Below are 55,759 nucleotides of genomic sequence, written 5' to 3'. Positions count from 1 at the left end.
GTACTCGGCGGGCCAGGACACCGCCGAGAGTCGGGCGTCGGCCAGCTTGGCCTCCCACACGCGGTGCGCTTCGAAACCGGCCTTGGTGTCCATCGACGGCAGCGGTTCGCGCGGGACATTGGTGGCGAGGAAGTCGCGCACCTCCAGCTGGAACTCCCGGACCGCCGGGTCGATATCGAGATCCACTTACTTCGTCCCGTTCTGTTCGGTCGCGGCGCTCTTCATCGAGCGGGCGTTCATCCCGCCGAGCGAGTCGGCGCCGACTTCGGCGTTGTGGGCGTGCGCGAAATGGTGCAGCCCGAAGACCGAGTCCATTCCGCTGCGCAGACCCATCAGGTCTTCGGCCTGGTTGACGGCCTTCTTGGTGAGCGCGAGGCCGAATTGCGGCATGGCCGAGATCTTCTCGGCCAGCGCCATCGTCTCGGTCTCCAGTTCCGCACGCGGCACGACCCGGTTGACCATGCCCCACTCCTTGGCCTGGGCGGCGTCGAACCGGTCACCGGTGAAGAGGAACTCCTTGGCCGCGCGCGGCCCCATCACCCACGGGTGGGCGAAGTACTCCACGCCCGGGATGCCCATCCGGACAACGGGATCGGAGAAGAACGCGTCGTCGGAGCAGACGATCAGATCGCACACCCAGGCCAGCATCAGCCCGCCCGCGATGCAGGCGCCCTGCACCATCGCCACCATCGGCTTGGGGATCTCGCGCCAGCGACGGCACATGCCCAGGTACACCTCGGACTCGCGCGCGAAGCGCTGATCGCCGCCGGGGCGGTCGAGGTGGTCCCACCACAGGACGGCCTTGTTGTCGTAGTGCACGTCGTGGTCGCGCCCCGGCGTGCCGATGTCGTGCCCCGCGCTGAAGTGTTTCCCGTTGCCCGCCAGCACGATCACCTTGACCTCGGGGTCCTCGACGGCGCGCTGGAAGGCGGCGTCGAGGGCGTAGGTCATCTTGGAGTTCTGCGCGTTGCGGAACTCGGGCCGGTTCATGGTGACGACGGCGACCGCGCCGCGCACCTCGTAGGTGACGACCTCGGTCTCGGTTTCCGGACTCACGACTTCTCCTCACGTAGCTCGCGCTTGAGCACCTTGCCTGCCGCGCTGTAGGGCAGTTGGTCGCGGAACTCCACGAGCCGGGGCACCTTGAAATTGGCCAGCTTGCTCGCCGCGAAGGCGAGCACCTCCTCGGCGGTCAGCGTCGAGCCGGCCTTGCGGACGACGACGGCCTTGCCGACCTCGCCCATCCGCTCGTCGGGCACGCCGATGACGGCCGACTCGGCGACGCCGTCGAGCCGGGCCAGGGTCTGTTCGATCTCGGCGGGGTACACGTTGAATCCGCCGGTGATGTACATGTCCTTGAGCCGGTCGGTGATCTTGAGATAGCCGCGCTCGTCGACGATGCCGATGTCGCCGGTGTGCAGCCAGCCGTCGGCGTCGATGGCCTCGGCGGTGGCCTCGGGATCGTCGAGGTAGCCGAGCATCACGTTCGGGCCGCGCAGCAGCACCTCGCCCGCCTCGGACAGGCGCAGTTCGAAGCCGGCGATGGGGCCGCCGCAGGTGTTGGCGATGGTGGCCGCGTCGTCCTCGGGCCTGCACATGGTGCCGAAACCGGCCGACTCGGACAGGCCGTAGGCGGTGATGACCACCTCGAACTCGAGGTCGTCGCGCATCCGCTCGATCAGTACCACCGGCACGGTCGCGGCGCCGGTCACCGCGACGCGCAGCGAGCTCAGGTCGTGGTCGCCGCGCTGGGGGTGCTCGAGGATGGTCTGGTAGATCGTCGGCGGACCGGTGAGCACGGTGATCCGCTCGGACTCGATCATCGCCAGGGTGGCGGGCACGTCGAAGGTGGCCTGCGGCACGATCGTCGCGCCGGTGACCAGGCACGCGAGAATGCCCGCCTTGTAACCGAAGTTGTGGAAGAACGGCGGGATCATCAGGTACTTGTCGCCCGCGCGCAGCGTCGAGCACTCGACCCAGCCGCGCACCACACCGAGCGCCTGCCGGTGCGCGACGAGCGTGCCCTTGCTGCGGCCGGTGGTGCCGGAGGTGAACAGGATGTCGGAGATGTCGTCGGGGGAGACGGCGGCGGCGCGCGCCTCGCCGGTCTCTGCCGACACCGTCTCGGCGAGTTCGAGCAGCGCCGACCAGGTGAGCGTCGAGGCGTGCGCGGCGTCGTCCTCGACCGGGATCACCACGACCGTGTCGATGGCCAGGTCCGGCGCCTCGGCGAGCAGTTCGGCGGCCCGGTCCCTGCCGAGGAACGAGCCCGCGACGAACAGTGCCTTCGCGTCGACCCGGCGCAGCACGTCGGCCGCCTCGGCCGCCATGTAGCGGGTGTTGAGCGGCACGAGCGCGGCGCCGACGGAATGCGCGGCCAGGGCGGCGACGACCCAGTGATGGGTGTTGGGCGCCCACATGGCGACCCGGTCGCCGGAATCGACGCCACGGGCGATCAGCGCGCGCGCCGCGATCCGGACCTGGTCGAGCAGTTGGCCCCAGGTCAGGCGGGTCGCGCCGTCGATCAGGGCCGGTTCGTCCTGGTACGCCGCGGCGACGTCACGCAGTGCCTGCGGGGTGGTCTGTGCAGGGGGTGTCACGGGGTCCTCACCAATCGGCTAACAAAGCAAGTGCTTGGTAGGTTATCCTACCGACGTGGGCGTGATCCAGACCTCAGATTCCGATACCGCGACCTCCGACGCGGAGTTTTGCGCGGAAATACGCGACTGGCTGGCCGAAAACCTGTCCGGAGAGTTCCGTGACCTGCGTGGCACCGGTGGCCCCGGGCGCGAGCACGAGTTCTTCGAGGAGCGGCTGGCCTGGGACCGGCACCTCGCCGCGGCGGGCTGGACCTGCCTCGGCTGGCCGGTCGAATACGGCGGCCGCGGCGCCAGCGTGCGCCAGCAGGTCATCTTCCACGAGGAGTACGCCAAGGCCGACGCGCCCGCGCGGGTCTCCCATGTGGGCGAGGAACTGCTCGGCCCGACCCTGCTCGCCTTCGGCACCGAGGAGCAGAAGCGGCGCTTCCTGCCCGGCGTGCGCTCGGTCGGCGAGCTGTGGTGCCAGGGCTACTCCGAGCCGGGCGCCGGCTCCGACCTCGCCGCGGTGAGCACCACGGCGCGCCTGGACGGCGACAAGTGGGTGATCAACGGCCAGAAGATCTGGACCTCGCTCGCCCACGTCGCCGACTGGTGCTTCGTCATCGCGCGCACCGAGAAGGGCTCCAGCAGGCACAAGGGCCTGTCCTACCTGCTGGTTCCGATGAACCAGCCGGGCATTGAGGTACGGCCGATCGAACAGCTCACCGGCACCTCCGAATTCAACGAGGTGTTCTTCGACGACGCCGTCACCGAGGCCGGCCTGGTCGTCGGCGAGCCGGGCGACGGCTGGCGCGTCGCCATGGGCACCCTGACCTTCGAGCGCGGCATCTCCACGCTCGGCCAGCAGATCCGCTTCGCCCGCGAGCTCGCCGACATCGAGGCACTGGCCCGGCGCACCGGCGCGGCGGACGACCCGCTGATCGCCGACCGCATCGACAGCGCCTGGGTCGGCCTGCGGGTGCTGCGCGCGCACGCGCTGCGCACCATGAGCGAGGACACCCACGACGCGGGCGGCGCCTCGGTGTCGAAGCTGTTGTGGGGCAACTGGCATCGCGGACTCGGCGAACTGGCCATGGCGGTGCAGGGCGCCGCCGGGCTGGTCCTCGGGCCCGACGACATGACCGCATGGCAGCGGCTGTACCTGTTCAGCCGCGCCGACACGATCTACGGAGGTTCGAACGAAGTGCAGCGCAACATCATCGCCGAGCGTGTGCTCGGCCTGCCGCGAGAGGCTCGCCCGTGACCGGCCCACTGTCTGTCCCGCCCCCGTCCATCCCCGGCCACGGCCTGCTGACCGGCCGCAAGGCCGTCATCACCGCCGCCGCGGGCACCGGCATCGGCTCGTCCACCGCGCGCAGGCTGCTGGAGGAGGGCGCCGACATCGTCGTCTCCGACTGGCACGAGCGCAGACTCACCGAGACCGCCGAGCTGCTGGCCAAGGAGTTCCCCGAGCGCAAGGTCGGCGCGGTCGTCTGCGACGTGCGTGACACCGCGCAGGTGAACGAGCTGCTCACCGCGTCGGCCGCCGAGCTGGGCCGGATCGACATCATGGTCAACAACGCCGGTCTCGGCGGCGAGACCCCGGTGGTCGACATGACCGACGAGCAGTGGGACCAGGTGCTCGACATCACCCTGACCGGCACCTTCCGCTGCACCAGGGCCGCACTCGGCTACTTCCGCTCGGCGGGCCACGGCGGCGTGATCGTCAACAACGCCAGCGTGCTCGGCTGGCGCGCGCAGCACGGCCAGGCGCACTACGCCGCCGCCAAGGCGGGCGTGATGGCGCTGACCAGGTGCAGCGCGGTCGAGGCCGCGGAGTTCGGAGTGCGGATCAACGCCGTCGCGCCGAGCATCGCCAGGCATCCGTTCCTGGACAAGGTGAGCTCGACCGAGCTGCTCGACGCGCTCAGCGAGCGCGAGGCCTTCGGCCGGGCGGCCGAGCCGTGGGAGGTCGCCGCGACCATCGCCATGCTGGCCAGCGACTACACCTCGTACCTGACCGGCGAGGTGGTCTCGGTGAGCAGTCAACGCGCATGATGAGCGGGCGCCCGAGTATGGAGGAATGACACCGTGACCGCACCCGACACCGTGAAACGCACCCGCCGCGAGGAACTGCTCGGCCTGGCCGCCGACCTGTTCGCCGAGCGTGGCCTGCGTGCCACCACCGTGCGCGACATCGCCGACTCGGCGGGGATCCTCTCGGGCAGCCTCTATCACCATTTCGACTCCAAGGAGTCGATGGTCGACGAGATCCTGCGCGGCTTCCTCGACGACCTGTTCGGCCGTTACCGCGAGATCGCGGCTGCGGGCCTGAGCTCGCGCGAGACTTTGGAGGCGCTGGTGCTCGCCTCCTACGAGTCCTTCGACCGGCACCACGCCGCCGTCGCCATCTACCAGGCCGAGGCCAAGAACCTGCGCGACGTCGAACGATTCGGCTACATCCGCGACTTCAACACCGAGTTCCGTGACCTCTGGCACCGGGTGCTCACCGCCGGCGTCGCCGACGGCAGCTTCCGGCCCGAACTCGACGTGGAACTGGCGTTCCGCTTCCTGCGCGACACCGTGTGGGTCGCGGTGCGCTGGTACACCCCCGGCGGCACCATCGCCGTGAAAAGCCTTGCCCAGCAATATCTGACCATCGTGCTCGACGGGCTCACCGTGCCCGTGAGCACAGCGAAGTAGGAGTTCCCATGACCGAGCGCCGCCCGTACACCCCCCTGCGGGAAGCCTATGTAGTCGACGCGGTCCGCACCGCGGTCGGCAAGCGCGGTGGCGCGCTGGCCGGTGTGCACCCGGCCGACCTCGGCGCCGCCGCCGTGCGCGGACTGATCGAGCGCACCGGCATCGATCCCGCCGTCGTCGACGACGTGATCGTCGGCTGCGTCGATAACATCGGCCCGCAGGCGGGCAACATCGGCCGCACCATGTGGCTGACGGCCGGCTACCCCGAGTCGGTGCCCGGCGTCACCGTCGACCGGCAGTGCGGTTCCAGCCAGCAGGCCATCAACTTCGGCGCGCAGGCCATCATGAGCGGCACCGCCGAGGTGATCGTGGCCGGTGGCGTGCAGAACATGAGCGCCATCCCCATCTCGGCCGCCATGCTCGCGGGCAAGGAGTACGGCTTCGAGTCGCCGTTCGTCGGCGCGACCGGCTGGGACGAGCGCTACGGCACCGGTGAGGTCTCGCAGTTCCGCGGCGCCGAGCTGATCGCCGAGAAGTGGGGCATCACCCGCGAGGACATGGAGCAGTGGGCGCTGCGCAGCCACGAGCGCGCCCGCGCCGCCATCGCCGCGGGCCGCTTCGACAACGAGATCGTGCCCGTCGGCGACTTCACCGTCGACCAGGGTCCGCGCGAGACCAGCCTGGAGAAGATGGCGAGCCTGCAGCCGCTCGGTGAGGGCAGCCCGCTCACGGCCGCAGTGGCCAGCCAGATCTCCGACGGCGCGAGCGCGACGCTGCTCGCCTCGGAATGGGCCGTCAAGGAATACGGGCTCACCCCGCGGGCCCGCATCCATCACGTCAGCGCGCGCGGCGCCGACCCGATCTTCATGCTGAGCGCGCCGATCCCGGCGACCCAGTGGGCGCTGGAGAAGACCGGTCTCACCATCGACGACATCGACGTCATCGAGATCAACGAGGCCTTCGCACCCGTGGTGCTGGCCTGGATCAAGGAGATCGGCGCCGATCCGGCGAAGGTCAACGTCAACGGTGGCGCGATCGCGCTCGGCCATCCGCTCGGCGCGACCGGCGCCAAGCTGTTCGCGACCCTGCTCAACGAGCTGGAGCGGGTGAACGGTCGCTACGGTCTGCTCACCATCTGCGAGGGTGGCGGCACGGCGAATGTCACCATCATCGAACGCCTCGGCGCCGCAGAGTAATTCACCGCGGAGCCGACCACGGCCCGGTGCTGGAGTTTCCGGCACCGGGCCGTAGTGCGTTCTACGGCGGTGTCCGCGGTTGCGGGCGAGTGATCGGTCGCCGACACTGGAACGTTGCTCATCCCTGGGCTGCCGCGATAACACGTTGGCGCAGTGGGTAAGCCATGAGCTGAAGTGGTGCCGGATCTGGGTGTCACTCGTGAGAGCAGGAGCAGGAATTCCGAATGGGTCACCCACAACCGCCCAACCCGTATCACGGTCGGCCGGGTCAGCCGATGCCGCCCGGGCAGCCGTATCCGGGGCAGTACCCGCAGGGTCAGCCGTATCCGCAGCAGCCGTACCAGCCGATGCCCGGACAGCCCTATCCGCAGGGTGGGCCGATGCCGGGTCAGCCGTACCCGCAATACGGAGCTCAGGGTGGGTACGGTCAGCCGACCCGCCCGTCCGGCGGTAGCGGCGGCAAGGTCGCTCTCTTCGTCGGCGGCGCGGTCGTCCTGATCGCCCTCGCGGTCGGCGGCTGGTTCCTCTTCGCCGGCGGCGGCGGTGGGATCGGCGGCGGGGGCTACGACACCCCGCGCGAGGCGGCCCAGGCGTGGGTCGACCAGAAAGGCGACCTCGAGGATCTGGTGTGTGCCTCGGACCGGGACGAGATCGCGAAGTACAAGAACAAGTCGACGCCGACGGGGGCGCCGTCCGGCAGCGGACTGCCCAAGACGACGACCACTCTGAAGAGCGTTGACGTCCCGTCCGGCAGCGATTCCGGGACCTTCACCACGGCGATGTCCATGGAGATCATGGGCCAGAAGACCACCACGACCGCGACCTACAAACTGGTCGAGGAAGACGGCGGGTGGAAGGTGTGCGGGATCCTCAACCCGGTCATCGAGACCGAATGAGGGTTACGGGTCGGCCCCTTTCGGCCGACCCGTTTCTCGTTCACCACCAATACGTCACGACATCCCAGCGCTGGAGCGTGCCAGGCGTGTCACAGTGGGCCCAGGACTGCTGCCCGTTCCACGCCATGTTGCCGCGGCGCTCGTAGGTGGCCCAGCTGCTGCCGAACCAGCCCCACCAGTGCCTGCACTCGATGCGCACCTGATGCCGAACCGGCCAATAGCACTGCGAGTACGCCGCGCTGTTGTTGACCGGATGTGCCGAGCATCCCGGCTGCCATTGCGCCTGGGCGGGCGATGCGCCCATCACCACCCCCGCGCCGAGCAGCATTGCCGCCGACGCGCTCACCATCAATTTCTTGCCGATCATCTCCTACCTCCCACCAAGCGTGGGGGCACGATGCCCCGACCTGCGGCAGGGGCCTCCGCGCAAATCGATACCTTGTGGTGCCACGCGTCCGCGAAACCACTCTTACGTGACTTACATCACATTTCCGGCGAGCAATGTTACGGCCGAGCGTGGTGGGCGGGATGTCGGTGGGCCCGCTTACGATGGGTCGGGTGAAGGTGCTCGGAGCGTGCCCACTCGACTGCCCCGACGCGTGCTCGTGGGTGGTGTCCGTCGAGGACGGCGTCGCCACCGGCCTGCGGGGGAACAAGGATCATCCGGTCACGCGCGGCGCGCTGTGCGTGAAGGTGAACCGCTACCTGGAGCAGGTCGGCGCCCCGGGCCGGCTGCGTTATCCGCTGCGCCGGGTCGGGCCGAAGGGGTCGGGCCGATTCGAGCGGATCAGCTGGGACCAGGCGCTCGACGAGATCGCCGACCGGCTCACCGGCGTCATCGACGAATTCGGCGCCGAGGCGATCTGGCCGTTCCACGGCACCGGCAGCCTGGGCTACATCCAGGGCATGGAGGGATATCCGGGCCGCCGCCTGTTCAACGTGCTCGGCGCCTCCCATCACCGGCCCACGATCTGCTCGGTCGCGGGCAGCGCCGGTCTGCGCTACACCCTCGGCACCTCCGGTGGGATGGACCCCGAGGACCTCGCGCACGCGAAACTGATCCTGCTGTGGGGCACCAATCCGCTCACCTCGGGCCACCATGTGTGGAAGTTCGTGCAGGACAGCGGCGCCTACCTGGTGTCGATCGATCCGGTCCGCACCAAGACCGCCGAACGCTGCGACGAGCACCTCGCGCCGCTGCCCGGCACCGACGCCGCGCTCGCCTTCGGCCTGCTGCACGTGATCGTCGCGCTCGGCGCGCAGGACGACGAGTTCATCGCCGAGCACACCGAGGGCTGGTCCGAATTCCGGGACCGCATCGCCGAATTCACCCCCGAGCGCACCGCGGAGATCACCGGTGTGCCGCGGGAACAGATCGTCGCGCTCGGCGAACGCATCGCGCGCACCAGGCCGACCGCCATTCGCGCCTCCCAGGGCATGCAGCGCCACGCGGGCGGCGGCATGGCGCTGCGGGTGCTGGCCTGCCTGCCCGGCGTCACCGGCGACTGGGGGATTCGCGGTGGGGGACTGCACTATTCGACCAGCGGACACTTCCGCCTCGACGACGCAGCGCTGATCCGCGACGATCTGCTGCCGCACCCGGTGCGCACCCTGTCGATGACCCGGCTCGGGGAGGCCCTGCTCGAGACCGACGATCCGCCGGTCAAGGCGCTGTTCGTGATCGCGGCCAATCCGGTCGGCTCGAATCCCGATCAGCGCAGGGTGATCGAGGGCCTCTCCCGCGAGGACCTGTTCACGGTGGTGCTCGAGCACTTCGCCACCGACACCGTCGACTACGCCGACATCGTCCTGCCCGCCACCATGCAGCCCGAACACCTCGACGTGATCGCCGGATACGGGCACCTCTACCTGGTCTGGAACGAACCCGCTGTGGAACCGCCGGGTGAATGCCTGTCCACCACCGAGACCTTCCGCAGACTCGCGCGCAGGCTGGGCCACACCGAACCGGCCCTCTACGATTCCGACGAGGAGTTGGCGAAGCAACTGCTGAAGGGCTATGACCTCGATCGCCTGCGCGCCGACGGTTTCCTCAAGATCCAGGCCGGTCCGGTGCCTGCCGGCAAGCTCCAGTTCGTCTCCGCCCGGGCCGAACTCGCGGGCCACGACCCGTTCCCGGCGTACACCCCGCCCGCCGATCCCGGCGACGGACTCGTGCTGATCTCGGCCGCCTCGCACTACTTCCTGAACACCACCTTCGGCGCCAACCCCGAATTGCGCCGTCGCGCGGGCGAATCCACGATCACGCTGCACCCGGACGACGCGGGCGCCCGCGGCATCGCCGACGGCACCCCGGTGCTGGTGTCGAACTCACGCGGCGAGTTCGAGGCCGTGGCCGAGCTGTCCGACCGGGTCCGCCCCGGCGTCGCGGCCACGACCAAGGGCCGCTGGGCCAAGTTCACCAACGGCGCCACGGTCAACGCGACGATCGCCGAACGCGACGCCGACTACGCGGGCGGCGCGGTGTTCCACGACAACCGCGTCGAGGTACGCCCGCGGCCGGTCGCGTCCTGAGAAAGAACACCGGACCAGTCGCGCACCTTGTGGGTGGCGCCTGGTCCGGTGTCCGGTTCGCCCCGGTTCGACTGACGGTTGGCTCTGGGCCGTCAGACGGGGCGGGTCTTCGTGCCCGCGATCAGCGGGACTCGGTGGCGGGTTCGCCGCGCAGCGCCGCGACCGCGTCGATCCTGGCGACGGCGTCGGTGACGATCTGCTCGATCAGCTCGGCCACGGTAGGCAGGCTGTCGATGATGCCGGTGACCTGCCCGGCGGGCAGCACGCCCGCGTCGGTGCGGCCCTCGACCAGCCCGGCCTTGGTGAGCATGGCCGAGTTCGCCGCCATCACGACCTGCGACCAGCTGAGGTCCTTGGTCTTGCGCATGGCCAGGCCGTCGCGCATCAGCGTCGACCACTTCATGCCGGTCATCGACTTGAACTTGGCGGCGTTGCCGACCGCCGCCGACAGACCGCGCCAGCCGCCGGAATGCTCCAGCCGCTCGACCAGTTCGGTGTTCAGCATCCGGTGCGGCATGCCGTCGACCTTCACCGACACCACCGTGTCCTGCAGGCCGCGCGCCAGGTACTCCTGCTTGACGGCCTCGGGCACGGTGCTCTCCTGGGTGAGCAGGAAGCGGGTGCCCATCGCGACACCGGCCGCGCCGTAGGACAGCGCGGCGGCCAGGCCGCGGCCGTCGAAGAAGCCGCCCGCGGCGACCACGGGGATGTCGACCGCGTCGAGCACCGACGGCAGCAGCAGGGTCGTGGCGACCGGGCCGGTGTGACCACCGCCCTCGCCGCCCTGCACGATCACCGCGTCGGCGCCCCAGGACGCCACCTTCACCGCGTGCTTGGCCGCGCCGATCGACGGAACCACCACCACGCCCGCGTCCTTGAGCTTGGCGATCAGGTCCTTCTTCGGCGCGAGCGCGAAGGAGGCGACCTTGACCTGCTCCCGGATGAGCAGATCGATGCGCTCGGTGGCATCGGTCGCGTCGGCGCGGATGTTCACGCCGAACGGCTTGTCGGTGAGCGACTTGGTCTTGGCGACCGCCGCCTCGAGCTCTTCGAAGGTCATCGTGGCCGAGGCGAGGATGCCCAGTCCGCCCGCGTTGGCGGTGGCCGCGACCAGGCGCGGGCCTGCGACCCAGCCCATGCCGGTCTGCACGACCGGATGCTCGATGCCGACCAGCTCGGTCAGCGGAGTCCGCAGCAGCCCGCTCACGCCGCCACCACTTCCTTCTCCCGGAAACCCTTGGGGTCGAGCACGGTACGGATGATCCGCAGCTCTTCCTCGGTGGGCAGCCTGGTCTCGCCCGCGGTGCCCAGCTCGGCGACCTCGAAGGAGGTGTTCTCGGCGACCTCGTCGGCGCTCACGCCCGGGTGCAGCGACAGCGCGCGCAGGGTGTGATCGGGGCCGTTGAAATCGAACACGCCCAGGTTGGTCACCACGCGGTGCAGGTGGTGGAAGCGGTAGGCCGGGTTCTCGGGATCGACACGGTCGTAACCGATTCCGGAGATGATGTCGACCTGGTCGACGAACACGCGCTTGTTGTGCCGGGGTACGAAGTAGCTGGTCGCGTGGTTGATGGTGTTGCCGGGCGCGCCGCGCACGCCGAACATCTGCCGGGTCGGCTGCTGCAGCGGACCGAAGGCCGACAGGTTCTGGTTGCCGAACCGGTCGAGCTGGTTGGCGCCCATCACCACGTGCCTGCGCCCGGAGGCGACCACGTCGAACACCTTCGAGAACGGAATCCAGCCCTCGACCGGCGCCTTCGCGCCGATGGCCGGGACCTCGGCGAAGAACAGGGCCTCGCCGTCGGACAGCAGCAGGTCGGGTTCGAAGGTGAGCCGGGCCAGCCGGGCGCCGATGGTGGTGACCGTCGACATCGGGCTCGCCATGATCTCGCCCGCACCGCGGAAGATCTCCGCGGCCGCGACGACACAAACCTCAGCGCGAGTAATGTTCATTGCTTCTGCTCCTCGGCGAAAGCGGTGACGGCGGCCTGGTATTCGCCCTCGGACACGTCCAGATACCGCGCCGTGAACGCGGCCCACGCCTCCGGCGTCTTCGCGGCCTCCACGTAGTGCTTCTGGAACTTCTCGTCGCGGCCGTAGCTGCCGGAGAAGGTGAAGTGCGCCCCACCCGGAGCCTCGACGACACCGTCGACGAGCATCCGATTGAGGATGATCGACTGCTGCGGAACGGCTTTCACCAGTTCCTCGGTCTCGACCAGGCGATCCGCGGAGACGTAGCGGCGCTCGGCCGCCAGGCAGTACAGGTCGTCGAAGTACGGGTCGACGCCGGTGTAAGCGGCGTTGCCGTGCTTGTCGGCCAGGTCCAGGTGCACGAACGCGGCGTCGAGGTTCAGCGCGGGCATCGCCACGAGCGTCTCGGTCTTGCCGTCGGTGGGATAGGGCGAGGCGACCGTCTTCAGCTCGCCTTCCCAGAAGTCGAGCACCGCCGAGCCGAGCCCGGCGCGGATCGGCAGGAACGGCAGGCGCGCGGCGGCGGCCTGCAGCCCGCACTTGACCATGCCCTCGTCCATCTCGCGCACGGTGATGGCGCCCTCGGTGCGCGCCTTGGCGAACCACGGGTCGTAGAAGGGGGCCGAGTCCAGCGACACGAAGCCGTAGTAGGCCTTGCGCACCTTGCCCGCCGAGCACAGCAGGCCCAGATCGGGACCGCCGTAGGTGACCACGGTCAGATCCGTGACATCGGAGCGCAGCAGCGCCCGCACCAGCGCCATCGGCTTGCGCCGGGAGCCCCAGCCGCCGAGGCCGATCGTCATTCCGCTGCGCAGTTCGCCGACGATCTCGTCGAGCGTCATTCGCTTGTCGCGCATGGCTTTCTAGTTCTCCTTCTTCTGCGCGGCGAGATCGTCGTCGAAACGCGCCCTGATCTCGTCGGCCACGCCTGCGAGGTTGAGCTCCATGGTGAAGCCCTGTTCGTAGCGGTAGGAGCGGTGCACGTCCTGCACGTCGATGCCGTTGAGCGCGCGCTTGGCGGCCCGGATCACGCGGCCGTCCTTGTTCGCGATGTTCTTGGCGACCTCCATCGCGGCGGCGTCGAGCTCGGCGCGCGGCACCACCTTGTAGACCGAGCCGTAGTGGTGCAGCTGCTGGGCGGTGAGCTTGCCCGCGGTGTAGAACATGGTCCGCATCAGGTGCTGGGGGACCAGGCGGGCCAGGTGGGTGGCCGCGCCGAGCGCGCCACGGTCCACCTCGGGCAGGCCGAAGGTGGCGTCGTCGGAGGCGACGATGACATCGGAGTTGCCGACCAGGCCGATGCCGCCACCCAGGCAGAACCCGTTGACGGCGGTGACGACCGGCACCTGGCAGTCGTAGACGGCGGCGAACGCCTCGAAGCAGCCGTGGTTGGCGCGGATCAGCGCGGTGTGCCCGCTGTCGGCGTTCATCTCCTTGATGTCGACGCCGGCGTTGAAGCCGCGTCCTTCGGCCCGCAGCACCACCACCCGGGTGCCCGGATCACGTCCCGCGTCCCTGACCGCGTCGGCCAGCGCGAACCAGCCGTCCGACGGCAGTGCGTTGACCGGCGGGTAGTCGACGGTGACGACTTCGACGCCCTCGGTTTCGGTGTGACGGTTAATCCCCATCGCAAGTCCCATCGTGCGCGCCTCGGCATACCCGAGACAAAGCAAGCAATTGCTTGGTAGGTTAGCACGGTGGCTGTAGAAATCGACCTTTCCGCGCAGATCGTTCTGGTGACCGGCGGCGTCCGCGGTGTCGGCGCCGGCATCAGCCGGGCCTTCCTCGCCGCGGGCGCGACCGTGCTGACCTGTGCCCGTCGCCCGGCCGACGAGCCGATCACGGTGGGTGATCGCGCCACCGAGCACTTCACCTGCGACGTGCGCGACCCCGACGCCGTCGCGGCGCTGTTCGAGCGGATCCTCGACGAGCACGGCCGGATCGATCACGTGGTGAACAACGCGGGCGGCGCGCCCTTCGCCATGGCCGACGCGGCCAGCCCGAAGTTCCATCAGAAGATCGTGGAGCTGAACCTGCTCGCGCCGTTGCTGATCTCGCAGCAGGCCAACGCGGTGATGCAGAAGCAGGACTCGGGCGGCTCGATCGTGATGATCACCAGCGTGAGCGGGCACCGGCCCTCGCCGGGGACGGCCGCCTACGGCGCGGCCAAGGCGGGTCTGGACAACCTGGCCGGCTCGCTCGCGGTGGAGTGGGCGCCCAAGGTGCGGCTGAACTCCGTGGTCGTCGGCCCGGTCGAGACCGAGCTCAGCCATCTGCACTACGGCGACGCCGACGGCGTGGCCGCGGTGGCGGCGACGGTCCCCCTCGGTCGCCTGGCCAGCCCCGCCGACGTGGGCAGCGCCGCGCTGTTCCTCGCCTCGCCCCTCGCCGCGCACATCAGCGGCGCCACCCTGCTCGTCCACGGCGGCGGCGAACGCCCCGCCTTCCTGGATGCCGCCAACACCAACCACTAGACCGACCCGATAGACACAGGAGCTACCCCATGGACGACCAGCAGTTGATCTGCGCAGGCCGCACCGTCATCGTCACCGGCGCAGGCCGGGGGATCGGCCGTGCGCACGCCCTCGCCTTCGCCGCGGCGGGCGCGCGCGTGGTGGTCAACGATGTCGGCACCGCGCTCGACGGCGCCGCGACCACCGAGACCCCGGCGCAGCAGGTGGTCGACGAGATCGTCGCCGCAGGCGGCGAGGCCGTGGCCAACTACGACGACGTCGCGGACTGGGAGGGCGCCCGCCGCCTGATCCGGCAGGCCGTCGACACCTTCGGCGGGCTCGACGTGCTGGTGAACAACGCCGGCTTCGTGCGCGACCGCATGCTGGTCAACCTGGGCGAGGACGAGTGGGACGCGGTGGTCCGCGTGCACCTCAAGGGCCACTTCGCCACCATGCGGCACGCGGCCGAGTACTGGCGCGGCGAGGCGAAGGCGGGGCGTCCGGTGGATGCCCGCGTGATCAACACCAGCTCCGGCGCCGGTCTGCAGGGCAGCGTCGGCCAGGGCAACTACGGCGCGGCCAAGGCCGGCATCGCCGGGCTCACTCTCACCGCCGCCGCCGAGTTCGGCCGCTACGGCGTGACCGTCAACGCGATCGCCCCCGCGGCCCGCACCAGGATGACCGAGACCGTGTTCGCCGACACCATGGCCGCGCCCGAGTCCGGCTTCGACGCCATGGCGCCGGAGAACATCTCCCCGATCGTTGTCTGGCTCGGCAGCACCCAGTCGGCGGGCGTGACCGGCCGGATGTTCGAGGTCGAGGGCGGCAAGATCGGCCTCGCGCAGGGCTGGCGTCACGGTGCACCGGTCGATCGCGGCGCCAGGTGGAACCCGGCCGAGCTGGGGCCCGTGGTGGCCGAGCTGATCGAGAAGAGCACCCCGCCGGAGCCGGTGTACGGCGCATAGCAAACCTGTTGAGCGCAGGCCGGGGGAAGCTCCTCGGCCTGCGCTTTTGTCATGTCAACGGCGTTCAGGGGGCTGGACGCTTCCTGATCGCTTCTGCGGCATCGAGGCCGTGGGTTTACTATGGGCTACTGTTCGTCGATCCCGGAATGTGTCGCGACCGGGGGTAATGCTGCGCTGAATGACTAAGGGGATGACAAGCGCATGGCCGTTGGTCGCATCTTGCGCGTACTTGCCGCTGCGAGCGTGCTGGCCGGTTCCGCTCTACTCGGGCCGGCTGTCGCCCTCGCGGCGCCGGAAAAGCCGCCGACTCCCGCCGCGCAGGCGCCGGGAAGTGGCAGCAGTGGGCTCGGTGGCGACAACAGCGGCGGCAACGGTCAGGGCGGCGGCAACGGCCAGGACCCGGTGAAGCCCGGCGAACTGCGCCTGCCCAGCGGTTCCGCGGGTGGCCAGGCCGACAACGCTCCGGAGACCACCGAACCGGCCCCCGCGCCACAGACCGGCGGCGAGGTCGCCGACGCCGACGAGTGGCAGCCGCTGACGATCCCCGGCCAGTCCAACCAGCAGATCCCCAAGAAGGAGGTCGCGGGCTCCGGCTCCGCGGCCGCCGGTTCGGCCGCCGCGGGCGCGGGCTCCGCCGCGGGCTCCGCTGTCCTCGGGACCGGCTCGGCGGGCCTCGGCCTGCTGCTCGGCTCCGGTTCGGCCGGCGTCGGCGCCATCCTCGGAACCGGCTCGGCCGGGGTCGCCGCTGTCCTCGGCACGGGTTCCGCCGGTGCGGCCGGCGTGCTGGCGACCGGTTCCGCGGCAGGTGCCGCTGTCCTCGGGACCGGTTCCGCGGCAGGTGCCGCTGTCCTCGGGACCGGTTCGGCCGCGGGCGCCGCTGTCCTCGGTACCGGCTCCGCCGCCGGGGCCGCCCTGCTCGGCACCGGCTCCGCTGCCGTCGGTTCGGCCGGCGTCGGCACCGGCTCGGCGCTCCTCGGCCTCGGCTCCGCCCTGGCCGGAACCGGTTCCGCCGCAGTGGGTTCGGCTGCGGTCGGTTCGGCTGCCGTCGGTTCCGCCGCGGTGGGCTCGGCCTCGCCGCTGTTGCTCCTGCTGCTCCTGCAGGTGCCGACTCCGCCCGCGGTGCCCGCGCTGCCGTCGATCGCGATTCCGCCGTCGCCCGCCGCGCCGTCGATGCCCTCGATACCGAATGTGGCTGTGGCCGCGCCCGCTCCGGCCGCCGCGCCGCCCGCGGCCGCCGCACCCGCGGCTCCGCCCGCGGCGGCCGCGCCCGCCCCGGCGGCCGCGCCGAACCACCAGGTCAAGCCGACCAGTGACAACGGCGGCCTGCCCGAGCCGGAACTGCTGTCGGTGATCGGCGGCCTGATCGCGCTCGCGCTGGCCGGAACCGGTTCGGGCGCAGTGAGTTTCCAAGGTGCCGCAGCCGCCCAGGCACGGGTGAACGCGGCGCGTGCCGAATTCTTCGGACCGAGGTCGTGAGGGGATCTTCGATGAGTAAGAGCAAGACCCAGAGCACCTCGAGGTCCTACCGCCGCGTCGCCGCCGCGGTCGACGCGGTGTGCGCGGTGGCCGCCGACTCCGACGCGACCACCCTCGACGAGGTGGTCGCGGCGATCTCGCAGGAGCGGCAGCGCGAAATCGAGATCACCAGTGCGCAATTGGGGCCCGGCGTGTGCGGTCAGCGTCGCTTCTACCCCGAACGCGACATCATCGTCCTCGCCGACGCCCTGCCCAGCCGCGACCACACCCTCGCGCACGAACTCGGTCACATCGTCTTCGACCACGAGGGCGCTCCCGCGGTGGAGACCACGCTCGAGGTCAGCGACGACCTGATCGCCTACATGCTCAGTCAGCGCGCGCACGCGCAGATCGTCGACGACGGCGCCGACGACCTCGCGGAGTGGGAGGCCGAGACCTTCGCGGCCATGCTCATGACCCGGCTGCGCGTATTCAACAACCGGGGCGCAGGCGTCTCGGTCCTTCGATTCGATGAGGCACTCGGATGACACTCTGGTTGACAGCCCTGCTGGTCTGGGTTGCCGCGGGTGCGCGAGTGGGCCGCGTGCTGGTCAAGCCGGCGACGACCGCCCGCGTGGCGATCGTCGTCGCGGTGTCCGCCGTGGCGCTCGCGTCGACCGTCGCCATCCCCGACATCGCGGTGGCCATCGACAATCTGCTCCCCGGCGGGGTGCGCAGCGGGTGGTTGTCCACCGGCATCGTCGACTCGGCCTGGATCCTGTTCACCACCGCCACCTCGGTGGTGGCCTCCGCCGCGTGGCCGGTGGTCTCGCGCCGCAATCTGCGCCAGATCGCCATGGTCGTGTACGGCATCGGTGCCATCGCCATCGCCATCACGCTGGCCTGGTCGTTCACCTTCGGCTGGATCGTCGTCGCGCTCGGCGCGGTCTTCATCGTCACCACCGGTCTGCGCAATCTGGACTGGACGACGCTCGGCCGCGGCATCGCGATCTACACCGCGGGCACGGCGCTGGTCGCGGTGCTCGCGGTCGCCAACGCGGGCCGCGCCCTCCAGGACGCCGAGCCGACGCCGCCGGGTCAGCCGCTGTGGGGCTGGCAGGCGTGGGAGATCGCCAGCCTGTTGATCGCGCTCGGCGCGGTATCGATCGTGATCGAGCTGTGGTGGCGGGCCAGGATGCTGCTGCGCCGGATCCGGCCGCTGCACAAGCTGATGGTCGGGCGCTTCCCCGAGGTGGTCGCGCCCGAGCAGAACGCCACCTCCACGCAGCTGAAGGCCTCCGACCACGTGGCCCAGGTGATGGACGCGCTGTATCTGCTCTCCGGCAGCGGCATCGTCATCCCGGCCGCCGGTGAGCCGCCGGCCTCGGTGCCGGAGCGCGCGGCCGTGGTGGCCGAGTGGGCCCGAAATCCGTTGGGGGACTTGTTCGTCGACGCTCGCTGGATCGCGCCGCCGCCCGGGGTGAGCCCCCGTGGCTGGGTGCTGGCCATCGCGAGCAAGTATCAGACCGCCGTGGCGACCGAGGGCGCGCCCCAGAACGCCGCCGCCTGACCTCACCAGACAGCGAACGGGCCTGAGAGGTGGATTCCCACCGGCTCAGGCCCGTTCGCTGTGCACGTATCCGGCCTTGCTTCGTGTTCCTATTCTGTTCCGTCCGGAGGAATTTCGGGCAAGCCTTCGCTGGCCCGCAACTTCTCCGCCATCGAGGTGAGCAGATTCTGTGATTCTTCCGAGAGGTCGAATGCCCTGCTGGACAGTCGACGCAGCCCGTAGCCCTGCAGCTGCGCGAGCAGCTCCAGGTCGTGATCGATCTTGGCCGCGTAGATGTCGTTGAAGAAGTAGTCAGGCTTGACCTTGAAGAACTTCGCCAGGGCGGCCACCGTCTCGTCGGACGGGTTGGTTCGTTGTCCCGACCGCAGCTGCGAGAGATACGGCTTCGAGATCGGATGCCCGGAGGCAGTCAGCGCAGCCGCAACCTCTGCGTTGGTGTGCGGCTTGCGCCCCGGGGGATGCACGGTTTCGAACAGCTTGTTCAGCCGCGCCGCGAAATCAGCCATTGTGAGCCGCCCAATTCCCTTCACTGTACTAACAGTCGTTATCTCGGATACGTATCATTGATATTAGCGGCTCAGTAACTGAAAACCTACGCCTGATTCGGGATTTCTCTGCGGTTTCCGACGCTCACCTGCGTGCAGGGGCGGCGGCGGTCGCGTTTGCGGGTCGCGCCAACGACTCTTGTGGAGCGCAGGGGGGCCGGGGTTCGTGCCCGTCGCGGGGTTCTTCAACCATAGCTCGATAGTAGCTCAATGTTAGCTGATGTTTCATGTTCCCCCGCGTCCCCTGGATTGTGTGGCGTACGACACGTTCCGGGCGCCCGGGGATGAATGTTCAACCTGGGCGCCCGGTTTCAGTGTCGCCCAGTCTACAGGCGCTCGATGATCGTTCCGGTCGCGAGTGCGCCACCGGCGCACATGAGCACCATCGCCATGCCCTTGCCTGTGCGTTCGAGCTCGTGCAAAGCGGTGGTGATGAGCCGAGAACCGGTGGAGCCGACCGGATGCCCGATTGCGATCGCGCCGCCGTTGACATTTACGCGGTCCATGTCCGGCTGGTGTACAGCAGCCCAAGAAAGTGCGACCGAGGCGAATGCTTCATTGATCTCGAAAAGGTCGATATCCGAAATCTTCATTCCGGAGCGCTCGAGCAGCCGGGTGCAGGCCTGCACCGGACCGTCGAGGTGGAACTCCGGCTCGGCGCCGACGAGGACCTGGGTGCGGATGCGCGCCCGCGGCCGCAAACCCTTGTCGCGCGCGACGGTTTCGTCCATGAGCAGCACCGCGGCCGAACCGTCGGAGATCTGCGAGGAGGTGCCCGCGGTGTGGATGCCGTCGGCGACCACCGGCTTCAGCGCGGCCAGGCCTTCGAGCGTGGTGGCGCGCAGACCCTGATCGCGGGTCACCTCGAGCTTCTCGCCGGTCGCATTTCCCTCGCTGTCGAGCACCGGCGCCGAGACCGGCAGAACCTCGCGGTCGAAACGCCCCTCGGCCCATGCCTGCGCCGCCAATTGTTGTGAACGCAGGCCGAATTCATCGATATCGGAACGAGTGATGCCGCGCCTGCGCGCAATTCGTTCGGCGGCACCGAATTGATCGGGCAAATCGATCGACCACGACGCGGGCCTGCGCGGGCCCGCCTCGGTACCGACATTCGCGCCGAGCGGCACGCGGCTCATCGCCTCGACGCCACAGGCCATGCCGACATCGATCGCGCCGGTCGCGATGAGGCCGGCGATGAGGTGGTTGGCCTGCTGGGCCGAGCCGCACTGGGCGTCGATTGTGGTGGCGCCGGTCTGCCAGGGCAGGCCCGCGTGCAGCCACGCGACGCGGGTGACGTTGTTGGACTGCTCGCCCGCCTGGGTGACGCAGCCGCCGATCACCTGTTCGACGTCCGCCGGGTCGATCCCGGCCCGGTCGAGCAGGCCGCGCTGGGCCAGGCCGAGCAGTTCGGCGGCGTGCAGTCCCGACAGTTGCCCGCGCCGCTTGCCGATCGGGGTCCGCACGGCTTCGACGATGACGGGTGTTCCCATCTGATTCTCCCTCGTAACTGCAACAAGTTCTGATCTCTAGCCCAGGGTAAAACCGCGAGGTTCTTTCGTCACGGCAGCCGCTGTGCTTGAATGATTGTAGAACGTGTTTCAGTTTGTCGAAGGAGACATCTGGTGGTAGATCCGAGCACCGCACAAGCCAGCCCCGGGCACGCCACGGGCCGGCCGAACCTGCCGGACGGGTTCGACGTTACCGATCCCGCTATCTACGCCGAGCGTGTTCCGACGGAGGAGTTCGCCGAGCTGCGCCGGGCGGCCCCGATCTGGTGGAACCCCAAGTCGCCCGATGTCGGCGGGTTCCACGACGACGGCTTCTGGGTGGTGAGCAAGCACGCCGACGTGAAAGAGGTCTCCCGGCGCAGCGATGTCTTCTCCACCTACGAGAACACCGCGATCCCGCGTTTCAACGACGACATCCAGCGCGAGCAGATCGAACTGCAGCGCTTCGTCATCCTCAACAAGGACGCGCCGGAGCACACCAAGCTCCGCAAGCTGATCGCCAAGGGCTTCACCCCGCGCGCGGTCAACGGCCTGCGCGCCGAACTCTCGGCGCGCGCCGAGAAGATCGTGAAGGCCGCCGCCGAATCGGGCTCGGGCGACTTCGTCACCCAGGTCGCCTGCGAGTTGCCGCTGCAGGCCATCGCCGAGCTGATCGGCGTGCCGCAGGAGGACCGGATGAAGGTCTTCGAGTGGTCCAACGACATGACCGGCTACGACGATCCCGACAACGTGGACGTCGACCCGGTCCAGGCGTCGATGGAGCTGCTCGGCTACTCCTACCAGATGGCCGAGGCCAGGAAGGCCTGCCCGGCGGACGACCTGGTCACCACGCTGATCGAGGCCGATGTCGACGGTGAGGCGCTCACCGCGGAGGAGTTCGGCTTCTTCGTCATCGTGCTCGCGGTGGCGGGCAACGAGACCACCCGCAACGCCATCAGCCACGGCATGATCGCGTTCATGGAGAACCCCGACCAGTGGGAGCTGTTCAAGAAGGAGCGGCCCGCCACCGCGGTGGACGAGATCATCCGCTGGGCCACCCCGGTCACCTCCTTCCAGCGCACCGCGCTCGAGGACACCGAGCTCAACGGCGTGCAGATCAAGAAGGGGCAGCGTCTGGTGATGCTGTACCGGTCGGCCAACTTCGACGAGGACGTCTTCGAGAACCCGGAGAAGTTCGACATCATGCGCAAGGACAACCAGCACCTGTCCTTCGGCGGCACCGGCGCGCACTTCTGTGTCGGCGCGAACCTGGCCCGGCTCGAGATCGACCTGATCTTCAACGCGATCGCCGACCACCTGCCCGACATCACCAAGATCGGCAAGCCGAAGCGCCTGCACTCGGGCTGGCTCAACGGCATCAAGGAGCTCCCGGTCGACTACAAGACCAAGGGCTGCCCGGTCGCCCACTGAGCAGTACGAAAAGTTCCGCCCCGGTACCGAAAGGTACCGGGGCGGAACTGTTTTGACGTAGTGGGTATCAGGAGACCTTGCGGGTGGTCGCCATCGCCCGGTCGACCTCCCAGAAGGCGCGCAGTGCGGCGATCTTGCCCTCGGCGTCGACCTTGTAGGTGAACACGCCCTCGGCGTCGATCACATGGCCCGCCATGGTCGTGCGGATCATGCCGGTGAAGGCGATCTCGGCGCCGCAGGCGAACGAGTCCTCGAAGAGGAACTCGATCGAGTCGGTCATCCCGATGGCCTTGTCCCAGAACGCGCCGATCGCCTCGTGGCCGCGGTGGCCGACGCCCTCGGGGTCGAAACCCGAAGGGCCGACGGGATCTTCGACGATACCGTCCTCAGCGAACAGGGCGACCCAGGCTGCCTTGTCCTTGGCCCGTACCGCGGCCTGGGAGGCCAGCCCGGCGGCACGCGCGGACCGATCGACAACACTCTCACTCATGCCGCGGTCCTCGCGACGATGGGATCGGCGATGTACTTCTCGGCGAACTTGCGCAGCGAGTCCTGCTTGGCCTCGAGCTCGCCGTCGAACCCGATGCCGTCCGACAGCCAGGGCACCACGATGTTGTCGGTGACGCCCGCGTCGGCCAGGTCCTGGTAGCCGTCGCGGCCGAACTTGTCGATGCAGACCGACTGGATCTCGAAGGGTTCCTCGGACCGGCCGTACTCGGCGCGCAGGTCACGCAGGGTGCCGATGGTGCCGACCAGGTCGTCGAACTTCATCATCGCCGAGGTCCAGCCGTCACCGATGCGGGCGGCCCGGCGCAGCGCCGGACCGGTGTGCCCGCCGATGTAGAACGGCACCCGCTCGCTCGGCGCCGGACTCATCTGCAACTCGTCGAAGTCGAAGAACTCGCCGTGGAACTCGACCATGCCGCCGTCCAGGACCAGCCGGATGACCTCGATCATCTCGTCGACCCTGGCGCCACGCCGGGCATACGGCACCCCGCACCATTCGAATTCCTCCGGCGCCCAGCCGATCCCGATGCCGAAGCCGAAGCGGTTGCCCGACATGTTGGCGATCGAGCCGACCTGCCTGGCCAGCAGCAGCGGGTTGCGCGAGCCCAGCTTGAGGACGTTGGTGTAGAACCGCAGGTCGGTGGTCACCGCCGCCATGGACGCGGCCGCGATCAGCGGATCGACCCAGGGCGTGTCCGGGCCCCAGAAGCGGGAGCCGTCCGGGGTGTAGGGGTAGTCGGCGGACTGCGACTTCATGTAGAACAGCGAATCCGGCAGGCCGATGGAGGCGAAACCGCACTCCTCCGCGGTCTTGGCCAGCTCCGTGAGCTGGTCCAGCGGGCTCAGCGCGACCCCGAGGGTGAACTTCATTCCGGACGCTCGCTTCCCACGACCCACATCGAGAAGTACTGGGAGCCGCCGCCGTACGCGTGGCCCATCGCCTTGCGGGCATTCTCGACCTGGTACGCGCCCGCCCGGCCCATGACCTGCTTGGCCGCCTCGGCGAAGCGGATCAGGCCGGAGGCGCCGATCGGGTTGGAGGAGAGCACGCCGCCGGACGGGTTCACCGGAATGCGGCCGCCGATCTCGGTCTCGCCCTTGTCGGTGAGTTTCCAGCCGTCGCCCTCCGCGGCGAAGCCCAGGTTCTCCAGCCACATCGGCTCGAACCAGGAGAACGGCACGTAGATCTCGGCGACGTCGATCTCCTCGAGCGGATCGGTGATCCTGGCCGACTTCCACAGCGCGGCGGCCGCGTCGCGACCCGCCTGCGGATTGACCTGGTCGCGCCCGGAGAAGGTGGTCGGCTCGGTGCGCATCGCGGTGCCGTGCACCCAGGCGACCTTCTTGCCCTGGGCCTCGACCGCCGCGGCGGCCTCGGCATTGCCGATCACCAACGCGCATGCCCCGTCGGAGGACGGGCAGGTCTCGTCGAAACGGATGGGGTCCCACAGCATCTGGGAGGCCAGCACCGATTCCAGGGTGATGTCGGGCTGGTGCAGGTGCGCGAGCGGGTTCTTCGCGCCGTTGCGCCGGTCCTTCACCGCGACCATGGCGCCGATGTGGGTCGGGGCGTTGGAGCGGCGGATGTAGGAGCGCACGTGCGGGGCGAAGTAACCGCCCGCGCCCGCGCCGACCGGCATGGTGAACGGCACCGGAATCGACAACGCCCACATGGCGTTCGACTCCGACTGCTTCTCCCACGCGATCGCGAGGACCTTGCCGTGCACGCCCGCCTGCACCAGGTTGGCGGCGACCACACCGGTCGACCCGCCGACCGAGCCCGCGGTGTGCACGCGCAGCAGCGGTTTGCCGATGGCGCCGAGGGCTTCGGCGAGATACAGCTCGGGCATCATCACGCCCTCGAAGAAGTCGGGCGCCTTGCCGACGACGACGGCGTCGATGTCGTCGATGGTCAGGCCCGAGTCCTCGAGCGCGCGATCGATCGCCTCACGGCACATGCCCGCCATGGACACGTCCGTGCGCTTCGTCACGTGATGAGTTTGGCCGGTGCCGAGCACCGCCGCGGGGAAGCTCATCGTGCCTCCGATTCCAGAACGGCGACCAGGTTCTGCTGCAGCGCGGGGCCGCTGGTCGCATGAGCGAGGGTCCGGTTGGCGGTGCCGGAGAAGATGACCTTGGCGGCGTTGCCGATGCGTTCCAGGCCCGCCGCGAACATCGGATTGGCTGCGAGCGCGCCGCCGGACGGGTTCACCGGGATCTCAGGGGACAGCCCGATCGCCTCGGCCAGGATCAGCTGCTGATGGCTGAACGGCGCGTGCAGTTCGGCCAGGTCGAAGCTGGTGTCACCGCCGGTCGCGGCCGCGGCGGCCCTGGTGGTGGAAGGCGAGCGGGTCAGATCACGCCCGCCGAGCGCCTGGGCGTCGATGTTGTGCGCGATGCCGGTGATCCAGGCGGGACGCTCACACAGCTCCCGCGCGCGATCGCCGACCGCCAGCACGATCGCGGCGGCGCCGTCGGTGATCGGCGCGATGTCGTGGGCGCGCAGCGGATCGGCGACATACGGTGCGGCGAGCAGGGAGTCGATGTCACCGCCGGCGACCTCGGCCATCTCCCGCTCGGTCCAGCGGCCCGCGTCCAGGCCCGCGCGGGCCTGCAGGCCCGCGACCGAGACCGAGTCGGGCCACAGCGGGCCGACCAGATACGGGTCGAGCTGCCTGGTCAGCACCTGACGCAGGGTGCCCGCCGAGGACTTGCCGAAGCCGTAGACGAGCGCCGTCTGCGCCTGGCCGGAGACCAGCTTCACCCACGCCTCGTAGAGCGCCCACGCGGCGTCCATCTCCACGTGCGACTCGTTGATCGGCGGCACCGCGCCGATCGCGTCGACCGCGGAGATGAACGAGAACGCCCGTCCCGCCAGGTAATCCGAGGAGCCCGAGCACCAGAAGTCGATGTCGGACTTGGTGATGCCGAGGTCGGCGTAGAGCTGCTGGAAGCACGGCACGAGCATCTCGACGCCGTTGGTGGTGCCGAAGGTCTCCGGCACGTGCGGTGCGTGGGCGAACCCGACCACCGCGATTTCTGGTGTACTCAACGTCGCCTCTCAGAGGTGGTGCTGGTAGGACTCGTACGGGGCATCGGGCTCGCCGCTCGGCCGGAAGTGGTCGATGTTAGCCAGTGCGTGGCCCCACTCCCCGCGCGGCTTCCACACGGCCTCGACCCGCATGCCCATCCGCACCTCGGACGCCTCGCAGCCGAGAACCAGGTGCAGGAACGGGATGTCGGCGCCGTCGAGCAGCACGTAGGCGGCCACGTACGGCGGCTTGATCCGCTGGCCGAGGAACGGCACGTTCACGATGCAGAAGGTGGTCACCGTGCCCTTGTCCGGCAGTTCGACCAGGTCGTCGGTCGGGGTGCCGTCGGTCGGATTGGCGCCACGCGGCGGGAAGTACACCCGCCCGCCCGCCTCGGAGCGGCCGCCGATCAGCTTGCCCTCGGCGAGTCCGCGCAGGTAGGCGCTCTCCTGCGGCGAGGCCGTGTGCTTGTAGCTCATGTCGACGGGCGTGGTCAGGATGGTCACCGGCTCGGCGGTGTCCTCGGTGGGCGCGACGGCCTCGGCGGCCTCGCCCGGCTCGAAGCAGGCGATGTCCTGGATCGTGCCGGTGCGCTCCTCGGCCCAGCGCACGCGCACGCGCATGCCGGTGCTCACCTGGCTCGGGTCGGTCACGTCCAGCGCGTGCAACATGGCCGTGTCGGCGCCGTCGAGCTGGACCAGGGCCCAGGCGAACGGCCGGTCGAACGGCTGCCCCGGTAGCGTCTCGGCCACCCATGTCCACGACTTCACCGTGCCGGTCGGCTCGACCTGGACCAGCTCGGCCAGCGGGGCCGAGGTGATCGGGTCGTATTCCTGCGCGGGCACCAGAATCCGGCCGTCGCTGCCGCGGACGCCGAGTATCCGGCGTTCGCGCAGTCCGGTCAGAAAGGCGCCGATGACAGGTCCGACGGACCTGGTGTAGTCGAACTGCACCCGTAGGGGTGCACTCAATACTTCCACTGCGGTATTCCCCTGGGTCACGATATCGAGTAGAACAGGTTCTTATTCTGCTGGCAAGGATTCGCCGGAAAGGGCGTCGGTCATGAAATTCGGACTGCAACTCGGATACTGGGGCGCGCAGCCCCCGGCGAACGCCGGTGAGCTCGTCGTCGCGGCCGAGGAAACCGGGTTCGACGCCGTGTTCGCGGCCGAGTCCTGGGGCTCGGACGCCTTCACGCCGCTGGCCTGGTGGGGCTCGAGGACCGAGCGGGTGCGCCTGGGCACCTCGGTCGCGCAACTGTCCGCGCGCACGCCGGCCGCGGCCGCGATGCACGCGCTCACCCTCGATCACCTCAGCGGCGGGCGGGCGATCCTCGGCCTCGGCGTCTCCGGCCCCCAGGTGGTGGAGGGCTGGTACGGGCAGCCGTTCGCCCAGCCGCTGCGGCGGACGCGCGAATACGTCGACATCGTCCGCAAGGTGCTGGCCCGCGAGGCGCCGGTGACCTCCGACGGCAAGCACTACGGACTGCCCTACACCGGCCCCGGGGCGACCGGTCTCGGCAAACCGCTCAAGCCGATCGTCCACCCGCTGCGCGCCGACCTGCCGATCTGGCTGGGTGCGGAGGGCCCGAAGAACGTCGCGCAGACCGCCGAGATCGCCGACGGCTGGCTCGCGATCTACTACGCCCCCCGGCTGGCGGGCATGTACAACGAATGGCTCGACGAGGGTTTCGCGCGGGCGGGCGCCCGGCGCAGCAGGGCCGATTTCGAGATCGCCGCGAGCGCCCAGGTGGTCCTCACCGACGACCCGGCGGGCGAGATCGAGCGGATGCGCTGGGTCACCTCGCTCTACATCGGCGGCATGGGTGCGCCGGAGCTGAACTTCCACGCCCAGGTCTACAAGCGGATGGGCTACGCCAAAGAGGTCGACGAGATCTCGGCGCTGTTCCAGGCGGGCCGCAAGGCCGAGGCGGCCGCGGCGGTGCCGGACGAGCTGATCACCGACACCGCGATCTTCGGCGACGAGGCGCACGTGCGCTCGCGGCTGAAGGAATGGGAGGACGCCGGCGTGACGATGATGCTGATCTCGGTTTCGGACGTCGATCAGATGCGTCGGCTCCAAACCCTTGTATCGACCTAGAACACGTTCTAAATTCGATGGGGTGAGCAGCCAGCAGACAACGGAAGTCCTCGGACTGTGGAATATCGCCGCGGCCGATCCCGAGCGGATCGCCGTCGTCGACCCGGACGGCAGGGAGATCAGCTATCGAGAATTGGCCACCCTCGCCAACCGCTACGCCAACGGGCTACGCGGCATCGGATTGCGCACGGGCGACGTGGTCGTCAGCATGCTGCACAACGGTGTGGAGGCGATCGCCGCGTACTTCGCCGCCTACCAGGCGGGTTTGTACATCGTCGCGGTCAACTGGCACCTGACCGCGCCCGAGATCGCCTACATCCTCGGCGACAGCGAGGCCTCGGCGTTCCTGGCCAGTGAGCGGTTCGCCGCCACCGCCGCCGAGGCCGCCGAACTCGCCGGACTGCCCGCCGACGCCCGCTTCTCGGCGGGCACCATCGAGGGTTTCCGGCCCGTCTCGTGGCTCGGCGCCGCCGACACCGGCCGCCCCGACGAGCGCTCCGTCGGCGCGCCGATGCTCTACACCTCCGGAACAACGGGCCGCCCCAAGGGCGTTCGCCGCCCGCTGACCGGCGCCGATCCCGACCAGGTTCCCGCGCCGAACAAGGCCTTCTTCGCCCTGTTCGAACTCGCCCCCTACGACGACCACGTGCACATCTGCGGCTCGCCGCTCTATCACACCGCCGTGCTGAACTTCTCGACCATCTCGATCCAGATGGGCCACAAGCTGGTCCTCATGGACAAGTGGGATCCCGAGGACATGCTCGCGCTGATCGAGCGGCACAAGGTGACCCACAGCCACATGGTGCCGACCCAGTTCCACCGCCTGCTCGCGCTGCCCGAGGATGTGCGCGCCCGCTACGACGTGTCCTCCCTGCGCAGCATGGTGCACGGCGCGGCGCCGTGTCCGCAGCAGACCAAGCGGCAGATGCTCGACTGGTGGGGTCCCGTCGTCACCGAGTACTACGCGGCCACCGAGGGCGGCGGCACGGTGATCAACGGCACCGAATGGCTGAACAAGCCCGGTTCGGTCGGCAAGGCCTGGCCGTGGTCGGTCATCAAGATCCTCGACGAGACCGACGGCACCGAACTGCCCGCGGGCAAAGAGGGCATGGTCTACATGAAGATGGGCGCCTCCAGCTTCGAGTACCACCACGCCAAGGAGAAGACCGAGGAGTCGCGCGTCGGTGACCTGTTCACCGTCGGCGACATCGGCTACCTCGACGAGGACGGCTACCTGTTCCTCTGCGACCGCCGCTCCGACCTGATCCTGTCCGGCGGCGTGAACATCTACCCGGCCGAGATCGAGGGCGTGCTGATGAGCCACCCGAAGGTGGCCGACGTGGCGGTTCTCGGTGTGCCCGATCCGGATTGGGGCCAGCAGGTCAAGGCCTTCGTGCAGCCGGTGGATGGCACCGCGGGCGACGACGCCCTCACCGCCGAGATCCTCGAGTTCGCCGCCGGTCAGCTCGCCAAGTACAAGCTGCCCCGCACGGTGGAGTTCCGCGCGGAGCTGCCCCGCGATCCCAACGGCAAGCTGTACAAGCGCCGCCTGCTGTGAAAGCTGTTCCCGCTCAGACGGCTTCGCGCCACTCCGGCGCGAGCCCGAAGAGCGGGAACAACTTCTGCGTATCCAGGAAGAAGTTCAGGCCCGAGATGGTGTCGCCCTCGAGTTCGAGCACGGTGATCGACCACGGCACCCAGACGCCCGGCTCCTCGCTCGGCTTGTAATGGCCGAAGGCGGGCAGCCCGTTGGCGCCTTCCAGCGGCACCATCCGGGAATTGCGGCACGCGCTGCCGGTGCTGAGCATGAACGCGGCCACGTTCTCCGGCCCCGAGATCCAGAGATCGAAGGGCGGCATCGACAGCGCCACATCGGCTTTCAGCAGTGTGGTGAGCGCGTCCATGTCGTAGGCCTCGAAGGCCTTCACGAAATCGTCGATGAGCTTGCGCTGCTCGGGATCCGACTCGTCGAAACCGTCGGCGACGGTCGGCTGCACCTTCGACATGGTGGCCCGCGCGCGCTGCAACGCGCTGTTCACCGACGCCGGCGACATCATCAGCGCCTCGGCGGTCTCGCTCGCGGAGAACCGCAGCACCTCGCGCATGATCAGGATCGCGCGCTGGGTGGCGGGCAGGTGCTGGCAGGCGGCGACGAAGGCCAGGCGCAGCGTGTCCTTGGTCGAGGCGTGCTCGGCCGGGTCGGCGCCGAAGGCGAGCCCGTTCGGGATCGGCTCGATCCAGACGTAGTCCGGCTGCGGCGGCGGCAGGGGCGAATCCGGTCTGCCCGGGCCGTTGAGATCCATCGGCCGCGCCCGGCTCTGCGGCCGGTCCAGCATGTCCAGACAGATGTTCGTGGCGATCTTGTACAGCCACGAGCGCAGACTCGCGCGCCCCTCGAACGAATCGTAGGAACGCCAGGCGCGGGTGAAGGTCTCCTGCACCGCGTCCTCGGCCTCGAACGAGGAGCCGAGCATGCGGTAGGCGTACGCACACAACTCGCGCCGGTGCGTCTCGAACTGGGCGAGGACCTCGGGGTCCGGGCCGGTGGTGGCGGTTGTGGCGTCGCTCATAGTTCCTCACGATGCCACAGGGGTGCGACACCCCGACAGGGGATGATTTCGATCCGATGAATTTCGCGAACTTCGCCGGCGACCGATGAATCGGACACCGCGGCAGCGTCTACACGAACAAGACAGCACAGACGCTTCCGAAAGAGGTTCAGACCATGAGCAGCAAGATGATCTTCATCAACCTTCCCGTCGCCGACCTGGCCCGGTCGAAGGGGTTCTACGAGGCGCTGGGCTGGAAGGTCAATGAGGACTTCACCGATCAGAACGCGGCCTGCATCGTCGTCGACGACAACATCTGCCTGATGCTGCTGACCAAGGACTTCTTCACCACCTTCAGCAAGCGCCCGATCGCCGACACGACCGGCGCGATCGGCGCGGCCTACGCGCTGTCGCTGGGTAGCGCCGAGGAGGTCGACGCGCTCACCGAGGCCGCGCTGGCCGCGGGCGGCACCGAGGAGACCAACGACGACAAGCGCGCCCAGGAAGCCCAGGTCGGCATGCACGGCCGCACCTTCATCGACCCCGACGGCCACCAGTGGGAGCCGTTCTTCATGAACTACCCGGGCGAGTAGGCCCCATTGCCCACAGGGCGCCGAGCCGCGAGCCCGGCGCCCTGTGGCGTCTTCCGGATCAGGATCCGGTGAAGTTCGGCTTGCGCTTCTCGGCGAAGGCGCGCGGGCCTTCCTTGGCGTCGGCGGACTTGAACACCTCGATGCCGATCTTCGCCTCGATGGGGAACGCCTCGTTCTCCGGCATGGCCTCGGTTTCGCGCAGGGTGCGCAGCATCGCCTGCACGGCGAGCGGGCCGTTGTCGGCGATCTGGCCGGCCAGCGCCAACGCCTTGTCGAGCGCGGTACCGTCGGGGACCACGTGGCCGATCAGGCCGATCTCCTTGGCCTCGGCGGCGGTGATGTGCCGACCGGTCAGTAGCAGATCGGCGGCGACGGTGTACGGGATCTGCCGGGCCAGCCGCACCGCGGAACCGCCGAGCGGAAACAGGCCCCAGCGGGCCTCGGAGACGCCGAACTTGGCGCTCTCGCCTGCCACGCGCAGGTCGGTGCCCTGCAGGATCTCGGTGCCGCCCGCGATGGCCGGACCCTCGACCGCCGCGATCAGCGGCTTGGACAGGCGCCTGCCCTTCAGCAGCGCGGGGAGGTAGGCCGGATCCCAGCTGCCCGCCGACGCGGTGTCGCCCGGGTGCTGCGAGCTCATCGCCTTCAGATCCATTCCGGCGCAGAAGGCCCCGCCCGCGCCGGTGAGGATCGCCACGCGGATGTCGGGATCGCTGTCCACCTGATCCCAGGCGTCGCGCATGATCGCCATCATCTCGCCGGAGAGTGCGTTGCGCGCCTCGGGGCGGTTCATGGTGACGATGAGGACGTGGTCTCGCTTCTCGACCAGACAGTGGGCCATTTCGATGTCTCCTGACGTTCAGTCTTGTCAGAAACAGTAACACGTTCTATTTTTGTCTCTGTGAGCTACAACATAGCCGATCTCGTCGAACACGCCGTCGACTTGATGCCCGACCGGATCGTGCTGGTCGGCGAACATCGTGAGTCGACCTACGCCGAACTGGAGGAGCGAGCCAACAAACTGGCCCACTACCTGCAGGAACAGGGTGTGCAGCCCGGCGACAAAGTCGGTATCTACTCCAGGAACACAGTCGAAGCCGTCGAAGCGATGGTGGCGATCTTCAAGGCGCGGGCGGTGATGATCAACGTCAACTACCGCTATGTCGAGAACGAGTTGCTGCACATCTTCGACAACTCGGACATGGTCGCGCTGATCCACGAGCGGCGCTACACCGACAAGGTCGAAGCGGTCCGCGCCAAGGTGCCGGGTCTGAAGACCGTCCTCGTCGTCGAGGACGGCACGGAGGGGGCGACCCCGGCCGGCACCGTGGAGTACGAGGCCGCGCTGGCTCAGTCCTCCGGCGAGCGCGACTTCGGTGAGCGCTCGCCCGACGACATCTACATGCTCTACACCGGCGGAACCACCGGCCTGCCCAAGGGCGTGATGTGGCGCCACGAGGACGTGTGGCGGGTGCTCGGCGCCGGCATCAACTTCATCACCGGCGAGTACGTCAAGGACGAGTGGGAGCTGGCCAAGGTCGGCGCGGCCAACCCGCAGATGGTGCGGTACCCGATCCCGCCGATGATCCACGGCGGCGCGCAGTGGGCCACCTTCCACAGCCTGTTCGGCGGCGGCAAGGCCGTGATGATCCCCGAGTTCAGCGGGCACGGGGTCTGGCAGGCCGTCGACAAGCACAAGATCAATCTGATCTTCATCACCGGCGACGCGATGGCCCAGCCGATGCTCGACGCGCTGGAGGAGGGCAACCCGGAAACCGGTGAGCCCTACGACCTTTCGACGCTGTACGTGCTGGCCAGCAGCGCGGCGCTGTTCTCGCCGCCGCTCAAGGACAAGTTCCTCGAACTGCTGCCCAACCGCATGCTCACCGACTCCATCGGCTCCTCGGAGACCGGCTTCGGTGGCCTGGCGACCATCACCAAGGGCCAGACCCACACCGGCGGTCCGCGGGTGAAGATCGACGCGGCCACCCAGGTCCTCGACGAGGAAGGCAACCCGGTCGAGCCGGGGTCCGGCGTCGTCGGTCTGCTCGCCCGCAGCGGCCATATCCCGCTCGGCTACTACAAGGACGAGGTCAAGTCGGCCGCGACGTTCAAGGAGTTCAACGGAGTTCGCTACGCCATCCCCGGCGACTTCGCGCGCGTCGAGGAGGACGGCACCGTCACGATGCTCGGCCGCGGATCGGTTAGCATCAACAGCGGCGGCGAGAAGATCTACCCCGAGGAGGTCGAGGGCGCCCTCAAGGCCCATCCCGACATCTTCGACGCTCTCGTCGTCGGCGTCGAGGACGCCCGCTGGGGTCAGCGCGTGGTCGCCGTCGTCCAGTGTCGCGACGGCAAGCGGCCGACCCTGGCCGAACTGAAGCCGGTGCTGACGCAGGAGATCGCGTCCTACAAGCAGCCGCGCAGCCTGTGGTTCGTCGACGAGATCAAGCGTTCCCCCGCTGGCAAGCCCGACTACCGCTGGGCGAAGTCGCAGACCGAGGAGCGTCCCGCCGACGAGCACGCCGAGGCGGGATCCGCCTAGGCCGTCGATCATGACGGGCCCTTCCAGCCGTGGCTGGAAGGGCTCGTTGTCGTGCGTTCAGCGGTTGGCGAGTTCGGCGAGTTGGTAGGCGAGTTTGCCGCGGACGGCCGGGATGGCGGTGAGCAGGCGCATGGCGGTGTTGCGGGCGGAGCGGGCGGGTGCCGACTGGAGGGTGGCCATGCGGGTCATGCGGTCGGTGAAGGCGACGACCTCGAGTGCGATGGGGCGACGGACGGTCTCGTAGTGGTCCAGCAGTGAATCCGGCTCGCCCGCGAGGACTTCGGTGAGGAGGTCGGCCAGCAACGCCGCGTCCTGGATGCCGGTGTTCATGCCCTGGCCGCCCGCGGGGCTGTGCACGTGGGCGGCGTCGCCTGCCAGCAGGACGCGGCCTGCGCGGTAGTGATCGGCCACGCGGTGGTGGACGCGGAAGCGTGAGCTCCACAGGACCTCGTCGACTCGCACCTCGCCCGCCGGGCCGCGGGCATCGAGCAGGGTCTGGATGTCGGTCCGGGTCGGGTGTTCTGGGGCTTCGTCGACGGTGGCGACGACACGGTAGCGGTGCTGTTCGGTGTCGGGGAGCGGGGCGACCACGGTGACGCCCTCGGGCGAAAGGTGCAGGGAGACTTCGGTTCGCGGGGTCGGCCAGCTCATGGTGACGTCGGCGAGGATGAACGAGGCCGGGTAGGTGTCGCCGGTGAAGCCGATGCCCGCCTGCTCGCGGACGACGCTGTGCATCCCGTCGGCGCCGATCACGTAGTCGGCGGTGATGGCGCCCGGCACACCGTCGGCATCGGTGTATTCGACGGTGGCACGGCCGGTTTCGTTCGCCACGCGGGTGACCGTGAACGGGCGGTGCACGAAGCCACCCGCGCGGTGCAGCCGGTCGAGCAGGATCTGCTCGGTGACGTCCTGCGGAATCATCAGCGTGTAGGGGAACGCGGTCGGCAGCTCGCCGAATTCGATGGTGGCCAACGTCTTCGGGCCGTCGTGCACCTTGAACGTGGGCACCTCGATGCCCCGCGCGACGAGTTCCTCCGCGATGCCGAGTCCGTGGAGCACCTCCAGCGTCCTGGCGTGGACGACGGCGGCGCGGGAAGTGTTGGCGCCCTCGCTCAGCCGGTCGAGCAGGACGTGGTCGACGCCCGCTTCGGCGAGGAAGATCGCGGCGGTGAGGCCCGCGGGGCCCGCGCCGACGATGACGACGGAGGTGGATTCGGGGAGCTGGGTGGCGGACATCTGCGACTCCTGGTCAACGCTTGTTTGCCAACGCTTGTAGGCATAACGATAAGCGGGGGCTTCGGGGAAAGTCAACACTTGTTGGCCTACAATCGTTGGCATGACTTCCGCCGATCAGGACACCCCGGCGCGGCGCTCCGATGTCACCCGCGCCGCCATCCTCGCCGCCGCGCGCGCCCGCTTCGCCGCCGACGGCTACGCCAAGGCGACCATCCGCGCCATCGCCGCCGACGCCGCGATCGACCCGTCCATGGTCATGCGCTATTTCGGCAGCAAGGACGGTCTGTTCGCCGCCGCCGTCGACATCGACCTCGAGCTCCCCGATCTCGCCGCCACCGATCCGGATGCCATGGGCGAGGTCCTGATCCGTCGTTTCCTCGCGATCTGGGAGGGCGGCGACAACACCGTCCTGCAGATCCTGCTGCGCTCCTCGATCACCGACGACGCGGTCGCCGCCCGGGTCCGCGCGATCTTCGCCGAGCAGGTCCTGCCCGCGGTCCTGCGCTTCGGCACCCCCGCCGACGCCCCCCGCCGCGCCGCCCTCATCGTCACCCAGCTGCTCGGCCTGGCCCTGTGCCGCTACATCCTGCGCATCCCCCCGGTCGTCGACCTGACCCCCACCCAGATCGTCACCGACATCGCACCCACCCTCCAGCGCTACTTGACCTCGACCCCTGGCGCCGCGTGAGAGCCGCTTCGTCTGAGACCGCCCTTGACCTGAACCTCGGTCGATGTTTCAGGATCGGGGCATGAGCATTCTGTTTCACAACACCATGCGGATCACCGAGGGACATCTCGCGGAATTCACGGCGGCGGTGTCACGGGCGGTCGCGTTCGTCGAGGAGCACGGCCCGCAGCTGATGGTGCAGGTCTTCGTGGACGAGGAGCGGGGACTGGCACACAGCTTCCAGCTCTACGGCGACTCCGACGCGGTGCTCGCGCACTGGGAGATGTCGGATCCCTACATCCAGGACGTGATGGCGCACTGCACCGTCGAGTCGTTCGCAACCTTCGGGGAGATGTCGGAGGCTGTGCGCGCTGGGCTGGCTTCCGGTCCGGCCGGCGCTGTCACAGAGCGGCCGTTCCTCACGGGATTCACCCGATTCGGCACGCGTTCGTAAGGCATGAACGACAGCGGGCCGGGCATTTCTGCCCGGCCCGCTGTGGGTGTGTTGAGAAATCAGCTCGCCAGTTCCGCGCCGAGGGCGAGGAGGTGGGGAGTGGCGCCGCCGAGGGCGAATTCGTTGTGCTTGGCGGCGGTGAAGTAGTTGTGGGTGATGTGGTCGCGGTCGATGCCGAGGCCGCCGTGCACGTGGACGACGGTGTGGGCGACCTTGTGGCCCGCGTCGGCCGCCCAGAACTTGGCGATGTGGACGGACTCGGTGGCGGGCAGGCCCTCGCTCAGGCGCCAGGCGGCCTGGGTGACGGTCAGGCGCAGGCCGCCGATGTCGATGTAGGCGTCGGCGAGACGCTGGGCGACCGACTGGAACGAGCCGATGGCCTTGCCGAACTGCTCGCGGGTGCGGGTGTGCTCGGCGGTGATCTCGAGCGCGCGCTCCAGCGTGCCCAGTTGCAGGGCCGACAGGCCGAGCCAGGCGTGCTCGCGCAGCCAGGTGAGGACGTCGGCGCCGGATTCGACGGTGCCGAGCAGGGTGGCCGGGGTGGCGGCGAACTCGACCGCGAACTCGGGGCTCAGGTCGACGACCTGCTGCGCGGTCCTGGTCACCGAGGCGTGCTCGGGGTCGACGACGAACACGGCGGGACGACCGGAGACGCTGGCGGGCACCAGGATCCGCTCGGCCCGGTCAGCGTAGGGGACGGTGGTCGCGGAACCTGTGAGCGTCCACGCGTCACCAGCGGACTCCGCGACGATGGCGGGCGCGTCGGTGGTGGCGCGCAGTTCCTCGGCCAGCGCGGCCGTCAGCACGACCTCGCCGGTGCCCGCCCTGGCCGCCAGCTGCCGCTGCTCGGCATCGCCGAAGCGGGCCAGCGCCCCGGCGCCCAGCACGATCGAGGACAGGTAGGGCACCGCGGCGACGACACGGCCGAGTTCACGCAGGATCGCGGACTGCTCGAGCGTGCCGAAATCGCTGCCGCCCAGGTCTTCCGGCAGGGCGGCGGCGAGCACGCCGGTCTCGGCGAGCGACTTCCACAGCTGCTCGTCGTAGCGGCCCTGGGTGTCGAGTTCGCGCAGGCGGTCGGCGGTGACGAGCTTGGCGCAGATCTCGCCGGTCAGCCGGGCGAGGTCGGTCTGCGCTTCGGTGGGGGTGAAATCCATGAGGGGATACCGGCTTTCGAGATCAGCGGGCGGCGGCGGGCTGGCGCAGGGCGGTCATGGCGATGATGTCGCGCTGCACCTCGTTGGTGCCGCCGCCGAAGGTGAGGATCAGCGCGGCCCGGTGCATCCGCTCCAGCCTGCCGAGCATCGCGGCACCGGGGGAGTCCTGGCGCAGATGGCCGTGCGCGCCGACGACTTCCATGAGCAGGCGGTAGGCCTCGGTGGCCAGCTCGGTGCCGTAGACCTTGCACGCGGAGGCGTCCCACGGCTTGGGCGCCGCCTCGCCGCCCTGGTCGGCGCGGCTGGCGATCTCCCAGTTCAGCAGCTTGAGGTATTCGACCTTGGCGTGCACGCGCGCCAGGTTCAGGCGCACCCACTCCTGGTCGATGACCCGCTTGCCGTCGGGGCCGGTGGTCTCGCGCGCCCACTGCACCGTCTGGTTGACCGCGAGCGAGAGCGGCCCGGCCGAGGTGAGCGCGACCCGCTCGTGGTTGAGCTGGTTGGTGATGAGGGACCAGCCGCCGTTCTCCGGACCGACCATCGACGACGCGGGTACCCGCACATCCTGGTAGTACGTGGCGCTGGTGTCGGGCCCGGCCATGGTGTGCACCGGCGTCCAGGAGAAGCCCTCGACATCGGTGGGCACGATGAACATCGTGATGCCCTTGTGCTTCTTGGCCGTCGGGTCGGTGCGCACGGCCAGCCAGATGTAGTCGGCGTAGGCGATCAGGCTGGTCCACATCTTCTGGCCGTTGATCACGAAGTCGTCGCCGTCGCGCACCGCGGCGGTGCGCAGCGAGGCCAGATCGGTGCCCGCGCCCGGCTCGGAGTAGCCGATGGCGAAGTGCAGCTCACCGGAGGCGATCTTGGGCAGGAAGAACTTCTTCTGCTCCTCGGTGCCGTACTGCATGATCGTCGGCGCGACCGAGTTCAGGGTGAGGAAGGGGACCGGCGCGCCGGCGATGGCCGCCTCCTCGACGAAGATCAGCTGATCCATCGTCGTGCGATCCTGGCCGCCGTACTCCTTGGGCCAGCTCAGCGTGAGCCAGCCGTCGCGGCCCATCTGGCGCACGACCTCGCGGTAGACATCGCCCTCGCCGTATTCGCCGGTCTGCAGGCTCAGCGCCTTGCGCCGCTCCGGCGTCATCAGGCCGGCGAAGTACTCGCGCAGCTCGGCGCGCAATTCTTCCTGCTGCGGCGTATACGCGACGCGCATGGGTTCTACCTCGGTATCTGCTGCGAAACGGACGGTGGCGGGGCAGAGGGGGTGCGCCCCGCCGAAACCGATCATTGCATATGAACTGGAACATGTTCCAGTATTGACAGTGAATCGGCGGCGGTTCCGCTCCGTGGACCGTACTGTCCGGGTTAGGGTCGCCGAGACCGCGTGGAAGGAAGTTCTCATGAAGATCATCGTCGATTTCGACCGGTGCGAAGCGAACGGCGTGTGCGTAGGAATCGCCCCTGACATGTTTGAACTCGATGACGACGACAATCTGCACGTCCTCGAGGGCGATGTCGCCGACGATCGCGTCGCCGATGTCGAAGAAGCGGTGGCGCAGTGTCCCAAGGCCGCGCTGAGGTTGGCGTGATCGCCACTTGTCGTAAAGTGCAACACGTTCTAAAGTCGGCCCGATGAGTGTGATGCAGACTTCACTGGACGGCCGGGTCGCCATCGTCACCGGCGCCGGCGCCGGGCTCGGCCGGGCCGAGGCCCTCGCGCTGGCGGCGGCGGGCGCCGCGGTCGTCGTCAACGACCTCACCGAGGATGCCGCCGCCGAGACCATCGCCGCGATTCGCGAACTCGGCGGCAAGGCGGAGTTCGTCGGCGGCAGCATCGCCGAGCGGGCGACGGCCGACGCGCTCATCGCGACCGCCCAGGAATCCCTCGGCGGCCTCGACATCGTCGTCAACAACGCGGGCATCACCCGCGACCGCATGCTGTTCAACATGTCCGACGAGGACTTCGACGCGGTGATCGCGGTGCATCTGCGCGGTCACTTCCTGCTCTCCCGCAACGCGGGCGCCTACTGGCGCGCGGCGTCGAAGGCCGCGGGCGAACCGGTCTACGGCCGGCTCGTCAACACCTCCTCGGAGGCAGGTCTGCTCGGACCGGAGGGGCAGGCCAACTACGGCGCCGCGAAGGCGGGCATCACCGCGCTGACGCTGTCGGCCGCGCGTGGGCTCTCGCGGTTCGGCGTGCGGTCGAACGCGATCTGCCCACGGGCCAGGACCGCGATGACCGAGGCCGTCTTCTCCGACGCCCCGGAGGGCACGGTCGACCCGCTGGCGCCCGAGCATGTCGCCCGCCTCGTCGCCTACCTGGCCTCGCCCGCCGCCGACGCGGTGAACGGGCAGGTGTTCGTCGTCTACGGCCCGATGGTCGCCCTCATGGCGGCGCCCGAGGTCGAACAGCGCTTCGACGCGGCGGGTGCGGAGTGGTCCGAGGCCGACCTGGCGACAACGCTGTCCGGCTACTTCTCCGAGCGTCCCGCCGACCACACCTTCTCGGCCCGCGCGCTCCGCGATCTGGGCTGATTCCCGGCGCGCCGGTTTGCCGGATGTTGGCCCGCCGCGCACCGCGTCGCTCATGTCTGCCGTGTTGTGTTGAACGGCGGTCCAGCTATTGGTAGACATGAGCGTCGAGGTGTGTGACGCCTCACAGGAGGTTCAGCGTATCCGGTCAGCACACGTTTCAGTTTTGGTGGCACATTTCCTGAAAATGTACTGGTAAAAGTCTTTCCAAACGCCAGACATCAACAGGAACATGTTCTAGTGTTTGGGCAGTCTTCAGAACGGGGTGGCGGTGAAGTACGGATACGCGGATCGATTGATCCGCCCGTCGACGAAGGAGGAATTCGCATGAACGACCTCCTTGCTGTCCCGTTGCGGGCGGTCGGCGGATTCTTCGAACTCGGCGCGGACGTGGCCAAGGCCGCCGTCCGTCGACCGTTCCAATGGCGCGAGTTCATCGATCAGTCGTGGTTCGTCGCCCGCGTCTCGATCGTGCCGACCCTCCTGGTGGCGATCCCGTTCACGGTGCTGGTGGTCTTCACCCTCAACATCCTGTTGCGTGAGATCGGCGCCGCCGACCTCAGCGGGGCGGCCGCCGCGTTCGGCGCTGTCACGCAGGTCGGGCCCATCGTCACCGTGCTGATCGTCGCCGGCGCCGGCGCCACCGCGATCTGCGCCGACCTCGGCGCGCGCACGATTCGCGAAGAGATCGACGCGATGAAGGTGCTCGGCATCGACCCCATCAGCAGGCTGGTCGTGCCGCGCGTGCTCGCGTCGATGTTCGTGGCGCTGATGCTCAACAGCCTCGTGTGCACCGTCGGTATCGTCGGCGGTTTCGCGTTCTCGGTCTTCCTGCAGGGCGTGAACCCCGGCGCGTTCGTCAATGGCATTCCGCTGCTGACGAATCTGCCCGAACTGATCATCTCCGAGGTCAAGGCGGGCCTGTTCGGTTTGATCGCCGGAATGGTCGCCTGTTATCTCGGGCTGCAGGTGAAAGGCGGGCCGAAGAGTGTCGGCGACGCGGTCAACCAAACGGTGGTATTCGCCTTCATGGCGCTGTTCGTGGTGAATGTGGTCGTCACCGCGATCGGCCTGAAATTCACGGTGCGGTGAGGCGAAATGGCATTCATTGTTCGCAGCAAGTTCCCGCGCACGGTCCGCCGTTTCGATCGTGCGTCGAAATCCGTGGATTCCCTTGGTGAGAAGGCCATCTTCTTCGTCAAGGCGCTCGGCTCGGTACCGCGCGCACTGGTGCACTACCGCACCGAGACCATTCGGCTGATCGCCGAGATCAGCATGGGCAGTGGAGCGTTGGCGGTGATCGGCGGCACCGTCGTCATCGTCGGCTTCCTGACCCTGATGGCAGGCGGCACCATCGCCGTCCAGGGCTACAGCTCGCTCGGCAACATCGGCGTCGAAGCGCTGACCGGCTTCTTCGCCGCCTTCATCAACGTCCGCATCGCGGCGCCGGTGATCTCCGGGATCGGCCTGGCCGCCACGATCGGCGCAGGCGCGACCGCCCAGCTCGGCGCGATGCGCGTGGCCGAGGAGATCGACGCGCTCGAGTCCATGGCGATCCGGCCGGTGCCGTTCCTGGTCGGCACCAGGGTGCTGGCCGGGCTGATCGCCATCGTTCCGCTCTACGCGCTCGCGGTGATCGCCTCCTTCCTGGCCAGCCGCTTCGCGACGGTCGTGATCTACGGGCAGTCGGCGGGCGTCTACGACCACTACTTCTCGACGTTCCTCATCCCGAGCGACATCCTGTGGTCGTTCGCGCAGGCGATCGTCATGGCGCTGGCCGTCATGCTGATCCACACCTACTTCGGATTCACCGCCGCGGGCGGGCCGGTGGGTGTCGGCGTCGCGGTCGGTAACGCGGTGCGGGCCTCGCTGGTCGCGGTCGTCACTGTGACACTGCTGATCTCGCTGGCCATCTACGGCACCTCCGGCAACTTCCACCTCTCGGGATAGCGCGATGGATACCAATCGGTTCGTTGCCGCACTCCAGGGCGGGCTCGGGCGCAAGCTCGCCGCGCTCGCCCTGGTCGGCCTGCTCGTCGCGGGCGCCTCGCTCGCGATCGCACTGTTCCAGGGTGCGTTCACCAACACCGCTGTGGTGCTGGTGGATACGCCCCGCACGGGTCTGGTTCTCGACCCCGACGCCAAGGTGAAGGTGCGCGGGGTCGAGATCGGCCGGGTCACCGACATCGACCTGCGCAACGACGGTGCCCAGCTGCGCCTGGAAGTCGACCCGGACCAGCTGAAGCTGGTGCCCGCCAACGCCGGCGTCGACATCCGGTCGACCACGGTGTTCGGCGCCAAGTACGTGAACTTCATCGTCCCGGAGCAGCCGGCGGCCAAGGCGCTGGCGCCCGGCAGCACCGTCTCGGTGAGCTCGGTGACCGTCGAGTTCAACACGCTGTTCCAGCATCTGTCCGATGTGCTCGCCCAGGTGGAGCCGGAGAAGCTGAACGCGACGCTCACCGCACTCGGCACCGCGCTGGAAGGCCGCGGCGACAAGATGGGCGACCTGCTCGTCCGCTCGGATCGCTATCTGCGCGAACTCAATCCGTACCTGCCCACGTTGCAGTCGGATCTGGACAAGACCGCCGCGGTGACGGATCTGTACAGCGAGGTCACCGACCCGCTGCTGCGCACCGTCGACAACGCGACCGGCACCTCGCAGACGATCAGCGAGATGCAGGGGCAGCTCGACAATGTGCTGGTGAACGTGATCGGGCTGTCCGACACGGTGGGCTCGGTGCTGCGCGAGAACGAGCACGATCTGGTGACCGCGCTCGACCTGCTGCGGCCGACGACCGCCCTGCTGTTCGAGTACGCGCCCGCGTTGGGCTGCGTCATCGACGGACTCGGCCCGCTGATGCCGATCGCCGAGGACATGATGGGCGGGCTGTTGCCGGGTGTCGGCATGAACGCCAGCTTCATGCTCGGTGCCGAGCCCTACACCTACCCGAAGGACCTGCCCAAGGTGAACGCCACCGGTGGCCCGCGCTGCGAGGGCGTGGTGGACCGGGTGCCGGAGAGTCATTCGGACTATCTGGTGACCGACACCAGCGAGGGCTCGGTGTACACGCCGAACACCCAGCACGAATTCCACGGTGTGCCAAAGGTGTTCCAGCTGCTGCTGGACGGACTGCCGGGAGTGACGCGGTGAGGAACACGGGAACGACGATCAAACTGGCGATCTTCACCGTGGTGATGACGCTGGTGTTCGCCGGCCTGGCGATCGTCTTGAGTCAGGCGCGGTTCTCCAGCGAGAACGGCTATCGCGCGGTGTTCACCAGCTCCTCGGGCATGCTGCCCGGTGCCAAGGTGCGCATCGCCGGCGTGCCGGTGGGGTCGGTGACCTCGGTGAAGGTCGGCGACGACAACCTCGCCCACGTCGAGTTCGATGTCGACACCAAATACGCCGTGCTGGCCAGCACCCGCGCGGCGATCAAGTACGAGAACCTCGTCGGCGACCGCTACCTGGAACTGCTGGAGGGCCCCGGCTCGGCGCGGCGGCTGTCCGACGGCGACACCATCGGCCGCGAGCAGACCCAGCCGGCTCTGGACCTGGATCTGCTGCTCGGCGGCTTCAAGCCGCTGCTGCGTGGCCTCGACCCGGCGCAGGTGAACGACCTCACCGCGGCGCTGTTGCAGATCTTCCAGGGCCAGGGCGGCACGCTCGTCTCGCTGCTGAACAGCGGCGGGAGCTTCACCAAGACCCTGGCCGACCGGGACGCGCTGATCGGCAGCGTGATCGACAACCTGAACACCGTGCTCGGCACCATCAGTGATCGCGGCGATCAGTTCGCCACCACCATCGAGGAACTGCAGCGCCTGGTCAGCGACCTGTCCGCGCAGCGCGACCCGATCGGCAACGCCTTGCCGCGGATCGCCGGCGCGACCCAGGAGGTCAACGACCTGCTCGTGCAGGCCCGTCCCGATCTGCGCAACACCATCGAACAGACCGGCAGGCTCGCCACGAACCTGGACGAGGGCTCCGATCACATCGAGTGGGTGCTCGGGAAACTGCCGGACACCTACAAGAAGCTCATCCGGATCGGTGCCTACGGCTCCTTCCTGCAGCTGTACATCTGCGGCACCAACTTCCTGGTCACCGGTCCCAACGGGCTGCCGATGGAAGTACACGCGCCGGGTCTGCAGGCGACCGGAAGGTGTACGCCCAATGAATGAGAACAAATCGTCGGCGGCGACGATCGGCATCGTCGGTGTGGTTCTGGCGGTGACGATCTCGCTCGCGACACTGCAATTCACCGAACTGCCCTTCATCCGTTCGGGGGCGACCTTCACCGCGAACTTCCTCGACGCGGGTGGTCTCGTGCCCGGCGACCCGGTGCATGTGGCCGGCGTGCGTTCCGGCGAGGTACGGCAGGTCAGCCTCGACGGCGACAAGGTCCTGGTGAAGTTCGACCTCGACGAGTCGATCGTGCTGGGGGAGAAGACCACTGCCGCGATCAAGACCAACACCGTCCTCGGCCGCAAGTCGCTGGACGTGGTCCCGAGCGGTCCCGGCGCGATCGGTACCCGCGACACGATTCCGGTCGACCGCACCACCTCGCCCTACTCGCTCAACGAGGCACTGAGCGATCTCGGCGGAACCGTGCGCGATCTCGATCTGGAGCAGGTCGACAAGACGCTCGACACCCTGTCTGCGGCCTTCGCCGAGACGCCCGGCCCGCTGCGCAACGCGCTCGACGGTGTCACGGCGCTCTCGCGCAGCATCAACGCGCGCGATCAGGCGCTGAGCGATCTGCTGGCCAGGGCGCAGAACGTCACCAAGATCCTGGCCGACCGCAGCACCCAGCTCAACACGCTGCTCCTCGACGGCAACGAGTTGCTCGGCGAGCTCGACCGGCGCCGGGCCGCGATCAACCAGCTCGTCGTCTACGTCGACGACGTGGCCAGGCAGCTCTCGGGCCTGGTCGCCGACAACGAGCCGCAGATGCGGCCGACGCTGGACCGCCTGAACTCGGTGCTCGCGCTGCTGCAGCGCAACGAGCAGAACCTCAACGAAGCCCTCGACGGCCTCGGCCCCTATGCCGCCGCGCTCGGTGAGCAGGTCGGCAACGGACCGTGGTTCAACGCCTATGTGGTGAACGCGACCAGTACCGAACTGCGCCCGCTCGTCGACGCGCTGGTCTGGCCCGAACAGGTGCCGCAGGACCTGATCGACATCTTCACCAACCCGAGGACGCCGTACATCGCTCCTGCTGAGGAGGATCCCCCGCGATGAGCTTGACCCAGCAGGTGCGCGGGTTGCCGCGCTGGACGATCGCGGTGGCGGTGGTGGTGATCGCGGCTCTGGTGGCGGTGGGTCTCTACCTCGTCACCGGGGGCGGCAAGAACAAGGTGACCGCCGCGTTCACCTCGACCACCGGCCTCTACGAGGGCGACGAGGTGCGGGTGCTCGGCGTCACCGTCGGCAGCATCGACTCGATCGAACCCGGCCAGGGCCAGGTGCGGGTGCGGATGAGCATCGACAGCAGCGTCGATCTGCCCGCCGACGCGCGCGCCGTGATCATCGCGCCGTCGCTGGTGTCGGCGCGTTTCGTGCAGATCGCGCCCGCCTACAGCGGCGGCCCGAAGCTGGTCGACGGCGCCCAGATCCCGCTCGAGCGCACCGCGGTGCCGGTGGAGTGGGACGAGATCAAGGCCGAACTGACCAAGCTCTCGGCGGCGCTCGGCCCGGTCGGCGACGACAAGCAGGGCTCCTTCGGTCGCTTCGTCGACACCGCGGCCGACAACCTCGACGGCAACGGGCAGAAGTTCCGCGACACCCTGCGAGAGCTGTCCGCGACCTTGACCACCCTCTCGGACGGGCGGACCGATCTGTTCGGCACCATCCGCAACCTGCAGAAGTTCGTCGAGGTGCTCTCGGCCAGCAACGAGCAGATCGTGCAGTTCAGCGGCAGGCTGGCGTCGGTGTCCTCGGTGCTGGCCGGCGCGTCGGAAGACCTCGGCGCCGGACTGGACAGCCTCGACATCGCGCTCGCCGACGTGAAGCGGTTCCTCGAGGGCACCGGCGGCGAACTGACCGAGGGCGTCGAGAAGCTCGCCGATGTCACCCAGACGCTGGTCGACAAGCGGCCCCAGATCGAGCAGGTGCTGCACTCCGGCCCCACCGCGATGGTGAACTTCTACCAGCTCTACAAGCCGGCGCAGGGTTCGCTCACCGGCGCTGTCGCACTGAACAACTCGGCCAATCCGCTGAGCTTCCTGTGCGGTTCGATCCGGGCGCTGGAGAACAACAACTCCGACCGGTCCGCGGATCTGTGCGCCGAGTTCCTGGCGCCGGTGATCAGTTCCCTGGCGATGAACTACGTGCCGCTCATGACCAACCCCGCCAGCGGCGTCACCGCCTTCCCCGAGCAGCTGGTGTACAGCGACCCGAGCCTGGCCGGCGCGGGCCAGCCGACCCAGGCTCCCGCCGCCGCTCCCATCACCGTGCCCGAAGGTCTTGCCGGGCTTGCCGTTCCAGGAGGACAGCGATGAGGCGGCAACGCACACTCGCCGGGCTGGCCGTCGGCGTCGCCGTCGCGCTCGGCACCACCGGCTGTCAGTTCGACGGGCTCAACTCCCTGCCCATGCCGGGTTCGGAAGGGCGCATGCCCGGCTCGTACACCGTGCGTATCCAGATGCCCAATGTCACCACGCTGACCCGTAATTCACCCGTCCGGGTGGATGATGTCGAGGTCGGCAACGTCACCGGGATCGAGGTCGAGGGCTGGCACGCGCTGGTGACGGTCTCGCTCAACCCCGATGTGCGCCTGCCCGCCAACGCGGTCGCCAAGATCGGCCAGACCAGTCTGCTCGGCAGCAACCACGTCGAGCTGGCCCCGCCGACGACCGGCGCGCCGCAGGGACAGCTGCGCGACGGCGACGTCATCCCGCTCGACCGGGCGGGCGCCTATCCGACCACCGAGCAAGTCCTCTCGTCGCTGTCGGTGGTACTCAACGGCGGCGGCATCGCGCAGCTGGAGACGATCACCACCGAGCTGAACGCGATGGTGAGCGGCCGCGAGGCCGAGATCGCCGATCTGCTGCCCCAGCTCAACGAGCTGACCACCGGCCTGGAACGCCAGACCGGCAGCATCATCGCGGCGATGGAGGGCCTCGACCAGCTCGCGGTCAAGCTGGCGGGCCAGAAGGACGTGATCGCCGCGGCGATCGAGCAGATCCATCCCGCCCTCACCGCCCTGGCCGACCGGTCGGCGAACATCACCTCGGCGATCACCGCGCTCGGCGAGCTCGGTGACGTCAGCGAGCGGCTCATCCAGACCAGCGGCGACAACCTGGTGGCCAATCTGCGCAGCCTCGGTCCCGTGCTGAAGACGCTGGCCGACACCGGAAACAATCTGATCCAGGCGCTGGGCATCCTGCCGACGTTCCCCTTCCCGATCAAGAACATCGACAACGCGATCATGGGCGACTACATGAACTTGTTCATCACGTTCGACCTGACCGCCAGCCGTCTCGACAGCAACTGGCTCACCGGTACCCCGCTCGGCGGTCGCTTCGGTGGTGTCGAGGGCGTCGTCGGTTCGTTCGCGCCGTCGACCGCGACCGACACGGCCGACCCGGCCACCGCGCCGTTCGCCACCCCGCCCGCGCCCGCGCCCGCCATTCCGGGGCTGCCCGCCATTCCCGGTCTGCCCGCCATCCCCGGTATCACAGCGCCGCTGCCCGGCCAGGAAGGGGCGGGTCGATGACACTCACCCGGTTCGTGCGAGTCCAGCTCGCGATCTTCGCGGTGCTCACCGTGATCGGTCTCGTCGTCATGGGCGGCACCTATCTGCAGGTGCCCGCGATGCTCGGGATCGGCCGGTACGCGGTCACGGTGCAGCTGGCCGCCACCGGCGGGCTGTACCCCACCGCGAACGTCTCCTACCGCGGCCAGAACATCGGCAAGGTCGAGGCGGTCCGCCTGACGACGGCGGGCGTCGAAGCCGACCTGTCGATCGACAGCGACTACAAGGTGCCCGCCGATTCGAGCGCCTGGGTGCGCAGTGTCTCCGCCATCGGCGAGCAGTACGTCGACCTGGTGCCCAGCGAGCAGCCCGCCGAGGGGAATCTGCGCGACGGCTCGGTGATCCCCGAGCAGCGCACGCATCTGCCCCAGGACGTGGGCGCGATGCTGGACCAGGCCGACAAGTTGCTCGCGACGGTCGCCGACACCCGCCTGCGCCAGGTGATCGACGAGGCGTTCCTCGCCTTCAACGGCGCCGGGCCCGATCTGCAGCGCTTCATCGACTCGGCGGCGCTGCTGGTGCAGCAGGCCGAGACCGATATCGAGCCGACCAAGAAGCTGCTCGACCAGATCGGACCGCTGCTGGACACCCAGACCCGCTCGGCCGACGACATCCGGTCCTGGACAGCGGATCTGGCCACGGTCACCGACCAACTGCGCGAGCACGACCCGGCGCTGCGGAGTCTGCTGAACAACAGCCCCGCCGCGATGGAGACGGTGGCCAACCAGTTCCAGTCCCTGCGCCCCACGCTGCCGCTGCTCGCCAGCAATCTGGTGAGCCTCGGGCAGGTGGGCGTCACCTACAACGCGAGCCTCGAACAGCTCATGGTCGTGTTCCCGCCGCTGATCGCGGCGCTGCGCACCGCCATTCGCGGCCCGGCGAAGTACGGCGTGATGGTCGACTTCATGACCGTCCTCAACGATCCGCCCGCCTGCACCACCGGTTTCCTGCCCGCCGACCAGTGGCGGGAGCCGAGCGACCTGACCCCGATGGACACCCCACCCGGGCTGTACTGCAAGGTGCCGCAGGACTCGAACATCGCGGTGCGCGGCATCCGCAACACGCCGTGCATGGAGTTCCCCGGCCGCCGGGCCCCCACTCCCGAACTGTGCCGGACCGGGTACGTGCCGGAAGGCAACAACCCGCCGTTCGGACCGGTTCAGCCCGTCGCTCCGGCGTCGGCACCGGCAGGCGCATCGACGGGTGGTGTGACCCCCGCCGCAGCGCGCCCCTATGATCCGTCGACAGGCGCCTATCTGGGCACCGACGGACGCACGTACCGCCAAGGTGACATCGCCGAGGACGGCTCGGGCACCGTGCCGGCCAGCTGGCAGGCGATGTTGGAGGAACAGCAACGATGAACGACAACGACAACCGCCGCCCGCGTCGGCGGGCCGCACGCACGGCCGGTCCGCCGGTCGAGGAGACGGCGGCCGGAACGGTCACCATCAGCAAGAGCGAAACCGTATCGCCGGCGGCGGACGCCGACGTGACGGTGAAGGTCACCGACGCGCCGGCGAAGACCGACGACGCGACGGTGAAGCTCGCCGAGGTCACCGCCGGGTCCGAGGACGCGACGGTGAAGCTCGACGAGGCGACCGCGAAGTCGTCGGACGCCACGGTGAAGTCCACCGCGAAGGCCGAGGACGTCACCGTGCAGCTCGCCGCGAGCGAGCCGGTCGACCTGAGCAAGTCCGACGACGAACCGGCCCCGCGCAAGCGTGGGCCCGTCCTGGCGCTGGCCGCGGCCATCGTGCTCGTGCTCGCCCTGGTCGTCGGCGCCGGTTTCGCCGCGTTCACCGCCTACTCGGTGAACAAGGACGAGGACCTGCGCGCGCAGTACACCGAGACCGCCCGCCAGGCGGTGCTGAACCTCACCACGATCCGCGCCGACACGGCCAAGGAGGACATCGACCGGATCCTGTCGGTGGCCTCCGGCGACTTCAAGACCGAGTTCGACGGCCGTGTCGATCCGTTCATGGAGGTCGTGAAGCAGGCGAACGTGGTCTCCACCGGCGAGGTGGTCGAGTCGGGCATCGTCAGCGCGGACGCCGATTCCGCGCAGGTGCTCGTCGCCGCGAAGCAGACGGTGAGCAACAACGGCTCGCCCGAACCGCAGTCGCGCCAGTACCGGTTCCGGGTCACGGTGTCGAACGCCGACTCCGGGATGACCGTGTCGAAGGTGGAGTTCGTCGGATGAGCCAGCGTATGAAGATCGTCTTCGGCGGCCTCGCCGCCCTCGGCCTGATCGCCGCGGTCGTGCTCGGGGTCAGCGGCTACCAGCTCTGGCAGCACGACCGCACCGAGCAGGCCCGGGCCGACGCGATGAGCACGGCCAGCCGCACGGTCAGCGCCATGTTCACCTACGAGCCGGCCACCGTCGACACCGAACTGCCCAAGGCGGCCGACGGCCTGACCGAGACCTTCCGCAACGACTATCTGAAGCTGATCAAGGAAGCGATCGCGCCGGGCGCGAAGGAGAAGCAGCTCACCGTCAAGGCCACCACCCAGGCCGAGGGCGTGGTCTCGGCCGAGCCCGAGCACGCCGTGGTGCTGCTCTACCTGAACCAGCTGACCACCAGCAAGGACACCCCGGACGGCAACACCTCCGGCAGCCGGGTGCGGGTCTCGCTGGACAAGTCCGGCGACCGCTGGCTGGTGTCCCAGGTGACGCCGGTCTGATCCACTCCGTCCGTCGGCCCGGCCTGTGTTCAGGCCGGGCCGCGGTCGTTCCTGGGGAGCCGCACCACGAAGGTCGCGCCGCCGCCCGGTGTCCGCGTGACCTCGACCGTGCCCTGGTGGGCCGCCACCAGCGCGGCCACGATGGACAGGCCGAGGCCGGTGCCGCCGCTGCTGCGGGCGCGTGAGGTGTCGGCGCGGTAGAACCGCTCGAAGATCCGGGCGGATTCCTCGGGACTCAGGCCGGGGCCGGTGTCGGCGACCTCCAGGCGCACCTCGTCGGCGGCGGGGGTGAGCCGGACGGTGATCGTCGTGCCGTCCGGGGTGTGCGTGCGGGCGTTGTTGAGCAGGTTTGTGAGGATCTGGCGGAGACGGTGTTCGTCACCGAGGATTTCCAGGGTGCCGGTGCCCTCGGCGATCTCGAGGGTGATCGGGCGGTGCTCTCCGGCTGCGGCCTCGACCGCGCGGGCGCTGTGCACCGCGTCGCCCGCGAGGGCGAGCAGGTCGACCGGCCGCAGGTCGACGGGGCGTTGCGCGTCCAGTCTGGCCAGCATCAGCAGGTCTTCCACCAGCAGGCCCATCCGCTGTGCCTCGTGCTCGATGCGGTTCATGAACAGCGCTGGATCGTCGGTCGCGCCCTGGCGGTACAGCTCGGCGAAACCGCGGATGGTGGTGAGCGGGGTGCGCAGTTCGTGGCTGGCGTCGGCGACGAAGCGTCGCATGCGCGCCTCGGATTCGCGCGCGGCGGACTCGGAGGCCTCGGTGGCGGCGAAGGCCTGCTGGATCTGGGTGAGCATGCTGTTGAGCGAGCGCGAGAGCCGGTCGACCTCGGTGTCGTTGCCGCGCACCGGGATCCGGTGGTGCAGTTCGCCGCCCGCGATCGCCGCCGCCGTGGCCTCGACCCGGCGCAGCGGACGCAGGCTCCCGCGGACGACGAAGTAGGCGCCGATCGCCAGCGCCGTCAACACGATCGCGCCGACCACGAGTTGCAGCACGACGAGATTCCGCACGGTCTCGAGGTTCTCCGTGAGTGGCAGGGCGACGGTGGCGGAGGCGTGCTTGCCGACGACGGTCAGCACTCGCCACTGTTCCGTCGAGTCGCCCGCGGAGCCGACGGTGACCGGCTGGAGCGCGGGCGGGTCGGGGAGCGCGGGCTTGGCACCGGTGCCGAAGACATTGTCCAAGGTGACGTTCCGTGTGCCGTCGGAGCTCTCGGCGTGCAGGTAGTAGCGGCTCGGCGGTTGCCGGTCGGGCGCGGGCAGCGGCGGGGCGGGTAGCCCCACACGGCGCTCCCACTCGACCGCGGCGTCGGTCAGCTGCTGATCGGTGCGGTTCAGCAGCGAGTTCTCCATCGCCTTCGTCACCACGAAACCCGAAGCGACCAAGCCGAATCCGGCCATCAGGACCAGTACGAGGACGAGCGTCACCCGCAGCGGAACCGCCGAAAGTCGTTCGCGCAGGCCGGTTCTCACCGCGACACGGGTTCCCGCATGACGTATCCGACACCGCGCAGCGTGTGGATCAGCCGCTGCTCGCCGGTGTCGACCTTCTTGCGCAGGTAGGAGACATAGGTTTCCACCACGCCGACCTCTCCGCCGAAGTCGTAGCGCCACACGTGATCCAGGATGCGGGGCTTGCTCAGCACGCTGCCCGCGTTCACCATGAAGTAGCGCAGCAGCGTGAACTCGGTGGGGGACAGGGCGACCGGCTCGCCCGCTTTCCACACCTCGTGGGTGTCGTCGTCGAGTTCGATGTCGGCGAAGCGCAGCCGGGTGTTCGCGGGCGCCTCGGCGGCCTGGCCGGAACGGCGCAGGATCACCCGCAGCCGGGCCACCACCTCCTCGAGGCTGAACGGCTTGGTGACGTAGTCGTCGGCGCCGAGGGTGAGCCCGGTGATCTTGTCCTCGACCTCGTCGCGCGCGGTCAGGAACAGCACCGGCGCGTCGATGCCGTCGGCGCGCAGCCGGCGCAGCAGGCCGAAGCCGTCCATGCCGGGCATCATCACGTCGACGATGAGCGCCTGCGGACGGAACGAGCGCGCCTTGTCCAGGCCCTCGGCGCCGTCGGCGGCCGTGGCCACCTCGAACCCCTGGTAGCGCAGGCTCACCGCCAACAGTTCCACGATCATCGGTTCGTCGTCGACGACGAGCACCCGCGCCTCGGGTGCTTCAGACAGACCGCTCATGCCACCCATGGTCCACCACCCCGCTGGGAGGTGGCTGGACCATGGCTGTGAGGTTGCTGTGTGCCGTCAGCGCGATTCGCCGAAGACGTCGGAGTCCTCGCTGAGCAGGGCGGATCCGGCGATGTTGCCGTGCGAGAGCGAATCCAGGAAGGCCCGCGCCCAGCGCTCGACATCGTGGGTGAGCACCTGGCGGCGCATCGAGCGCATCCGGCGGCGCTTGGTGTCGCGCTCGTCGTCGAGCGCGCCCACGATGGCGTCCTTCACGCTGTCCAGGTCGTGCGGATTGCACAGGTAGGACTGGCGCAGCTCGGCCGCCGCGCCGGTGAACTCGCTCAGCACCAGGGCGCCGTTGAGGTCGCTGTGGCAGGCCACGTACTCCTTGGCGACCAGGTTCATGCCGTCGCGCAGCGGCGTCACCAGCATGGCGTCGGCGGCGACGAAGAAGGCGATCAGTTCGTCGCGGGGGATCGGGCGATGCAGGTAGTGCACCACCGGGTAGCCGACGCGGGCGAACTCACCGTTGATCCGGCCCACCTGACGCTCGATGTCGCCGCGCATCTTGATGTAGCTCTGCACGCGCTCGCGGCTCGGCGTGGCCAGCTGCACCATCACCGTGTCGGCGGGGTCGACCCGGCCTTCCTCGAGGAGTTCCTGCAGCGCGTTGAGGCGGATGTCGATGCCCTTGGTGTAGTCGAGGCGGTCGACGCCGAGCATGATGTTCTTCGGATTGCCCAGCTCGGCGCGGATCTTGGCCGCCCGCTCGCGCACCGATCGGCGCCGCGAGTGCTCGTCCAGCTCGGCGGAGTCGATCGAGATCGGGAACGCGCCCACCCGCACCGTGCGGAAGCCGACCTGCACCACGCCCAGCTTGGAGCGCACGCCGATGGTGCCGCGTGAAGTGGGCTGACCGGCCAGCCTGCGGGCCAGGTAGAGGAAGTTCTGCGCGCCGCCGGGGAGGTGGAAGCCGATCAGGTCGGCGCCGAGCAGGCCCTCGACGATCTCGGTCCGCCACGGCATCTGCATGAACAGCTCCACCGGCGGGAACGGGATGTGCAGGAAGAAGCCGATGGTGAGGTCGGGGCGCAGCATCCGCAGCATCTTCGGCACCAGCTGCAGCTGGTAGTCCTGCACCCAGACCGTCGCGCCCTCGGCGGCCACTTTCGCGGTCTCCTCGGCGAAACGCCGGTTGACCTCGACATAAGCGGCCCACCAGGCTCGGTCGTACACCGGGCGCACGATCACGTCGTGGTACAGCGGCCACAGCGTGCCGTTGGAGAACCCCTCGTAGTAGTCCTCGACCTCCTGCGCCGTCAGCGGCACCGGATGCAGTTCCAGTCCGTCCTCGATGATCGGCTGGACCTCGACGTCCGGAACGCCGGCCCAGCCGACCCAGGCCCCCTTGTTGCTGCGCAGGACCGGCTCCAGCGCGGTCACCAGCCCGCCGGGGCTGCGCTTCCAGCGGGTCGTCCCGTCGGGCAGGCGCTCGAGGTCGACCGGCAGCCGGTTGGCGACGACCACGAAGCCCGAACCCGCACCGCTCGGTGCGGGCGCGACGGATTCGCTGTTCTCGGACGGACGGTCGTTGGACTGTTTATCGATCATCTGGTCCACTCACGCAATCCTTTGTGCGTCGCAGGGTCCCGCTTTGAGGTTGTGGTAGTCGGGAAGGGTCAGCTGGGGCCGATGCCGAGCATCGACAGCAGCATCCGGCACTCGTCGGCGTCTTCGGCATACGCCGCGACGACGCGCTGTGCCTGGCGAGCGGTCTCGTCGGCCAGTGGCTCGAGCTCGTCGTCGGCGATGTCGTTGGCGCTGCTCTTGGCGGCCATAGTGGTACGTCCTCCCGGTTTCCAAACGCTCTGCGTGCGAGTAGTCAATACTATCGGTCGCCGGTGCACGGCCGATGAACTCCCGACCCGATCACCCCACCCCGGTGCAGTGTCGAGGCGGTCCCGTTACCGTGGGCATCGGAGAGTTCGACCCCGCAGAGAGGTTTTGTTTCATGCCACTGGCCACGGTGAACGGCATCGCACTGAACTATCAGGTCAAGGGCGACCGTACCAAGGGCACCGACGTCAAGGGCGGCGGTCCGCTGGTGGTGTTGATCATGGGCACCGGGTCGCCGGGTCGGGTATGGGAGCTGCATCAGGTGCCCGCCCTGGTCGCGGCCGGGTACCGCGTCTGCGTCTTCGACAACCGGGGTATCGCGCCGTCTTACGAGGGCGCGGGCGGCATCCGGATCGAGGAACTGGTCGCCGACACGGCCGCGCTGATCGAGTTCCTCGACGAGGGTCCGGCCCTGGTCGCGGGCACCTCGATGGGCGCGCGGGTCGCTCAGGAGCTGGCGCTGGCCCGCCCCGACCTGGTGCGCAAGGCCGTCTTCATGGCCGGGCACGGCAGGCTCGACCAGTTCCAGAAGACCCTCTCGGCCGGTGAGCAGGATCTCGACGCCGCCGGGGTGAAGCTGCCGCCCAAATTCGAGGCGGCGCTGACCGCGGTGATGAATCTGTCACCGGCCACCATGGCCGACACCAACGCGGCCCGCGACTGGCTCGACCTGTTCGAGTTCACCGGCGGCACCGCCACCCCTGGTATCCGGGCCCAGCGGGCGATGGACCACGAGTTCGACCGGGTGGCCGCCTACCGCGCGATCACGGTGCCGTGCTTGGCAATCGGCTTCGCCGATGACAGAATGATCCCGCCTTACCTGTCGCGGGAGGTCGCCGACGCCATCCCCGGCGCCCGGTACCAGGAGATCCCCGACACCGGCCACTACGGCTACCTGGAACGTCCCGAGGCGGTCAACAAGATCCTCCTCGATTTCTTCGCGGCTTGACAGCTCAGGCTGAGGTAACCACCAACGCGTAACGTCAGCCTTGCTAGTGTCGACACAACGCCCGGGTACGCACTCGGAGCGATCCCGTACACAGCGCCAGTATCCAGTGAGGTGAAATTGAGCACCAACCCCTTCGACGACGAGGACGGCCGCTTCTTCGTTCTGGTCAACGACGAAGAGCAGCACTCCCTGTGGCCCGCGTTCGCGGAGGTCCCGGCGGGTTGGCGTGTCGTGTTCGGCGAAGAGAGCCGGGCCGCGTGCGTCGAATACGTCGAGAAGAACTGGACCGATATGCGTCCCAAGAGCCTGCGCGACGCGATGGCCGCCGACGATGCGGCCCGCGCCCAGTCCTGAGCAGTAACCACCGATACTGCGCCGGGACCCCAGCTGAGCGCGCGGTCGCGTGGCTCCTACCGATGCCACGCGACCGCCGCGCCCCGCTATGATGGTCGCTGCCCTCCGGGGCCGCACCCACCCGCCTCCTTAGCTCAGTGGTAGAGCACCGCTCTTGTAAAGCGAAGGTCGTCAGTTCAATCCTGACAGGGGGCTCCACCGAACCCGATCCGCCACCGCGGATCGGGTTTCGTGCTTTACCCAGGAACCGACCCAGTCGGCGAAATTCACGCCTGCGTCGAGCCCTGGGTGTTGCCGGAGCGTTTGTTGAGCCGCTCGGTGATTCCGCGCAGGCGGTTCGGGGCGACCACGCCGAGCACGAGCAGGACGAACGGGAAGCCGAAGAGCACGGTGGGGATCAGGTACAGGAGGTCCGCGGCTGCCGACAGGGGGCTGTGGAAGGCGTAGGAATTGGCGCCGACGTCGATCAAACGCTCTCGGGCGGTGACTGTTTCGCCGTGACGCACGCCGTACAGGCGAACCGTGCTGTTGTCGGCCACGACCCGGCCCTCGCCCGGATCACCTCGGCCGAGGCTGAAACCCGACGAACCCTCGGTGACGACGACCTGCCGGGCTTCGCCGTAACCGAGCCAGTACGCGACGACGTTGATCGGTTGGCTGACGAAGAACAGCGTCGCCGAACCGAGGCAGAACCCGAGGACGGCGATCAACAGATAGATCAGGAATGGTGTCCGCTTCGGTTCGGCGGTGTTCGACATGGTCCCCCCCAATTCTGGTTTCACCAGGCGGTTTC

58 protein-coding genes and 1 tRNA gene (2 of these 59 only partly in view) are annotated in these 55,759 nt (G+C 68.8%); 33 read left to right on the top strand and 26 right to left on the bottom strand.

The window, feature by feature from the left end:
- The 3 genes in view from DFR69_RS11805 to DFR69_RS11795 are tightly spaced (each overlapping or abutting the next) and all read right to left on the bottom strand, a layout consistent with a single transcriptional unit that may run on beyond the window.
- On the bottom strand, positions 1-186 hold the 5' portion of the coding sequence (locus DFR69_RS11805; RefSeq protein ID WP_110037482.1) for an acyl-CoA dehydrogenase family protein. The gene continues 957 nt to the left of window position 1, outside the view; only the first 186 of its 1,143 coding nucleotides appear in the window; the start codon lies at positions 184-186; its stop codon lies off the left edge, out of view.
- Positions 187-1,056, bottom strand: a complete 870-nt coding sequence (locus DFR69_RS11800; protein WP_110037481.1) for an enoyl-CoA hydratase — start codon at positions 1,054-1,056, stop codon at positions 187-189.
- A complete protein-coding gene (locus DFR69_RS11795) occupies positions 1,053-2,600 on the bottom strand; it encodes a FadD3 family acyl-CoA ligase (protein ID WP_110037480.1) in 1,548 nt (515 codons plus the stop codon). Before DFR69_RS11795 ends, DFR69_RS11800 begins: the two co-directional genes overlap by 4 nt.
- A gap of 55 nt (positions 2,601-2,655) precedes the next feature.
- Here DFR69_RS11795 and DFR69_RS11790 point away from each other — a divergent pair, with 55 nt between their 5' ends.
- The 5 genes from DFR69_RS11790 to DFR69_RS11770 all read left to right on the top strand — a co-directional run bounded on the left by DFR69_RS11790 (position 2,656) and on the right by DFR69_RS11770 (position 7,374).
- Positions 2,656-3,843 (top strand): acyl-CoA dehydrogenase family protein, encoded by a 1,188-nt coding sequence (locus tag DFR69_RS11790; RefSeq protein ID WP_110037479.1) that lies wholly within the window; start codon positions 2,656-2,658, stop codon positions 3,841-3,843.
- Positions 3,840-4,637, top strand: a complete 798-nt coding sequence (locus DFR69_RS11785; protein ID WP_110037478.1) for an SDR family oxidoreductase — start codon at positions 3,840-3,842, stop codon at positions 4,635-4,637. The genes DFR69_RS11790 and DFR69_RS11785 overlap by 4 nt, the downstream gene beginning before the upstream one ends.
- A gap of 33 nt (positions 4,638-4,670) precedes the next feature.
- Positions 4,671-5,282, top strand: a complete 612-nt coding sequence (locus DFR69_RS11780; protein ID WP_110037477.1) for a TetR/AcrR family transcriptional regulator — start codon at positions 4,671-4,673, stop codon at positions 5,280-5,282.
- 35 nt (positions 5,283-5,317) lie between these two features.
- Positions 5,318-6,478: an acetyl-CoA C-acetyltransferase gene (locus DFR69_RS11775; RefSeq protein ID WP_110037595.1), complete on the top strand. Its 1,161-nt coding sequence runs from the start codon at positions 5,318-5,320 to the stop codon at positions 6,476-6,478.
- 224 nt (positions 6,479-6,702) lie between these two features.
- The gene (locus DFR69_RS11770; RefSeq protein ID WP_146229256.1) at positions 6,703-7,374 is read left to right on the top strand and encodes an Rv0361 family membrane protein; all 672 of its coding nucleotides are present in this window, start codon (positions 6,703-6,705) and stop codon (positions 7,372-7,374) included.
- Positions 7,375-7,414: 40 nt separating this feature from the next.
- On the opposite strand, the gene DFR69_RS11765 is transcribed toward DFR69_RS11770, so the two are convergent.
- Positions 7,415-7,741 carry a hypothetical protein gene (locus DFR69_RS11765; RefSeq protein WP_110037475.1) on the bottom strand — a complete coding sequence of 109 codons (327 nt, stop codon included), beginning with the start codon at positions 7,739-7,741 and terminating at the stop codon, positions 7,415-7,417.
- A 191-nt stretch (positions 7,742-7,932) separates the two neighbouring features.
- Between DFR69_RS11765 and DFR69_RS11760 the strand changes: the two genes are divergently transcribed.
- Positions 7,933-9,906, top strand: coding sequence for a molybdopterin-containing oxidoreductase family protein (locus tag DFR69_RS11760; RefSeq protein ID WP_244198207.1), 1,974 nt, complete (start codon positions 7,933-7,935; stop codon positions 9,904-9,906).
- A gap of 121 nt (positions 9,907-10,027) precedes the next feature.
- On the opposite strand, the gene DFR69_RS11755 is transcribed toward DFR69_RS11760, so the two are convergent.
- Genes DFR69_RS11755 through DFR69_RS11740 form a run of 4 tightly spaced genes read right to left on the bottom strand, consistent with a single transcriptional unit; the run spans position 10,028 to position 13,505 of the window.
- Entirely contained in the window at positions 10,028-11,113 is a 1,086-nt protein-coding gene (locus DFR69_RS11755; RefSeq protein WP_110037473.1) for an NAD(P)H-dependent flavin oxidoreductase, read from the bottom strand.
- The gene (locus DFR69_RS11750) at positions 11,110-11,859 is read right to left on the bottom strand and encodes a CoA-transferase subunit beta (protein WP_110037472.1); all 750 of its coding nucleotides are present in this window, start codon (positions 11,857-11,859) and stop codon (positions 11,110-11,112) included. The genes DFR69_RS11755 and DFR69_RS11750 overlap by 4 nt, the downstream gene beginning before the upstream one ends.
- Positions 11,856-12,734, bottom strand: coding sequence for a CoA transferase subunit A (locus DFR69_RS11745; RefSeq protein WP_186817426.1), 879 nt, complete (start codon positions 12,732-12,734; stop codon positions 11,856-11,858). Before DFR69_RS11745 ends, DFR69_RS11750 begins: the two co-directional genes overlap by 4 nt.
- A gap of 6 nt (positions 12,735-12,740) precedes the next feature.
- The gene (locus DFR69_RS11740) at positions 12,741-13,505 is read right to left on the bottom strand and encodes an enoyl-CoA hydratase family protein (RefSeq protein WP_110037471.1); all 765 of its coding nucleotides are present in this window, start codon (positions 13,503-13,505) and stop codon (positions 12,741-12,743) included.
- Between the two features lie 69 nt (positions 13,506-13,574).
- Here DFR69_RS11740 and DFR69_RS11735 point away from each other — a divergent pair, with 69 nt between their 5' ends.
- The 5 genes from DFR69_RS11735 (at position 13,575) to DFR69_RS11715 (ending at position 18,320) form a co-directional block, all read left to right on the top strand.
- Entirely contained in the window at positions 13,575-14,351 is a 777-nt protein-coding gene (locus tag DFR69_RS11735) for an SDR family oxidoreductase (protein ID WP_110037470.1), read from the top strand.
- Between the two features lie 29 nt (positions 14,352-14,380).
- Entirely contained in the window at positions 14,381-15,295 is a 915-nt protein-coding gene (locus tag DFR69_RS11730) for an SDR family oxidoreductase (protein ID WP_110037469.1), read from the top strand.
- Positions 15,296-15,496: 201 nt separating this feature from the next.
- Positions 15,497-16,771 carry a TrbL/VirB6 family protein gene (locus tag DFR69_RS11725; protein ID WP_146229255.1) on the top strand — a complete coding sequence of 425 codons (1,275 nt, stop codon included), beginning with the start codon at positions 15,497-15,499 and terminating at the stop codon, positions 16,769-16,771.
- 11 nt (positions 16,772-16,782) lie between these two features.
- A complete protein-coding gene (locus DFR69_RS11720; RefSeq protein ID WP_110037467.1) occupies positions 16,783-17,298 on the top strand; it encodes an ImmA/IrrE family metallo-endopeptidase in 516 nt (171 codons plus the stop codon).
- Positions 17,295-18,320 carry a hypothetical protein gene (locus DFR69_RS11715; protein WP_110037466.1) on the top strand — a complete coding sequence of 342 codons (1,026 nt, stop codon included), beginning with the start codon at positions 17,295-17,297 and terminating at the stop codon, positions 18,318-18,320. The genes DFR69_RS11720 and DFR69_RS11715 overlap by 4 nt, the downstream gene beginning before the upstream one ends.
- Positions 18,321-18,409: 89 nt before the next feature.
- On the opposite strand, the gene DFR69_RS11710 is transcribed toward DFR69_RS11715, so the two are convergent.
- Complete coding sequence (locus DFR69_RS11710; protein WP_019044759.1) at positions 18,410-18,826, bottom strand: helix-turn-helix domain-containing protein; 417 nt, start codon at positions 18,824-18,826, stop codon at positions 18,410-18,412.
- A 365-nt stretch (positions 18,827-19,191) separates the two neighbouring features.
- Complete coding sequence (locus tag DFR69_RS11705; protein WP_110037465.1) at positions 19,192-20,355, bottom strand: steroid 3-ketoacyl-CoA thiolase; 1,164 nt, start codon at positions 20,353-20,355, stop codon at positions 19,192-19,194.
- A 132-nt stretch (positions 20,356-20,487) separates the two neighbouring features.
- On the opposite strand from DFR69_RS11705, the gene DFR69_RS11700 reads away from it, so the two are divergent.
- Positions 20,488-21,783, top strand: a complete 1,296-nt coding sequence (locus DFR69_RS11700) for a cytochrome P450 (RefSeq protein ID WP_110037464.1) — start codon at positions 20,488-20,490, stop codon at positions 21,781-21,783.
- Between the two features lie 67 nt (positions 21,784-21,850).
- Here the strand turns inward: DFR69_RS11700 and DFR69_RS11695 are convergent, their stop codons facing one another.
- The 5 genes from DFR69_RS11695 to DFR69_RS11675 are packed head-to-tail and all read right to left on the bottom strand — an operon-like array spanning position 21,851 to position 26,323.
- Positions 21,851-22,273, bottom strand: coding sequence for a nuclear transport factor 2 family protein (locus tag DFR69_RS11695; protein ID WP_110037463.1), 423 nt, complete (start codon positions 22,271-22,273; stop codon positions 21,851-21,853).
- Positions 22,270-23,160, bottom strand: coding sequence for a TIGR03619 family F420-dependent LLM class oxidoreductase (locus DFR69_RS11690; RefSeq protein WP_110037462.1), 891 nt, complete (start codon positions 23,158-23,160; stop codon positions 22,270-22,272). Before DFR69_RS11690 ends, DFR69_RS11695 begins: the two co-directional genes overlap by 4 nt.
- Entirely contained in the window at positions 23,157-24,326 is a 1,170-nt protein-coding gene (locus tag DFR69_RS11685; RefSeq protein ID WP_110037461.1) for a thiolase domain-containing protein, read from the bottom strand. The genes DFR69_RS11690 and DFR69_RS11685 overlap by 4 nt, the downstream gene beginning before the upstream one ends.
- Positions 24,323-25,342: a thiolase domain-containing protein gene (locus tag DFR69_RS11680; RefSeq protein ID WP_110037460.1), complete on the bottom strand. Its 1,020-nt coding sequence runs from the start codon at positions 25,340-25,342 to the stop codon at positions 24,323-24,325. Before DFR69_RS11680 ends, DFR69_RS11685 begins: the two co-directional genes overlap by 4 nt.
- Before the next feature lie 9 nt (positions 25,343-25,351).
- Positions 25,352-26,323, bottom strand: a complete 972-nt coding sequence (locus DFR69_RS11675; protein ID WP_110037459.1) for a Zn-ribbon domain-containing OB-fold protein — start codon at positions 26,321-26,323, stop codon at positions 25,352-25,354.
- A 61-nt stretch (positions 26,324-26,384) separates the two neighbouring features.
- On the opposite strand from DFR69_RS11675, the gene DFR69_RS11670 reads away from it, so the two are divergent.
- On the top strand, positions 26,385-27,422 hold the full coding sequence (locus tag DFR69_RS11670) for an LLM class F420-dependent oxidoreductase (RefSeq protein WP_110037458.1): 1,038 nt from the start codon (positions 26,385-26,387) through the stop codon (positions 27,420-27,422).
- A gap of 22 nt (positions 27,423-27,444) precedes the next feature.
- Positions 27,445-28,980 carry an acyl-CoA synthetase gene (locus DFR69_RS11665; protein ID WP_110037457.1) on the top strand — a complete coding sequence of 512 codons (1,536 nt, stop codon included), beginning with the start codon at positions 27,445-27,447 and terminating at the stop codon, positions 28,978-28,980.
- 13 nt (positions 28,981-28,993) lie between these two features.
- Here the strand turns inward: DFR69_RS11665 and DFR69_RS11660 are convergent, their stop codons facing one another.
- A complete protein-coding gene (locus tag DFR69_RS11660; protein ID WP_110037456.1) occupies positions 28,994-29,992 on the bottom strand; it encodes a sigma-70 family RNA polymerase sigma factor in 999 nt (332 codons plus the stop codon).
- Positions 29,993-30,147: 155 nt separating this feature from the next.
- Between DFR69_RS11660 and DFR69_RS11655 the strand changes: the two genes are divergently transcribed.
- Positions 30,148-30,564, top strand: coding sequence for a VOC family protein (locus tag DFR69_RS11655; protein WP_110037455.1), 417 nt, complete (start codon positions 30,148-30,150; stop codon positions 30,562-30,564).
- A gap of 58 nt (positions 30,565-30,622) precedes the next feature.
- On the opposite strand, the gene DFR69_RS11650 is transcribed toward DFR69_RS11655, so the two are convergent.
- Positions 30,623-31,405: a crotonase/enoyl-CoA hydratase family protein gene (locus DFR69_RS11650; protein ID WP_110037454.1), complete on the bottom strand. Its 783-nt coding sequence runs from the start codon at positions 31,403-31,405 to the stop codon at positions 30,623-30,625.
- A 60-nt stretch (positions 31,406-31,465) separates the two neighbouring features.
- On the opposite strand from DFR69_RS11650, the gene DFR69_RS11645 reads away from it, so the two are divergent.
- The gene (locus DFR69_RS11645; protein ID WP_110037453.1) at positions 31,466-33,109 is read left to right on the top strand and encodes an acyl-CoA synthetase; all 1,644 of its coding nucleotides are present in this window, start codon (positions 31,466-31,468) and stop codon (positions 33,107-33,109) included.
- Between the two features lie 57 nt (positions 33,110-33,166).
- Here the strand turns inward: DFR69_RS11645 and DFR69_RS11640 are convergent, their stop codons facing one another.
- Positions 33,167-34,345, bottom strand: a complete 1,179-nt coding sequence (locus tag DFR69_RS11640; protein ID WP_110037452.1) for an FAD-dependent oxidoreductase — start codon at positions 34,343-34,345, stop codon at positions 33,167-33,169.
- A gap of 100 nt (positions 34,346-34,445) precedes the next feature.
- Here DFR69_RS11640 and DFR69_RS11635 point away from each other — a divergent pair, with 100 nt between their 5' ends.
- Positions 34,446-35,033, top strand: a complete 588-nt coding sequence (locus tag DFR69_RS11635; protein ID WP_110037451.1) for a TetR/AcrR family transcriptional regulator — start codon at positions 34,446-34,448, stop codon at positions 35,031-35,033.
- 61 nt (positions 35,034-35,094) lie between these two features.
- A complete protein-coding gene (locus DFR69_RS11630) occupies positions 35,095-35,466 on the top strand; it encodes a hypothetical protein (protein WP_208643952.1) in 372 nt (123 codons plus the stop codon).
- Between the two features lie 59 nt (positions 35,467-35,525).
- Here DFR69_RS11630 and DFR69_RS11625 read toward each other — a convergent pair whose 3' ends face one another.
- Together DFR69_RS11625 and DFR69_RS11620 are read right to left on the bottom strand one after the other, a co-directional pair.
- Complete coding sequence (locus DFR69_RS11625; protein WP_110037449.1) at positions 35,526-36,623, bottom strand: acyl-CoA dehydrogenase family protein; 1,098 nt, start codon at positions 36,621-36,623, stop codon at positions 35,526-35,528.
- A gap of 22 nt (positions 36,624-36,645) precedes the next feature.
- Positions 36,646-37,839 carry an acyl-CoA dehydrogenase family protein gene (locus tag DFR69_RS11620; protein ID WP_110037448.1) on the bottom strand — a complete coding sequence of 398 codons (1,194 nt, stop codon included), beginning with the start codon at positions 37,837-37,839 and terminating at the stop codon, positions 36,646-36,648.
- A 187-nt stretch (positions 37,840-38,026) separates the two neighbouring features.
- Between DFR69_RS11620 and DFR69_RS11615 the strand changes: the two genes are divergently transcribed.
- The 12 genes from DFR69_RS11615 (at position 38,027) to DFR69_RS11560 (ending at position 49,594) form a co-directional block, all read left to right on the top strand.
- Positions 38,027-38,215, top strand: coding sequence for a ferredoxin (locus tag DFR69_RS11615; protein ID WP_019044780.1), 189 nt, complete (start codon positions 38,027-38,029; stop codon positions 38,213-38,215).
- Positions 38,216-38,258: 43 nt separating this feature from the next.
- Positions 38,259-39,161 (top strand): 3-oxoacyl-ACP reductase, encoded by a 903-nt coding sequence (locus DFR69_RS11610; RefSeq protein WP_110037447.1) that lies wholly within the window; start codon positions 38,259-38,261, stop codon positions 39,159-39,161.
- Between the two features lie 324 nt (positions 39,162-39,485).
- A complete protein-coding gene (locus DFR69_RS11605; protein ID WP_110037446.1) occupies positions 39,486-40,250 on the top strand; it encodes an MlaE family ABC transporter permease in 765 nt (254 codons plus the stop codon).
- Between the two features lie 6 nt (positions 40,251-40,256).
- Positions 40,257-41,108 (top strand): MlaE family ABC transporter permease, encoded by an 852-nt coding sequence (locus DFR69_RS11600; RefSeq protein WP_110037445.1) that lies wholly within the window; start codon positions 40,257-40,259, stop codon positions 41,106-41,108.
- 4 nt (positions 41,109-41,112) lie between these two features.
- Complete coding sequence (locus DFR69_RS11595) at positions 41,113-42,312, top strand: MCE family protein (protein ID WP_110037444.1); 1,200 nt, start codon at positions 41,113-41,115, stop codon at positions 42,310-42,312.
- Positions 42,309-43,337 (top strand): MCE family protein, encoded by a 1,029-nt coding sequence (locus DFR69_RS11590; protein ID WP_110037443.1) that lies wholly within the window; start codon positions 42,309-42,311, stop codon positions 43,335-43,337. Before DFR69_RS11595 ends, DFR69_RS11590 begins: the two co-directional genes overlap by 4 nt.
- The gene (locus DFR69_RS11585) at positions 43,330-44,397 is read left to right on the top strand and encodes an MCE family protein (RefSeq protein WP_110037442.1); all 1,068 of its coding nucleotides are present in this window, start codon (positions 43,330-43,332) and stop codon (positions 44,395-44,397) included. The genes DFR69_RS11590 and DFR69_RS11585 overlap by 8 nt, the downstream gene beginning before the upstream one ends.
- Positions 44,394-45,656 carry an MCE family protein gene (locus DFR69_RS11580; RefSeq protein WP_110037441.1) on the top strand — a complete coding sequence of 421 codons (1,263 nt, stop codon included), beginning with the start codon at positions 44,394-44,396 and terminating at the stop codon, positions 45,654-45,656. The genes DFR69_RS11585 and DFR69_RS11580 overlap by 4 nt, the downstream gene beginning before the upstream one ends.
- Positions 45,653-46,873, top strand: coding sequence for an MCE family protein (locus DFR69_RS11575; RefSeq protein ID WP_110037440.1), 1,221 nt, complete (start codon positions 45,653-45,655; stop codon positions 46,871-46,873). The genes DFR69_RS11580 and DFR69_RS11575 overlap by 4 nt, the downstream gene beginning before the upstream one ends.
- Positions 46,870-48,273: an MCE family protein gene (locus DFR69_RS11570; protein ID WP_110037439.1), complete on the top strand. Its 1,404-nt coding sequence runs from the start codon at positions 46,870-46,872 to the stop codon at positions 48,271-48,273. Before DFR69_RS11575 ends, DFR69_RS11570 begins: the two co-directional genes overlap by 4 nt.
- Positions 48,270-49,112 (top strand): hypothetical protein, encoded by an 843-nt coding sequence (locus DFR69_RS11565; protein ID WP_110037438.1) that lies wholly within the window; start codon positions 48,270-48,272, stop codon positions 49,110-49,112. Before DFR69_RS11570 ends, DFR69_RS11565 begins: the two co-directional genes overlap by 4 nt.
- A complete protein-coding gene (locus DFR69_RS11560) occupies positions 49,109-49,594 on the top strand; it encodes a h domain protein (RefSeq protein ID WP_244198206.1) in 486 nt (161 codons plus the stop codon). The genes DFR69_RS11565 and DFR69_RS11560 overlap by 4 nt, the downstream gene beginning before the upstream one ends.
- Before the next feature lie 29 nt (positions 49,595-49,623).
- Here the strand turns inward: DFR69_RS11560 and DFR69_RS11555 are convergent, their stop codons facing one another.
- From DFR69_RS11555 to DFR69_RS34420, 4 genes are all read right to left on the bottom strand, one after another.
- Positions 49,624-51,063, bottom strand: a complete 1,440-nt coding sequence (locus tag DFR69_RS11555) for a sensor histidine kinase (RefSeq protein WP_186817319.1) — start codon at positions 51,061-51,063, stop codon at positions 49,624-49,626.
- Positions 51,060-51,776, bottom strand: coding sequence for a response regulator transcription factor (locus tag DFR69_RS11550; RefSeq protein ID WP_167456230.1), 717 nt, complete (start codon positions 51,774-51,776; stop codon positions 51,060-51,062). The genes DFR69_RS11555 and DFR69_RS11550 overlap by 4 nt, the downstream gene beginning before the upstream one ends.
- Before the next feature lie 66 nt (positions 51,777-51,842).
- Positions 51,843-53,378, bottom strand: coding sequence for an alpha,alpha-trehalose-phosphate synthase (UDP-forming) (locus DFR69_RS11545; RefSeq protein WP_110037592.1), 1,536 nt, complete (start codon positions 53,376-53,378; stop codon positions 51,843-51,845).
- Positions 53,379-53,446: 68 nt separating this feature from the next.
- The gene (locus DFR69_RS34420; RefSeq protein WP_019044795.1) at positions 53,447-53,605 is read right to left on the bottom strand and encodes a hypothetical protein; all 159 of its coding nucleotides are present in this window, start codon (positions 53,603-53,605) and stop codon (positions 53,447-53,449) included.
- A gap of 173 nt (positions 53,606-53,778) precedes the next feature.
- On the opposite strand from DFR69_RS34420, the gene DFR69_RS11540 reads away from it, so the two are divergent.
- The 3 genes from DFR69_RS11540 (at position 53,779) to DFR69_RS11530 (ending at position 55,164) form a co-directional block, all read left to right on the top strand.
- On the top strand, positions 53,779-54,612 hold the full coding sequence (locus DFR69_RS11540) for an alpha/beta fold hydrolase (RefSeq protein WP_110037435.1): 834 nt from the start codon (positions 53,779-53,781) through the stop codon (positions 54,610-54,612).
- A 117-nt stretch (positions 54,613-54,729) separates the two neighbouring features.
- Positions 54,730-54,966, top strand: coding sequence for an MbtH family protein (locus DFR69_RS11535; protein WP_022565839.1), 237 nt, complete (start codon positions 54,730-54,732; stop codon positions 54,964-54,966).
- 123 nt (positions 54,967-55,089) lie between these two features.
- A tRNA-Thr gene (locus DFR69_RS11530) sits at positions 55,090-55,164 on the top strand.
- Positions 55,165-55,232: 68 nt separating this feature from the next.
- On the opposite strand, the gene DFR69_RS11525 is transcribed toward DFR69_RS11530, so the two are convergent.
- Complete coding sequence (locus DFR69_RS11525; RefSeq protein WP_110037434.1) at positions 55,233-55,724, bottom strand: hypothetical protein; 492 nt, start codon at positions 55,722-55,724, stop codon at positions 55,233-55,235.
- Positions 55,725-55,744: 20 nt separating this feature from the next.
- Positions 55,745-55,759 carry the final stretch of an ESX secretion-associated protein EspG gene (locus DFR69_RS11520; RefSeq protein WP_110037433.1) on the bottom strand. Its footprint extends 738 nt past the window's final position, so the window shows 15 of its 753 coding nt (coding positions 739-753); the start codon falls outside the window, past its right edge — the gene reads right to left on this strand; its stop codon occupies positions 55,745-55,747.

Source organism: Nocardia neocaledoniensis (assembly GCF_003182135.1).
In the GTDB taxonomy this organism is placed as follows: domain Bacteria; phylum Actinomycetota; class Actinomycetes; order Mycobacteriales; family Mycobacteriaceae; genus Nocardia; species Nocardia neocaledoniensis.
Note: the sequence above shows the minus strand (reverse complement) of the source record. Positions and strands in the feature narration are given on the sequence as shown.

Coding starts and splice junctions, on each gene's coding strand:
- DFR69_RS11770 (WP_146229256.1), top strand. CDS start 6,703: ATGGGTCACCCACAACCGCCCAACCCGTATCACGGTCGGCCGGGTCAG.
- DFR69_RS11765 (WP_110037475.1), bottom strand. CDS start 7,741: ATGATCGGCAAGAAATTGATGGTGAGCGCGTCGGCGGCAATGCTGCTC.
- DFR69_RS11750 (WP_110037472.1), bottom strand. CDS start 11,859: ATGAACATTACTCGCGCTGAGGTTTGTGTCGTCGCGGCCGCGGAGATC.
- DFR69_RS11745 (WP_186817426.1), bottom strand. CDS start 12,734: ATGCGCGACAAGCGAATGACGCTCGACGAGATCGTCGGCGAACTGCGC.
- DFR69_RS11740 (WP_110037471.1), bottom strand. CDS start 13,505: ATGGGGATTAACCGTCACACCGAAACCGAGGGCGTCGAAGTCGTCACC.
- DFR69_RS11730 (WP_110037469.1), top strand. CDS start 14,381: ATGGACGACCAGCAGTTGATCTGCGCAGGCCGCACCGTCATCGTCACC.
- DFR69_RS11725 (WP_146229255.1), top strand. CDS start 15,497: ATGGCCGTTGGTCGCATCTTGCGCGTACTTGCCGCTGCGAGCGTGCTG.
- DFR69_RS11720 (WP_110037467.1), top strand. CDS start 16,783: ATGAGTAAGAGCAAGACCCAGAGCACCTCGAGGTCCTACCGCCGCGTC.
- DFR69_RS11715 (WP_110037466.1), top strand. CDS start 17,295: ATGACACTCTGGTTGACAGCCCTGCTGGTCTGGGTTGCCGCGGGTGCG.
- DFR69_RS11710 (WP_019044759.1), bottom strand. CDS start 18,826: ATGGCTGATTTCGCGGCGCGGCTGAACAAGCTGTTCGAAACCGTGCAT.
- DFR69_RS11705 (WP_110037465.1), bottom strand. CDS start 20,355: ATGGGAACACCCGTCATCGTCGAAGCCGTGCGGACCCCGATCGGCAAG.
- DFR69_RS11695 (WP_110037463.1), bottom strand. CDS start 22,273: ATGAGTGAGAGTGTTGTCGATCGGTCCGCGCGTGCCGCCGGGCTGGCC.
- DFR69_RS11690 (WP_110037462.1), bottom strand. CDS start 23,160: ATGAAGTTCACCCTCGGGGTCGCGCTGAGCCCGCTGGACCAGCTCACG.
- DFR69_RS11685 (WP_110037461.1), bottom strand. CDS start 24,326: ATGAGCTTCCCCGCGGCGGTGCTCGGCACCGGCCAAACTCATCACGTG.
- DFR69_RS11670 (WP_110037458.1), top strand. CDS start 26,385: ATGAAATTCGGACTGCAACTCGGATACTGGGGCGCGCAGCCCCCGGCG.
- DFR69_RS11660 (WP_110037456.1), bottom strand. CDS start 29,992: ATGAGCGACGCCACAACCGCCACCACCGGCCCGGACCCCGAGGTCCTC.
- DFR69_RS11655 (WP_110037455.1), top strand. CDS start 30,148: ATGAGCAGCAAGATGATCTTCATCAACCTTCCCGTCGCCGACCTGGCC.
- DFR69_RS11650 (WP_110037454.1), bottom strand. CDS start 31,405: ATGGCCCACTGTCTGGTCGAGAAGCGAGACCACGTCCTCATCGTCACC.
- DFR69_RS11640 (WP_110037452.1), bottom strand. CDS start 34,345: ATGTCCGCCACCCAGCTCCCCGAATCCACCTCCGTCGTCATCGTCGGC.
- DFR69_RS11635 (WP_110037451.1), top strand. CDS start 34,446: ATGACTTCCGCCGATCAGGACACCCCGGCGCGGCGCTCCGATGTCACC.
- DFR69_RS11630 (WP_208643952.1), top strand. CDS start 35,095: ATGAGCATTCTGTTTCACAACACCATGCGGATCACCGAGGGACATCTC.
- DFR69_RS11625 (WP_110037449.1), bottom strand. CDS start 36,623: ATGGATTTCACCCCCACCGAAGCGCAGACCGACCTCGCCCGGCTGACC.
- DFR69_RS11620 (WP_110037448.1), bottom strand. CDS start 37,839: ATGCGCGTCGCGTATACGCCGCAGCAGGAAGAATTGCGCGCCGAGCTG.
- DFR69_RS11615 (WP_019044780.1), top strand. CDS start 38,027: ATGAAGATCATCGTCGATTTCGACCGGTGCGAAGCGAACGGCGTGTGC.
- DFR69_RS11610 (WP_110037447.1), top strand. CDS start 38,259: ATGAGTGTGATGCAGACTTCACTGGACGGCCGGGTCGCCATCGTCACC.
- DFR69_RS11605 (WP_110037446.1), top strand. CDS start 39,486: ATGAACGACCTCCTTGCTGTCCCGTTGCGGGCGGTCGGCGGATTCTTC.
- DFR69_RS11600 (WP_110037445.1), top strand. CDS start 40,257: ATGGCATTCATTGTTCGCAGCAAGTTCCCGCGCACGGTCCGCCGTTTC.
- DFR69_RS11595 (WP_110037444.1), top strand. CDS start 41,113: ATGGATACCAATCGGTTCGTTGCCGCACTCCAGGGCGGGCTCGGGCGC.
- DFR69_RS11585 (WP_110037442.1), top strand. CDS start 43,330: ATGAATGAGAACAAATCGTCGGCGGCGACGATCGGCATCGTCGGTGTG.
- DFR69_RS11580 (WP_110037441.1), top strand. CDS start 44,394: ATGAGCTTGACCCAGCAGGTGCGCGGGTTGCCGCGCTGGACGATCGCG.
- DFR69_RS11575 (WP_110037440.1), top strand. CDS start 45,653: ATGAGGCGGCAACGCACACTCGCCGGGCTGGCCGTCGGCGTCGCCGTC.
- DFR69_RS11570 (WP_110037439.1), top strand. CDS start 46,870: ATGACACTCACCCGGTTCGTGCGAGTCCAGCTCGCGATCTTCGCGGTG.
- DFR69_RS11565 (WP_110037438.1), top strand. CDS start 48,270: ATGAACGACAACGACAACCGCCGCCCGCGTCGGCGGGCCGCACGCACG.
- DFR69_RS11560 (WP_244198206.1), top strand. CDS start 49,109: ATGAGCCAGCGTATGAAGATCGTCTTCGGCGGCCTCGCCGCCCTCGGC.
- DFR69_RS11550 (WP_167456230.1), bottom strand. CDS start 51,776: ATGAGCGGTCTGTCTGAAGCACCCGAGGCGCGGGTGCTCGTCGTCGAC.
- DFR69_RS11545 (WP_110037592.1), bottom strand. CDS start 53,378: ATGATCGATAAACAGTCCAACGACCGTCCGTCCGAGAACAGCGAATCC.
- DFR69_RS34420 (WP_019044795.1), bottom strand. CDS start 53,605: ATGGCCGCCAAGAGCAGCGCCAACGACATCGCCGACGACGAGCTCGAG.
- DFR69_RS11540 (WP_110037435.1), top strand. CDS start 53,779: ATGCCACTGGCCACGGTGAACGGCATCGCACTGAACTATCAGGTCAAG.
- DFR69_RS11525 (WP_110037434.1), bottom strand. CDS start 55,724: ATGTCGAACACCGCCGAACCGAAGCGGACACCATTCCTGATCTATCTG.